Origin of the sequence: Arthrobacter sp. zg-Y844 (assembly GCF_024385465.1) — a bacterium.
Classification (GTDB): Bacteria; Actinomycetota; Actinomycetes; order Actinomycetales; family Micrococcaceae; genus Arthrobacter_B.
Genome location: NZ_JANFLS010000003.1, coordinates 169,374 through 227,044, shown reverse-complemented (window position 1 = coordinate 227,044; position 57,671 = coordinate 169,374). Strand labels below are relative to the sequence as shown.

General features: G+C 61.7%; 43 protein-coding genes and 1 pseudogene (2 of these 44 cut by a window edge). 21 read left to right on the top strand and 23 right to left on the bottom strand.

What is annotated here, in order from left to right; translation table 11 throughout:
* A protein-coding gene (locus NNX35_RS12280) for a LacI family DNA-binding transcriptional regulator (protein ID WP_255867916.1) crosses the window boundary here: on the bottom strand, nucleotides 1–569 show its 5' portion. 457 nt of this gene lie to the left of the window's left edge; the window shows 569 of its 1,026 coding nt (coding positions 1–569); its start codon is at nucleotides 567–569; the stop codon falls past the left edge of the window.
* 85 nt (nucleotides 570–654) lie between these two features.
* Between NNX35_RS12280 and NNX35_RS12275 the strand changes: the two genes are divergently transcribed.
* Nucleotides 655–1,095, top strand: a complete 441-nt coding sequence (locus NNX35_RS12275; protein ID WP_255867915.1) for a hypothetical protein — start codon at nucleotides 655–657, stop codon at nucleotides 1,093–1,095.
* Here NNX35_RS12275 and NNX35_RS12270 read toward each other — a convergent pair.
* The 5 genes and pseudogenes from NNX35_RS12270 to NNX35_RS12250 form a co-directional block, all read right to left on the bottom strand.
* A pseudogene (locus NNX35_RS12270) lies at nucleotides 1,092–1,265 on the bottom strand (arginine deiminase family protein); the annotation flags it as partial. The gene NNX35_RS12275 and the pseudogene NNX35_RS12270 overlap by 4 nt on opposite strands.
* A gap of 259 nt (nucleotides 1,266–1,524) precedes the next feature.
* The gene (locus NNX35_RS12265; protein WP_255867914.1) at nucleotides 1,525–2,973 is read right to left on the bottom strand and encodes a basic amino acid/polyamine antiporter; all 1,449 of its coding nucleotides are present in this window, start codon (nucleotides 2,971–2,973) and stop codon (nucleotides 1,525–1,527) included.
* A 287-nt stretch (nucleotides 2,974–3,260) separates the two neighbouring features.
* Complete coding sequence (locus NNX35_RS12260; RefSeq protein WP_255867913.1) at nucleotides 3,261–4,523, bottom strand: arginine deiminase; 1,263 nt, start codon at nucleotides 4,521–4,523, stop codon at nucleotides 3,261–3,263.
* Nucleotides 4,524–5,099: 576 nt separating this feature from the next.
* Nucleotides 5,100–6,170: a restriction endonuclease, SacI family gene (locus NNX35_RS12255; RefSeq protein WP_255867912.1), complete on the bottom strand. Its 1,071-nt coding sequence runs from the start codon at nucleotides 6,168–6,170 to the stop codon at nucleotides 5,100–5,102.
* Nucleotides 6,171–6,204: 34 nt separating this feature from the next.
* The gene (locus NNX35_RS12250) at nucleotides 6,205–7,422 is read right to left on the bottom strand and encodes a DNA cytosine methyltransferase (protein WP_255867911.1); all 1,218 of its coding nucleotides are present in this window, start codon (nucleotides 7,420–7,422) and stop codon (nucleotides 6,205–6,207) included.
* Between the two features lie 365 nt (nucleotides 7,423–7,787).
* Here NNX35_RS12250 and NNX35_RS12245 point away from each other — a divergent pair, with 365 nt between their 5' ends.
* Entirely contained in the window at nucleotides 7,788–7,949 is a 162-nt protein-coding gene (locus tag NNX35_RS12245; RefSeq protein ID WP_255867910.1) for a hypothetical protein, read from the top strand.
* Nucleotides 7,950–8,153: 204 nt separating this feature from the next.
* Here the strand turns inward: NNX35_RS12245 and NNX35_RS16065 are convergent, their stop codons facing one another.
* The 6 genes from NNX35_RS16065 to dcm form a co-directional block, all read right to left on the bottom strand.
* Entirely contained in the window at nucleotides 8,154–8,549 is a 396-nt protein-coding gene (locus tag NNX35_RS16065) for an HNH endonuclease (protein ID WP_304661216.1), read from the bottom strand.
* Between the two features lie 495 nt (nucleotides 8,550–9,044).
* The gene (locus tag NNX35_RS12240) at nucleotides 9,045–10,697 is read right to left on the bottom strand and encodes an ATP-binding protein (protein WP_255867909.1); all 1,653 of its coding nucleotides are present in this window, start codon (nucleotides 10,695–10,697) and stop codon (nucleotides 9,045–9,047) included.
* A gap of 3 nt (nucleotides 10,698–10,700) precedes the next feature.
* Entirely contained in the window at nucleotides 10,701–11,141 is a 441-nt protein-coding gene (locus tag NNX35_RS12235) for an EcoRII N-terminal effector-binding domain-containing protein (RefSeq protein WP_255867908.1), read from the bottom strand.
* Entirely contained in the window at nucleotides 11,138–12,925 is a 1,788-nt protein-coding gene (locus NNX35_RS12230) for a DEAD/DEAH box helicase (RefSeq protein WP_255867907.1), read from the bottom strand. Before NNX35_RS12230 ends, NNX35_RS12235 begins: the two co-directional genes overlap by 4 nt.
* Complete coding sequence (locus NNX35_RS12225; RefSeq protein ID WP_255867943.1) at nucleotides 12,918–14,177, bottom strand: type II restriction endonuclease; 1,260 nt, start codon at nucleotides 14,175–14,177, stop codon at nucleotides 12,918–12,920. Before NNX35_RS12225 ends, NNX35_RS12230 begins: the two co-directional genes overlap by 8 nt.
* Before the next feature lie 12 nt (nucleotides 14,178–14,189).
* Nucleotides 14,190–15,500 carry a DNA (cytosine-5-)-methyltransferase gene (gene dcm / locus NNX35_RS12220; protein WP_304661206.1) on the bottom strand — a complete coding sequence of 437 codons (1,311 nt, stop codon included), beginning with the start codon at nucleotides 15,498–15,500 and terminating at the stop codon, nucleotides 14,190–14,192.
* A 443-nt stretch (nucleotides 15,501–15,943) separates the two neighbouring features.
* On the opposite strand from dcm, the gene NNX35_RS12215 reads away from it, so the two are divergent.
* The 13 genes from NNX35_RS12215 to NNX35_RS12155 all read left to right on the top strand — a co-directional run bounded on the left by NNX35_RS12215 (nucleotide 15,944) and on the right by NNX35_RS12155 (nucleotide 38,619).
* Entirely contained in the window at nucleotides 15,944–17,422 is a 1,479-nt protein-coding gene (locus NNX35_RS12215) for a DNA cytosine methyltransferase (protein ID WP_255867906.1), read from the top strand.
* Between the two features lie 105 nt (nucleotides 17,423–17,527).
* The gene (locus tag NNX35_RS12210) at nucleotides 17,528–18,991 is read left to right on the top strand and encodes an ATP-binding protein (RefSeq protein ID WP_255867905.1); all 1,464 of its coding nucleotides are present in this window, start codon (nucleotides 17,528–17,530) and stop codon (nucleotides 18,989–18,991) included.
* Nucleotides 18,992–18,993: 2 nt separating this feature from the next.
* Entirely contained in the window at nucleotides 18,994–21,864 is a 2,871-nt protein-coding gene (locus tag NNX35_RS12205; protein WP_255867904.1) for a Z1 domain-containing protein, read from the top strand.
* Between the two features lie 52 nt (nucleotides 21,865–21,916).
* The gene (locus tag NNX35_RS12200; RefSeq protein ID WP_255867903.1) at nucleotides 21,917–23,992 is read left to right on the top strand and encodes an AIPR family protein; all 2,076 of its coding nucleotides are present in this window, start codon (nucleotides 21,917–21,919) and stop codon (nucleotides 23,990–23,992) included.
* A gap of 50 nt (nucleotides 23,993–24,042) precedes the next feature.
* The gene (locus tag NNX35_RS12195; protein WP_255867902.1) at nucleotides 24,043–26,649 is read left to right on the top strand and encodes a Z1 domain-containing protein; all 2,607 of its coding nucleotides are present in this window, start codon (nucleotides 24,043–24,045) and stop codon (nucleotides 26,647–26,649) included.
* Nucleotides 26,646–27,653 (top strand): PD-(D/E)XK motif protein, encoded by a 1,008-nt coding sequence (locus NNX35_RS12190; RefSeq protein ID WP_255867901.1) that lies wholly within the window; start codon nucleotides 26,646–26,648, stop codon nucleotides 27,651–27,653. Before NNX35_RS12195 ends, NNX35_RS12190 begins: the two co-directional genes overlap by 4 nt.
* Nucleotides 27,643–29,496: a hypothetical protein gene (locus NNX35_RS12185; RefSeq protein WP_255867900.1), complete on the top strand. Its 1,854-nt coding sequence runs from the start codon at nucleotides 27,643–27,645 to the stop codon at nucleotides 29,494–29,496. The genes NNX35_RS12190 and NNX35_RS12185 overlap by 11 nt, the downstream gene beginning before the upstream one ends.
* Nucleotides 29,493–30,386 carry a hypothetical protein gene (locus NNX35_RS12180; RefSeq protein WP_255867899.1) on the top strand — a complete coding sequence of 298 codons (894 nt, stop codon included), beginning with the start codon at nucleotides 29,493–29,495 and terminating at the stop codon, nucleotides 30,384–30,386. Before NNX35_RS12185 ends, NNX35_RS12180 begins: the two co-directional genes overlap by 4 nt.
* A complete protein-coding gene (locus NNX35_RS12175; RefSeq protein WP_255867898.1) occupies nucleotides 30,383–31,135 on the top strand; it encodes a hypothetical protein in 753 nt (250 codons plus the stop codon). The genes NNX35_RS12180 and NNX35_RS12175 overlap by 4 nt, the downstream gene beginning before the upstream one ends.
* A gap of 86 nt (nucleotides 31,136–31,221) precedes the next feature.
* Nucleotides 31,222–34,089: a PD-(D/E)XK nuclease family protein gene (locus NNX35_RS12170; protein WP_255867896.1), complete on the top strand. Its 2,868-nt coding sequence runs from the start codon at nucleotides 31,222–31,224 to the stop codon at nucleotides 34,087–34,089.
* Nucleotides 34,086–37,409 (top strand): exodeoxyribonuclease V subunit beta, encoded by a 3,324-nt coding sequence (locus tag NNX35_RS12165; RefSeq protein ID WP_255867895.1) that lies wholly within the window; start codon nucleotides 34,086–34,088, stop codon nucleotides 37,407–37,409. The genes NNX35_RS12170 and NNX35_RS12165 overlap by 4 nt, the downstream gene beginning before the upstream one ends.
* Complete coding sequence (locus tag NNX35_RS12160; RefSeq protein WP_255867894.1) at nucleotides 37,402–37,611, top strand: hypothetical protein; 210 nt, start codon at nucleotides 37,402–37,404, stop codon at nucleotides 37,609–37,611. The genes NNX35_RS12165 and NNX35_RS12160 overlap by 8 nt, the downstream gene beginning before the upstream one ends.
* A 366-nt stretch (nucleotides 37,612–37,977) precedes the next feature.
* Complete coding sequence (locus tag NNX35_RS12155) at nucleotides 37,978–38,619, top strand: DUF4352 domain-containing protein (protein WP_255867893.1); 642 nt, start codon at nucleotides 37,978–37,980, stop codon at nucleotides 38,617–38,619.
* Between the two features lie 137 nt (nucleotides 38,620–38,756).
* Here NNX35_RS12155 and NNX35_RS12150 read toward each other — a convergent pair whose 3' ends face one another.
* On the bottom strand, nucleotides 38,757–39,422 hold the full coding sequence (locus NNX35_RS12150) for an NUDIX domain-containing protein (RefSeq protein ID WP_255867892.1): 666 nt from the start codon (nucleotides 39,420–39,422) through the stop codon (nucleotides 38,757–38,759).
* Nucleotides 39,423–39,514: 92 nt separating this feature from the next.
* Between NNX35_RS12150 and NNX35_RS12145 the strand changes: the two genes are divergently transcribed.
* From NNX35_RS12145 to NNX35_RS12135, 3 genes are all read left to right on the top strand, one after another.
* A complete protein-coding gene (locus NNX35_RS12145) occupies nucleotides 39,515–40,456 on the top strand; it encodes an ARPP-1 family domain-containing protein (protein WP_255867891.1) in 942 nt (313 codons plus the stop codon).
* Nucleotides 40,453–41,937 carry an ADP-ribosylglycohydrolase family protein gene (locus NNX35_RS12140; protein ID WP_255867890.1) on the top strand — a complete coding sequence of 495 codons (1,485 nt, stop codon included), beginning with the start codon at nucleotides 40,453–40,455 and terminating at the stop codon, nucleotides 41,935–41,937. The genes NNX35_RS12145 and NNX35_RS12140 overlap by 4 nt, the downstream gene beginning before the upstream one ends.
* A 68-nt stretch (nucleotides 41,938–42,005) precedes the next feature.
* Nucleotides 42,006–43,577 (top strand): SIR2 family protein, encoded by a 1,572-nt coding sequence (locus NNX35_RS12135; RefSeq protein WP_255867889.1) that lies wholly within the window; start codon nucleotides 42,006–42,008, stop codon nucleotides 43,575–43,577.
* 395 nt (nucleotides 43,578–43,972) lie between these two features.
* Here the strand turns inward: NNX35_RS12135 and NNX35_RS12130 are convergent, their stop codons facing one another.
* The 7 genes from NNX35_RS12130 to NNX35_RS12100 form a co-directional block, all read right to left on the bottom strand.
* On the bottom strand, nucleotides 43,973–45,124 hold the full coding sequence (locus tag NNX35_RS12130; RefSeq protein ID WP_255867888.1) for an ATP/GTP-binding protein: 1,152 nt from the start codon (nucleotides 45,122–45,124) through the stop codon (nucleotides 43,973–43,975).
* A gap of 223 nt (nucleotides 45,125–45,347) precedes the next feature.
* On the bottom strand, nucleotides 45,348–46,496 hold the full coding sequence (locus tag NNX35_RS12125; RefSeq protein WP_255867887.1) for a GDSL-type esterase/lipase family protein: 1,149 nt from the start codon (nucleotides 46,494–46,496) through the stop codon (nucleotides 45,348–45,350).
* 122 nt (nucleotides 46,497–46,618) lie between these two features.
* A complete protein-coding gene (locus tag NNX35_RS12120; RefSeq protein ID WP_255867886.1) occupies nucleotides 46,619–47,635 on the bottom strand; it encodes an ABC transporter substrate-binding protein in 1,017 nt (338 codons plus the stop codon).
* Nucleotides 47,632–48,498, bottom strand: coding sequence for an ABC transporter permease (locus NNX35_RS12115; RefSeq protein WP_227923193.1), 867 nt, complete (start codon nucleotides 48,496–48,498; stop codon nucleotides 47,632–47,634). The genes NNX35_RS12120 and NNX35_RS12115 overlap by 4 nt, the downstream gene beginning before the upstream one ends.
* Entirely contained in the window at nucleotides 48,498–49,292 is a 795-nt protein-coding gene (locus tag NNX35_RS12110) for an ABC transporter ATP-binding protein (RefSeq protein ID WP_227923191.1), read from the bottom strand. The genes NNX35_RS12115 and NNX35_RS12110 overlap by 1 nt, the downstream gene beginning before the upstream one ends.
* Before the next feature lie 14 nt (nucleotides 49,293–49,306).
* Complete coding sequence (locus NNX35_RS12105; RefSeq protein WP_255867885.1) at nucleotides 49,307–50,155, bottom strand: NAD(P)-dependent oxidoreductase; 849 nt, start codon at nucleotides 50,153–50,155, stop codon at nucleotides 49,307–49,309.
* Nucleotides 50,152–51,411 carry an FAD-dependent oxidoreductase gene (locus NNX35_RS12100; protein WP_255867884.1) on the bottom strand — a complete coding sequence of 420 codons (1,260 nt, stop codon included), beginning with the start codon at nucleotides 51,409–51,411 and terminating at the stop codon, nucleotides 50,152–50,154. Before NNX35_RS12100 ends, NNX35_RS12105 begins: the two co-directional genes overlap by 4 nt.
* Nucleotides 51,412–51,560: 149 nt before the next feature.
* Here NNX35_RS12100 and NNX35_RS12095 point away from each other — a divergent pair, with 149 nt between their 5' ends.
* Entirely contained in the window at nucleotides 51,561–52,472 is a 912-nt protein-coding gene (locus tag NNX35_RS12095; RefSeq protein WP_255863819.1) for a LysR family transcriptional regulator, read from the top strand.
* On the opposite strand, the gene NNX35_RS12090 is transcribed toward NNX35_RS12095, so the two are convergent.
* The 3 genes from NNX35_RS12090 to NNX35_RS12080 all read right to left on the bottom strand — a co-directional run bounded on the left by NNX35_RS12090 (nucleotide 52,469) and on the right by NNX35_RS12080 (nucleotide 56,260).
* The gene (locus NNX35_RS12090; protein WP_255867942.1) at nucleotides 52,469–53,653 is read right to left on the bottom strand and encodes an ROK family transcriptional regulator; all 1,185 of its coding nucleotides are present in this window, start codon (nucleotides 53,651–53,653) and stop codon (nucleotides 52,469–52,471) included. The two genes, NNX35_RS12095 and NNX35_RS12090, sit on opposite strands and share 4 nt — an antisense overlap.
* A 79-nt stretch (nucleotides 53,654–53,732) precedes the next feature.
* Entirely contained in the window at nucleotides 53,733–54,788 is a 1,056-nt protein-coding gene (locus NNX35_RS12085; protein ID WP_370647043.1) for an ABC transporter permease, read from the bottom strand.
* Nucleotides 54,785–56,260, bottom strand: coding sequence for a sugar ABC transporter ATP-binding protein (locus tag NNX35_RS12080; protein WP_255867940.1), 1,476 nt, complete (start codon nucleotides 56,258–56,260; stop codon nucleotides 54,785–54,787). Before NNX35_RS12080 ends, NNX35_RS12085 begins: the two co-directional genes overlap by 4 nt.
* Nucleotides 56,261–56,490: 230 nt before the next feature.
* Between NNX35_RS12080 and NNX35_RS12075 the strand changes: the two genes are divergently transcribed.
* Entirely contained in the window at nucleotides 56,491–57,531 is a 1,041-nt protein-coding gene (locus NNX35_RS12075; RefSeq protein WP_255867883.1) for a substrate-binding domain-containing protein, read from the top strand.
* Between the two features lie 73 nt (nucleotides 57,532–57,604).
* Nucleotides 57,605–57,671: the start of a Gfo/Idh/MocA family protein gene (locus NNX35_RS12070; RefSeq protein ID WP_255867882.1), read on the top strand. It continues 1,133 nt past the right edge of the window; only the first 67 of its 1,200 coding nucleotides appear in the window; it begins with the start codon at nucleotides 57,605–57,607; its stop codon lies beyond the right edge, outside the window.

The window sequence follows — 57,671 nt, the reverse complement described above, 5'->3', positions numbered from 1 at the left end:
TGCCTGGGACATACCTGCGCCAGATGTTCGGCGGCGAGCCGTCCGCCTTGATAGTCGTCGCTCGTCACAGAGGCGTGGCCGTCCAGCGGGCGGTTGAACAGGAAAAACGGCAGACCCAGGTGTTCAACTTTTTCCATGAAATCCGAGTCGCTGCGGGCATCGCCGATCAGGATGCCGTCCACGCCGCGCTGGAACGCCATCTCCAGCTTGCTCACCTGCTCCGCCGGGTCATCCCCGGTGGGCACCACGATACTCTGGTAGCCAGCCGCCCCCAGAACCTCGTCGATGCCCTCATGCATCAGGGCCAGGACTTCGTCCCGCAGGCGCGGTACGAACACCGTGACCAGCCGGGACGAGTTGGTCCTTAGCGACGCTGCGGTGAGGTTGGGCCGGTAGCCGAGGTCCGTTGCCACCCTCCAGATGGCACGCCCTTTCTCCGTACGCACCTGATCAACCGGCTTCCGGAGGGTGCGGGACACCGTGGAGATGTCTGAATTGCTCGCCTTCGCGATGTCGGCCATCGTGACTCTTGGCGCGCCTGGATGCGGGGTCGAGGGACTGTTCGGCACAGGCGCCAGTCTACTGGCGTCGGGTGCTCGCGGCGGTTCCTGCGGCAGGGTCATAGTGATCCACCGCTCCACGGAGTCCAGCTGCGTGGCAGCCTATTTCATGAAGGGAGGGAAGTCGGGCTCGTTTTCCCGCGAGTGGGCGCAACAATGGGGCATGGACGAACGTGGCGCGCTGCTTAGAGCGGTGAAGGTATTTCACACGTTTGCATGGTTCACCATCGAAAGCTGCATGGTCTATGTCCTGTACTCCGGCGTCCGGAAGCGATCCGACCGGAGGGCCGGGATCGCGGCCGCGGTGGTGGCCGTGGAGTCCTTGGTCTTCGCCGGCAACGGATTCCACTGCCCGCTTACCGCGGTGGCACGCGATCTCGGCGACAGTTCGGGCTCGGTCACCGACATCTATTTGCCGCAATGGTTGGCCAGAAACCTCCCGGCCATCCACGTCCCGCTAATCGTTATTGCGGTGGTTCTTCACTGGCGGAACATTTCGACCCTGGGCGCGCGCCGTCGCCGTCGTCGTCGTTAGTCGAGCGGATCCCGGATGATCGAGCAGGTCATGCAGTGCCGGCCGCCGCGGCCGCGGCCGAGTTCGGCGCCGACAATCGGGATGACCTCGACGCCGGCGTTCCGCAGCGCCGCATTGGTCTGGGTGTTGCGGTCATAGGTGAACACCACGCCCGGTTCCAGGGCGGCGGCAGCAGGTGCCCGGGTCGGGCCCAGCAGGTCGTGGAGTTCGACGACGTCGACGCCGCGGCTGGTCATCTTGGCGACGAAGTCCGCGTGGTCGCGCTGGGCGATCCATCCACATGGCGTCGTCGAACAGCAGGTCTTCACGGTTGGTCGGCGGGAGCCGTTCGTCGGACAGACCCGGGGCACAGACCCGGGGCACAGACCAGAACCTTGCGCAGCTTGCCCACCTCCGGATGCATACCGCAGGACGCGGCACGCCCTCTGCTCAGAGCACTATCCAGCCCCGGGTCAGGGCGAGCACGCCTGCAACGGCTCCTGCCAAAGTAATGAGGAAAAGAACCAGCTCCCCTCCCCGGAAAACGCGCTGCCCTTGTTCACGGCGGGCAATCACGAACAGGACGGTGGCCGGGGCGTAGAAGATCATCGAAAGCAGCACCAGGGGCAGTCCAGCGGCATAGACCAGGAACACTGAATAAATGGTGGCAATGACGGCAATGGCCAGGTCGCCGCGCCGGGTGCGGCTCGGGGCTCCTTCATACGTTTCCCCGCTCCAACCGAGCTTGAGGGCGTAGAGGGCCGCGAAAAGGAGGGAAAACAACGTCAGGACCGCGGTCATGTCCAGTGCGAAGTCGAAGGCGTCCCCGGAGAAGTAGGTGATGACCATTACCAGCTGGCTGAGCAGGGTGCTCAGCAGCAGGGCGTTGACCGGGACATCGTCATCGCTGACCCGGGACAGGAACCGCGGCATGTCCTTCTCCGTGGCCGCTACGAACAGGACCTCCGCTGCCATCAGGCTCCAGGCCAGGTAGGCCCCCATCACCGAAATCACCAGGCCTGCGCTGACGAACACCACCCCCCAGGTCCCCACTCCCGCTTCCAGGACACCCGCCATGGATGGTTGGCGCAGCTCGGCGAGCTGTTCCATCGGCAGGACGCCGTAGGAAACGATCGTGACCGAGGCAAAGATGGCAAAGACGCTCAGGAAGCCGAGGATGGTCGCCCTGCCAACGTCCTCCCGCCGTCGGGCATGGCGCGAATACACGCTGGCACCTTCGACACCGAGGAAAACGAAGACCGTCACCAGCATCGTGTTGCTGACCTGCTCGAAGAGCGGCCCCGTATAGTCCGCACCGGTAAGGTTTCCCGCGAAGACGGCGGGGTCGAACAGGAAGACAGCAAACAGCACGAAGACCAGGATGGGAACAACCTTGGCGATCGTGACTATCCGGTTAATGGCTGTGGCTTCTTTGATGCCGCGCCTGATCAGGAAGAAGAATCCCCACAGCCCGGCCGAGGACAGCACGACGGCGAGGAGGGTGTCCCCTGCGCCCAGCTGCGGAAACAGGGCTCCCAACGTGGACATGGTGAGCACCCAGTAGGTGACGTTTCCCACGCAGGCACTGGCCCAGTAACCCGCTGCGGAGAAGAACCCCACGTAATTTCCGAAGCCGGCCTTGGCGTAGGCGAAGACCCCCGCATCAAGCGCTGGTTTGCGCATGGACAGCCGCTGGAACACGAAAGCCAGCATCAGCATGCCGGAACCCGCAATCAGCCAGGCGACCAGCGCACCCCACACCCCGGTTTCCTCGGCGAAGCGCTGGGGCAGGGAAAACACCCCGGCCCCGACCATGGACCCGATCACCACAGTGGTGAGGGTCAGCAGGGAGAGTTTGGCCGCTGGGGCCTTCTCTCCCTGAGCAGGCGGATTAGACATGGTTCTTTCCAATCGGGCGTGGCGGCTGAGGTCACACCGGTTAGACAACAGTGGATGGGCCGCCCGCTCCCTGCAGGGGTTCCTTTTTCGTCAGCAGCCTTACCATTATTCTCTCAGAAGGAGACGACGGGTCCGAATCGGTGGCCAGCGCCCGGAGGCGGTTTCCGAAGGGGTCCTTGCAGCGGAAAGGCGTGTACCCGTCAAAGGCGGTGCGTTCGCTGGAGTCCACGTCGAAACCGTGGCCGGGGCCGCGGTCACATGCCAGCCGCGGCACGCCGCCGTCGTCGTTAGTCGATCCCGTCCCGGATGATCGGGCAGGTCATGCAGTGCCCGCCGCCTCGGCCGCGGCCCAGCTCGGCGCCGACAATCGGGATCACCTCGACGCCGGCGTTCCGCAGCGCCGCATTGGTCTGGGTGTTGCGGTCATAGGTGAACACCACGCCCGGTTCCAGCGCGACGGCGTTGTTCGCGCTGTCCCACTGCTGGCGTTCAGAGGCGGAGTAGTCGCCGGCGGTCTCCACCAGGCGCAGCTTCTTGTAGCCCATGGATTCGGCCACCACGTCCACGAAGCGGCGGTCGCGGTGGTCCCGCACCTCCAGGCCGGGGCTGCGGTCCGAGGGGTGGATGGTGAAGGCGTGGATGCCGTCCACGATGGCCGGGTGGATGGTGGCCAGGTCCCGGTCTGCGAAGGTGAACACGGTGTCCAGGTGCATCGCGGCGCGCAGTTTGGGCATGCCGGCCACCACGATCCGTTCGGCGGCTTCGGCGGCGAACAGCGACTGCGCGAGCTGGGTGATGGCCTGGCGGGAGGTGCGCTCCCCCATGCCGATCAGCACGGTGCCGTTGCCCACCGGCATCACGTCCCCGCCTTCCAGGTAGGCCTGGCCCCAGTCCTGTTCCCCGTCGCCCCACCAGACGGTGGACCCCGCGTACTCGGGATGGAACTTATAGATGGCCTGCATCAGCAGGGTCTCGTCGTGGCGTGCCGGCCAGTACAGGGGGTTCAGCGTCAGCCCGCCGCCGATCCAGCAGGTGGTGTCCCGGGTGTAGAGGGTGTTGGGCAGCGGCGGCAGCAGGTACTCGGGCCGGCCCGAGGATTCCCGGGCGAGGGCGATGTAACCGCTGCGGTAGTCGGCGGGAAGGTCCGACGTCGCGAGCCCGCCGATGAGGTAGCGCGCCAGGTCCGCTCCGGTCAGCGAATCCAGGAACGCCCGGGTGCCGGACACCAGTCCCAGTCCGACCCGGTTCGCGACGATTTTCCGGTCCAGCAGCCAGGTCCGCGCTTCGGGCAGGTCCATGGTCTGACCAAGGAGGTCGTGGAGCTCGACGACGTCGACGCCGGAGTTTTCCATCTTGGTGACGAAGTCGGCGTGGTCGCGTTGGGCGTTTTCCACCCACATCACGTCATCGAAGAGCAGGTCTTCCCGGTTGGTGGGGGTGAGCCGTTCGTGGGCGAGGCCCGGTGCGCAGACCAGGACCTTGCGCAGTTTGCCGACCTCCGAGTGCACCCCGTAAGTGGCAGCGTTCGGGGTAGAGGTGGGGGAAGGCATGGGAACTCCTTTATCAGCAGGCTTACAAGCATCCTTGCAGACAGAGGGTCGGGGGCCGAATCGGGTCGGTGCTGTCCTCGTGGCTTGTCTCGTCAGGGCTCGAGCGCGGGACTATTCCAAACGGATCCGTTCCCCGCAGGAGCGTCAGAGAGGGCAGCCCTCGGCGCACGGATTTCTCTTCCAACGATGCCAATGCGCTGACCCCCACGATGGGCAGCAAAAACCAGATCCACCAACAGTCCATTGCCAGGCCAAGAATGCACATAGACCGATGGCGCCTGCCTGTGACACTGCCTTCTCGATCATGCGTACCACTAGGAAAGGTGAGGGGCATAGACGGCAGGAACGGCATTGACGTCGTCACCCCGGGGGACCACGTGCTTAAAGCCGGTCGCTGGCGGTCGATCGGGGCTGGCACACAACAGCAAGCACAGCCCCATCTCCACTAGGTCCGCATCCTCACTCCCGGTCTGCCTCCTGAAGAATCCATGCCGGACCTGAAGCGCCTATTGGAGCTGCCAGCGAACAAGCGGTCGGATGCTTCGAGCACACTGTTTGTTTACCAGGTGTGACTCATTAGCGGCCCTGCGCAACGGCGACCGCCCTACTCCACTCTTGGAGGGTCGGTAGAGTCACCTCTATCTCCCGAAGCCGTACAAGGAACGCTTTTGAGAAGGAATCGATTGCATTTTCAAGGGGAGAGTTGGCCCATAGAAGTGCGTCTCCGAGTAGGCGCGCCGCGGAAGTAAACGCAGCAACCTGAGTTATTCGGGAGTGGTTATTGATGCCAACATGAATCTCCAACCTGATCTGCTGGGGCGCATCTACGAACATGACTCCTCGGTTCAATCCTGCGGCTTCGCAGGCTTGGGCGAACGTCGAAAGGTCTGAGGCTGTAACGGCTTTGCCTCTAACCTCCATCGCTACTGCAACGGTCCCTCCAAGCAGCGCGTGGACATCACCGGGGAGGTCTCGCGACGGGTCGTTGATCCTGCGAGTTTTGACGTCCTCATAGAGCAGGTCAAGGCATGCGGCGGCAAAAGCTTGAAGTCTATGAGGCCGGTCTCTTGCATCGATTCTTAGGAAATCCTCTACAGCAATGCGCACTCCGTGCGCCGTAAGCCCATTGGTTTTGACGACAACCTTTTGAGCCGCCGCAGTAACAGAGAAAGCCTCCCTCACGAATGCTGCCAAGGCCTGAAGCGCTAAGCGCCCCGTCAGCTTATTGGCCTGTTCCACGACAGCGACAAAGTACTCTTTGTCAGCAGGTCGACGCACCCGGTCGATTTTGTCGATGCGGTCATATCGAAAGAATGGCTGGTTATTCAGCGGTTCTCGCCCAGTGTTGCGAATGGAGAAGTTGTGCTCAACCGCGGCAGGAACGAGGACCTTGTGGCAGAGGCCGCGGGCACTGTAGGCCTCGGCGTTGCCCTCCTCGGCCTTGAGACTCATGGTATCGATGCGGTCGTCGGTCGCCTTAGCAAGCAAGAGAGTCGCGAAGGCTGGAGTCCAGGTCTTCGCTTCAAGCTCGAACACGGCCCGCGCGTGGCTTTTCCATTCCACAGGTAAACGAGTGTCGCTCTTTGCAATGGTGACCGCTTCGAGGAGAACCTCTTGAGCGGCTTCGTAGTCGATGCTGATTGGCAAGCTGGAGCCTTCCTCGGCCCCGTACCCGCGAGAGTCAGCTGATCAAAACTGCACTACTCGTCGACTGGACGAGCCGATCGTCGCTGTCTGTCTCAGCATCAATATAGCCGAGCTGCAAAGCGAGCGCTCGAAGGACGGCCTGCCCCAATGCTAGAGGTACCGCGTTGCCGAGCTGGCGCTGAATGTCAGCTCGGCTACCGACAATCTGGAAGTTGTCTGGGAAGGTCATGAGTCGCAGCAGTTCCGGAACTCGTAGCCGGCGCGCCCTCAAATCGCCAACCTCGTTGGGGAGGTTCTCCCAGTGGAAGGGGCCAACATAGGGCCCAGGCTGGGCTTGAAGGGTGGAACTCGGCTTATCTGGAGCAAGGCGGAGGAGGAAAGTCCAGTATCGAGAACGCCACTTGAACTCGTCGCGCCCGCCGTAGCGTGAAGTGTGCCAAAGGTAGTTCTGCCCTCCGGGAATTTCCGCGGTCAGCTCACCGTACTTACCTTCGACCAGCTCCCCGGATTCTGGACTCGTCACAAGTCCCGTGAACGCCTGCTCAGCTGTGACGTGCGAGAGTTTAGTCCGATCCCAAGTCCGCGTGGTCTCGCTGGGTCCCCCATGTGTTGGCTCTGGAAACTGGAATGCTTTGCCATCACGTCGCCCCACGATGAAAACTCGCTTTCGAAGCTGAGGCACACCGTAGTCAGCCGCAAGGAGCGTCTTCCACTGAGGGTTGTACCCAAGCTCTGAAAGGGCCGCTAGGAGCTGCTGAAAGTGGCCTTGGTGGGTCTTGTAGGTCAAAGCCTGGACGTTCTCAAGCACAAACGCTTCTGGACGGGCTTGAGCAATGATCCGCACATATTCCTCAAGCAAGGACGCATTTGGGTCTCGTGATTCCCGCTTTTCAGCCAGCCAGAAGCCCGACTTTGAAAACGGTGTGCATGGGGGGCCGCCCACCACGATAGCTGCATCCCCTACAGCGAGAGATCCTGCCCGAAGAAGCTCGGGTGTAGAAATGTCTCGAATGTCACCAGCCACAGTGACGGTCTCAGGAAAGTTGAGTGCCAGTGTTTGAAGTGCTTGGGGGGCGTAGTCAGTAGCAACGGCTACACGGAACGGCCCTACGGAAGGGACACTCGGCGAGGACAACGGTGCGTCCGCAACTCGGTCGACGGCGAGGTCCAGTCCTCCTGCCCCAGAAAAAAGGCTAATAACTGGCAGTTTCGAGCCCGGCGAAGTGTACGGGGATAATGACTCAGGGGGCATGGTTACTATCGTATCGCTCGGGTACGACATCGCAGGTTTACCCACAGCGTCTCACCCGCCGTGCACGCCGCACCAAGCACAATGCGGAACATAAATATCTCTGTCCGCAGTGTTCGCGTACCCATAGGTTGAGCTGGAATAGGCTAGCTAACGCTTTCCAGCCGTGGACAGGACGATGCGCGGCCGTGTGTGCATATTGGTCCGCGAACGAGACGGGAGGACACATCTTCCGTAGCACTTACCCCGAATAAATAGAGCGTATCTTCCCCCACCTCTCCGGTGGCCTGCCCGCTGCCGACCGGCCGGGTCTGGATGCCGCCGAACTGGAGGACCATCAGGAACGGCTCACCACCCGGCAGAAGGTCTTGCTGGATTCCACCCTCTCGATCATCCGCGCCCGCTTGGTCGGCGGTGCCGGCAGCGGCAACACCTGGCTCGCCGTCGAGAAGGCCAAGCGCCTCACCAAGGACGGCCAGCGCGTCGGGCTGTTCTTCAGCGCGCGCCTGCGCCGCGAGGTCGCCGCCTAGAAGCAGGCCTCGCCCGTATTCGAGGCGAGTTCCACGATTACGTACACTCCCTGGGATCCACCTTCCAACTAGGTAGATATGAGCATTACGGACCAAGAAGTCCTGTCCCGCACGAGGTTGCCCCCTGAGGCGGCCGTGAAACGAGCCAGGCGTAGACCTTCGAACGCCCTAGATCCTGGCGCAGTCATATGCCAAGTCTGGATGTTATCTTCGCTCCAGGCTGGCCTCGAAACTCCCATTTTCGACCACAGGCAATGACGGGAGTTTCGGAGCCAACCCGAGGAGTTCGCGTATTTCTGCCGGTTGGTAAGGAGGGTTCCGCCGGTGCGCTGCCGAGTGGCAATTGCTGCAGAGCGGGACGAGATCGCGGATGGGGTCTACGAGGTATCCGGTGCCCATCGCCGAGACGGGGATGCGGTGGTGAACCTCGATGTACCCTGCGGCGGATGGCCCGTACCGCTCTCCGAAATCGAGTTCACAGACCCAGCATTCGGCGCCGTAATGGCTGATGCACCTAAGTCGATTGATCGGACTCCGTTCGTAGCGGTTAACCTGGACAGTGGTGGCAGCGCCTTCAGGCAGAGCTTCGAAGGAGGGCATGCCTGTCGCTTCGTCGTGGTCAACGAGCCCGTTCAAGGCGAGGGCTAGCGCCGGGGATGCCACGGCCACGAGGCTGCGGGTAGTTTCCGCTGATGTCCGCGCGGGGATACGAGCCCAGCACTCGATGCCGAAGGCAGCCCAGCGGCCGTCGGGTGGTTTCCGCGGGTCATCCAGTATTTGGTGATTGACGGTTATGGTTAGCGTCGCTCCTTGGGCGCTTATTTCCTCGACTGCGCCGCGCCATGCGTCAGGATTGTCCTGAACCCATTGGCCTAGTTGACGCACCAGCGCTCCAGCGGAGTTTTCTGGCATGACCGTTGCCGTTGCGCTGGTCATCGTCCTAGAGAAGGCAATGACCAGTCCGCGCCCGGTCTCAATTCCGGCGAGGCGCGCACCCATCCCTGCGATACCGGCTTGAGATATGGCGCATGATTCCAGCTGGAGCATCGTAAGGGCGCTTAGCCGCGCCAGAACGTCCTCGTGAGGGTCCTTCATTTACGCGTCGTCGGAGGTCTTGGGAGACGGCAGATCCTTAACCAGTTTGCGCAGGTTACGACTGATGTCTACGCGAACTTCTTCGAACATCTCTTGGGAATCAGCGTTTGTAGCATCAAGCTCGGCCTGTGCCATGGCGTAAAACAAAAACTCGATCGCCTGTGCCATCGTACTGTTGGACGCGACAGGAAGGTAGGCCTTTTGGTACCAATCGTGCCCGGTGTTCAATTCCACTTGGAGGATGTTGTTGGTTGACAGGGACATGTCCCAGAGGACGCCGTCTTTTAGGAACTCCCTCCGGACAACGTTCATAGACGCGAATTCATCCTCCACCGTGATGTTGATGATTCCGGACGGTTGGCCATCGGCTCCGATGACTGGGACATTACCTGTCTTGTTCACCATGACCACGGCACCATCGGAACCAGTCGTGACCGTCGGGATGGTGAGGTTGCTCTTTAAACGCCCCAAAGTAACTTCGGTCGGCCGATTGCCGCTCAGACCTCCCGCCGCGGTCTTGGCGTTTCCTGCCCGAGAACGCTTGTTAGCTTCACGCCGGATCGGCAAGAGAATGTCGGTCAGCTGTTCAATGAGAGTTTCATCAATGTGGACACCGGATTTCTTGATCCCGACACCAAACACTGGGTCTAGCTGGGCTTCAAAAGATAACTCAACCCTCAGGTTATTGATGTGTGTTTCAGCCATTCCGGTACCTAGCCAACTTGGTCCGTCAATAAGCCGACCCTCCCTGTACAGGTATATTCCCTGGCGGCCCAAGGACACCGCTGCTTCCTGCCATATTTGAAGGTCTTGAACCTCGTCTTTACGAGGCAGGATGAAGGCACGAAGCAAGGCGGTATGGGGCTCCCCTTCGGAGAGCTCGAACGTGAATTTCTTCTGCTTCACCATATCCCCGCCCACACCTTCGGCAAAGGGGTCCCAAGCACGGAGCTTTTCCCCGTTAAGGTAGATGTTGACGTTACGGGCTCGCTCGTCGGTGTGATCGAGGAATCGCTGGAACACCATGCGCAGGTGCTCACGAAGGCCTGCTTCGGTGCGCTTCATGGCGCTGGAACGATTCTTAGCCTCCTTACCGCTTCTGGTCCGAAGGAGCCGATCGATCTTGTCCCATATCACTAGCGTGCCGGAGCCCAAGTCGGCCCCTTCGAAGGCCAACAACTCGTCCAAAGCGTCTTCAAACGCCGACGTTTCGAGGTCATCGGCAACGTCGTGTTCGAGCACCCAGTCCCCGGTCTCTACAACCGTGTCAAGATCCCACGCAGCGGCGTATGGAACTTCCACGCCGACGGGACGAGAGACGACCACTAAGCGACGGCAGAATTGGGTAGATGCCGTCTTCAGACCCAAGCCGAATTTGCTCAGGCTGTTTGGATTTTGCTGCCTGTCGGCACCATATCTCATGGCGTTTTCTAGCCCGTCGAGGTCCATGCCGACGCCGTCGTCAGCAATTTCTACGACTGGTTCGTTTTCGGTATCAAGCCCCAGAGTGATGGACACGTTCCGTGCATTACCTGGACCGATAGAGTTGTCCACAATATCAGCGATTGCGGCCTCGAATGTATATCCGGTATCGCGAAAACCTTCGATGACACGAGTAGTGTCTGGAGCAACAATTTTGGTATTTTTTGTCATAGTTCAGTCCTCGGTATCGGTGATGATCATGCGCCACCCATTGCGCAGTTTTGTTTCGATTGGTGTTGCCGTAAGGGAATCTTCGATCTCGTGAAGCACTGCTTCTACCTCACCAAAGCTATTGCGTCGGAATGCCACAACGTCGCCCGCCGATGCCCCCAGAGCACGCAGCATTGGAGTGGTGTGGGTCAGTCTGTACTCGTTTCGAGTTCCTTGTCCGTGGGTTTTGTTGTTGTAGTAGATGAAGCGCAGTTGCCATTGCTCACCTGTTTCCGGGGTCGCAACAGTCATCCAGAAGTCAGGATTATAGTCCGCGGCATCCAGCGGTGGAAAGAATGCGCGGATATCTGGATTTTTCGGTATTGCGATCCCGGCTTGGTGGCTCCCTGTCAAACCGACATCGTTTGCGGTGAGAAGTTTTCTGACCTCGTCGACATGTCTCATGAATCTAGTCCTTCATCTGTGTTGACCGCGCCATCATCGACCCTCTTTGCCAACGCACGCTTCCATTCGGCCCGCAGGAGCGCATCCTCTTCCACGGTGTCCTCGTAGAAGAGATGGTGAACGGTAACAGGAAGAGTCTGCTTTCTGCGAAAAGCCCTTGCAGTGGCTTGGCTGGTCAATGCAGGGTTCCACTCAGGGTTGAAATGAATGACATGGTTCGCGGCTGTGATATTGAGTCCGACGCCGGCCGCTTGAGGGTTCATGAATAAGGCCCCGGCCCCTGGGAACTCTGTGAAGAGGTCGATGATAGTTTGGCGGTCCGAGACCGCAGACCGTCCGTCCAGGACCCCTAAGAAGGAGTTTGGATGGCCGGCTTTTACTGTATCGAGGAGCCGGTCGAGGGTTTTTTGGAAAGACCCGAACACTAGGACCTTCTCCCCGCTGAGGAAAGCCTCTCCAATGATTCGCATGGTGTGATCAATTTTGGGCGCGGCGCTGTTGCCCTGGTCCCAGCCGTGCCCGTCCGCGTGGGCACAAAGGACACGTAGTGCTGTGATGGCTGCAAGGGGACCGGAGCTATCGCTGGTTGTCTGAGAGTAGCGACGCACCAAATCGTGTGGCATTTCGAAGGCTGTTTCGATATGAACCAGTTCAGGGAGGTCACGCGCCACATCGGCTACGAGGCGCCGGAGGGTAACTGGCGCGACAATTCGTCCCAACGTTTCGGCCCGTTCGAGCTCATCGGGGAACGCGTCCTCGAAGGTGGACCTAGTGCCGAGCAGCACCGGCACAATGAACTCCGCGATAGACCAGAGGTCAAGGAGTCGATTTTCCACTGGTGTCCCTGTGAGAGCCAGCGAAACTCGCCGTGTCAGGGATTTAACGCTTTGGGCCCGACCCGTCTCCGGGTTACGGATCATCTGCGCTTCGTCCAAGACAACGGTGTTCCACGAAATGTCGGTGAACACGGAGAGATCCGCAACTAGGGTTTCGTAGGAGGTTATGACTATGTCGTAGCCAGTCAGGCCACCAACTACTCCGGTCCGCAGCGGCCCTGAATGGGTTAAAACCGTTAGAGCCGGAGCCACTTGTCCGATTTCTCGAGACCAGTTGCGCATCAGTGACGCGGGGCAAATTACCAGAGAAGGACCATGATGGCGCTGGTCCAGTAGAAGGGCGATGGCTTGCGCGGTTTTTCCTAAGCCCATCTGATCCGCCAGCAGGACTCCTACACCGCGTCCCGCCATGGCGACCAAGAAGTCCACCCCAACCCTTTGATAGGGGAACAAATCGATCCCAAGTCCAAGGTTTGCGAAATCGCTAGTCACATGGGCCAGCGAGACCTCGTTATCCAGATCAGTATCGTCAGACACCAGTCCTACCCCGGTGACATCGGCCTTCAACGATAAGTAAACACCCAACGAGATCGCGGAATTCTGGACCAGGGAGTGCTTATCTAGGAATGCGAAGCATGCTTCGACCGAGGCAGGGTCCAGTGGATGCCATCGGGAGTCAGCAATGACGCCGCTAGCATCAACGCCGAGTAGTGGAATAAACGCCGTGCCCCTCCGGATACCTACACACACGCGAACTGCATCGGGCAGCGCTCCACGAAGAACCACCACCGGCATCAGTGCGACCCGACTGAAGCGAAGTCCTGTAGCCCGCCGAATATCTTGGCTGGGATCGGCAATCGCCTTAGCAATTTCTTGGGCAGTGGCTGGTCGCCAAGTGGCTGCTTCTGCCACGAAGACTTGGTCGGCATCGACTTTCCACTCAGGCAAGGACGGCCTGCTCTAGATGGGTGCCTGCAATCTCGCGGGCGCGAACCTCGAGAATGAAATCATCCAACCCCAGCAGCCAGCCTTGTTGGGCTGGAGTGAAGCCTGCACCGTGCAGCGCTCGCGGAATCACAAGTCGGAGGTTTTCAGCCTGCATCTCGGCTGTTTGGTCCTCGGAAATTGCCGGCTGGAGCGTAAGTAAGTGTTTTTGCGGGATCCGGTTGGCTTCGTTGAGCACTTGTCTCCATCTGTCTTTGAGGCTCGTTTTGGAACCCAACATGGTCAGAAATTGTGACGGGAAGCCTAGGTCGCCATAGGCCGCTTTTGAAGGAAAGAGAAAATCCGGTTCTTTCTTTCCTTCTGTCTTGGTTTTTTTGACGAACGAAATATCATTGGTCTTGAGAATGGTACTGATGTGTTCCTCTAATGAGAGTCCTGCCCTAGCTTTGCGACGGTTGTGCACGGACAGGGAGAGCTTAAGGAAGCCTTCGACATCCACAACACCCTCCGCATCAAGGAATCCATCGGCGATGCTTTCGCTTATGCGGTATTTCTCCAGTGTGCGGAACATCCGGTGCTCCATACCAACCCATTGCATGAGCGTTCCATCTGGATCCCGAACCGGGTCAGCATGCTTGACCACGGACCGGGCGTACGCAGAGAACTCTGGCGTGGAGGGCCACAGCTTCTCACCGAAGCGTCGCAAAATGGAATCCAGCAAACCGTCATCCGTAAGGTCAACGTCAATGCCGAGGAGGGCGAGGAGCTCCTCACTGGCGATCTCCTCGCGGGGGGCCTGCATGCCCATATCGGTGGCGACGAACAGAACATCGTCGGTGTGCTGAACGTCGAAAACCCATTGAAGTTGCCGCAGAATCGTTGATCCCTTCTTGGCGATCACAAGAATCAGGTTCCCGTTTTCTTCCTCGGCGAGAAAAAGAGTGTCACCGGCCGCGGCACGATTGATGATGTGGTCCGCCTCCGCCCGATACAGCAGCCGGAACTCCGGCCCCCTCGCCGCATTACTCTCCCGCGCGTCGTACCAGGTCAAGAAGGTTTCGAACAGTTCAGGCAGCTCCTCCAGATCATCATCGAGGTACGCCATTCTGGTCGGTAGGTACTTCTTCCCGTGCGGAGTGCCCAAGAGTTCCCGGAAAGCTCTGCTGCCATTGAACTCGTGCTGATTGGACGAGAGCTTGTTGACGTCGACATCAGCCAATACCTTTACGGCAAAGCCTTTGAAGTAATCCCCCATATTGATCACGGCTCAGGCTGCTACTTCCGTAGCATCTGTCGCACTTGGCCCTTCGTGTGCACTGGCAGCTTCAACCTCTGCCTGCTCTACCGCGAGGGTTGCTTTGACCTGCATCAAGTGCGGCTTCATGATCCGGGCAACCTCTTGGAAAACGGGCATGACGACACTGTTACCAAACTGCCTGTAAGCCTGAGTGTCCGACACCGGAATCACGAAAGAATCATCAAAGCCCATCAGACGAGCACATTCGCGGGGAGTAAGCCGGCGCGGACGCTGTCCCAACTGCTCGACCAAGATTTCCGAGCCGTCCTTGTGGTAGCGAGCAGACAGCGTGCGGGTACGGCCTTCCGAGTTGACTAGCCCGAACCCAAACCCGTTTCCGGCGGCCTTGTGCTTCTTGGCGTAATTCTGGAGGTACGCCCACAAGTTTTCCGTTAGCGTGAACTTATCGTTGACCTTATTTTCTACGTGGTTAAAGTACTTGTCGCCGTCGTGTGGCAATACGGGTTCTGTACCGTCGGTACGGTGCAGGATATCTCCGAGCTTGTGGCTGGTCTTCGAGGGTAGGACCAGGTCATCCCACGTGAACGCAGTCTTCCTAGCAAAGCCAACGATGATGATCCGCTCCCGGTGCTGCGGGGTGAAATGCCCACCGTCAATCACTTTCTCGTAGACGTCGTAGCCTAATTCGTCCCGTAGTACCGCCATGATAATTTTGAAGGTGTTGCCCTGGTCGTGGGATTTGAGGTTTTTGACGTTCTCCAGAACGAATGCCGCTGGGCGAGTGGCCTTAATAATTTCTTTGATTTCGAAGAACAATGTTCCTTGTGTTGGGTCTTGGAAACCGTGGGGCCGCCCCATAGAGTTTTTCTTACTTACACCCGCGATGGAGAATGGCTGGCAGGGGAAGCCACCCAGAAGAACGTCGTGGTTGGGAACAATGTCTTGCTGACCAACGATATCGCCGATGAATGTGTGCTCGTCACCGAAGTTTACGGTATACGTTTTTTTAGAAAATATGTTCCACTCCGACGTGAAAACACACTGGCCACCGTGTTTCTCAAAGCCTTGACGAATGCCGCCGATTCCGGCGAACGTGTCGATGAAAGTGAAGTCCGGGTTTTCGTGGAGTTGAACAGAAGAGGGAGTCAGCAATGACTCCAATGCCGCACCCGCGAAAGGTTTAGGAACAGTCTCGCCGGCAGCCCAGCGGGCGATGGTCCGGGTGTCAACGCCAAACGCTGCGGCCAGTTCCGTCTTCTTGAAGCGTTCAAGTGCATGCGCGAGAAGGATCTGGACCTGCTCTGGAGAATGTGACGTCATCGAGACATCTTGTCACCATTCCGACACATAACGTGGAAGGGCGCGCGGGTCGTATATCCTCTCCGGGCACCCGCCGCTCGACCCTGTCTCATGTGAGACTGAGTCCATAGCTCAGCCTTGAGGCTGCTTACCCCCGACACAGCTAGAACACGTCCGTTGCGCGGATCACCTATATCGGCCTTATCCCGGACTCGACCCTGATTCCCGACCGTCTTTCTAGCAGACCCTCCGAACTGGGTGGACTGGGTTTGAAGATCGTGGTGAAACGGACCATATGTGGGTGCCGCGGTGGCGCGAGTCTCCTGCAAGACCATGCAAGTGACGGAACTGTCACGGTTAGGGGCACTCACTGATCATGCGCGAACTAGTCGAGCGGGTAAGATTACTTCGCTCCTCGTTCCTGCTTGGTAACCTGGAGAGCCGTACTGATTTTGGAGGAAACCGTGATTCCCGTCGTTGACATTTTTGCTGGCCCTGGTGGTCTTAACGAAGGCTTCTCCAGCATCCGTGACGAGCACGGCAACCGTGTATTCAAGACGGTTCTATCGATCGAGATGGAGACCTCTGCAGTAAAAACTCTGACCCTGCGTGCGGCTCACCGGTTCCTTTCCGATTTATCTGACGGTCAACCTGAGATCTACAAGAAGTTCCTGGCCAAAGACGTCACCTACGACGAGATGCGGACTGCCCCAGAGATGGCAGCCGCTTTTGAGCATGCGGAAGCAGAAGTCCGGCAGTTCACTCTGAGCGAGGACAGCCGTCCAGAGTCGGACGAATTGATCCGCGAAGCGCTTCAGGATGCCGCCGAATGGGTCCTGATCGGCGGACCTCCGTGCCAGGCGTACTCGATGGCCGGACGCTCCCGGCGCAAGCACGATGCCACGTTCAAGGACGATCACAAGCACTTCCTGTACAAGGAATACCTTCATATCATCACCGAGTTCCGCCCTGCGGTCTTCGTGATGGAAAACGTGAAAGGCATGCTGTCCTCCAAGAGCGGCGACGGCAAGATCTTTGAACTGATCGAGCAGGACCTGCGCGCGCCCGGCTATGACCTTCACTCGATGGTGGTCAGCAGCGACACCGGAGAACTCAAGCCCACAGACTTCATCATCAAGTCTGAGCAGTTCGGAATCCCCCAGAAGCGCCACCGGGTCATCATTGTGGGCCTCCGTCGGGACGCCCAGCTTCCGGCCCCAAAGGTCCTCGAACCCCGCGAACCTGTAACCGTGCAGGACGCCATCTGGTCTCTGCCCCACCTGCGCTCGGGTATTTCCCGCCGACCGCAGTCCACGTGGGAGGACTGGGCGACGATACGCGAGCAAGCGCACAAGTTTTTACAGGCTCTTCCGGGCAAAGAGCGGGCGTCTGCTCCCAGCCCTTACGAACTCGATACCAAGTCGACATCCGTCCGACCCCCGGAGCCCTTCGACAGTGCCTCCGTAGCAGGCGAACTTCAAGCATGGCTCCGCAAAGATGCCGCACCCGTTACGTGGAACCACGAAGCCCGTGGCCACATGGTCGAAGACCTAGTTCGCTATTATCTGCTGGCTGCCTTGGTGACGGCCGACGGTTCGAGCCCAAAGGTGCGCAGCCTGCCGGCTGCCCACTGGCCCAAGCACAACAACATCAACAACGTTGTGGTGCCGTTCGAGGATCGATTCCGTGTCCAAGCCTGGGGAAAACCTTCATCCACTGTCGTGTCTCACATCGCCAAGGACGGGCATTACTACATTCACCCTGACCAGGAACAGATGCGCAGTCTGACGGTGCGTGAAGCGGCACGGCTGCAGACCTTCCCCGACAACTACGTCTTCCTAGGGAACCGGACTCAGCAGTACACGCAGGTGGGGAACGCGGTCCCGCCGCTGTTGGCAAGGAAAATTGCACAGCGTGTGGCTGAAGTCTTGGGGCTCAGCTAAGCAGTATCCCCGAAGCCTCCGCCGGGGTCTTAGGACAGAAATGTCAGTACAAGAGGATAGTCTGATCCTCATAAGTACTAATCGCATTTTAGCTCTGGGGGACGCTTGACGGACGCGATCACACTGCTGCCTGGGCCGCAGCTGATGGAATCCATGAGGGCCGTCGGATACAACTTGGAAACCGCGTTGGCTGACCTCGTCGACAACTCGATTACAGCCGGCGCAGCAACGGTGGACATTCGGTTTTCCGCAGTAGGTGAGCCCTACGTCGCCATCATCGACGACGGCCTGGGTATGACGGGCTTGGAAGCACAAGATGCCATGCGTTTGGCAGGGAATGACTCGCGTAACCTGCGTGCGAGCCACGATCTCGGACGGTTCGGACTCGGACTCAAAACCGCATCCATTTCCCAGTGCCGCAAGCTCACCCTTGTGACAAAACAACGCAGCGAGATACACGCTTTCCGCTGGGACTTGGATTATCTCAGCAGCTCCTCCAGCTGGAGTCTCTTGCGGCTTGCACCGGAAGAGTACCAGGCGCTCCCGGAGTATGCGGCGCTGGAGACATTGGATCACGGGACCATGATCCTCTGGCAGGATCTTGATCAGCTCGAAAACAGTAGTGGAAACTCAATCGCGTCCATGGATGAAGCCATGCTGCGTGCTGCATCCCATTTGGGACTCGTTTTTCATCGATTCCTAGCGGGCGAGCATGGACGGCAGCTCGATATCCGTCTGAACTTCACTTCTGTCCCTGCGACTGACCCCCTGCTCAAGGACCACAAAGCTACCCAAATTGGTCCGCTGGAACGCATATCTTTGGACCAAGGCACTATCGAACTGCGTCCCTATACTCTGCCGCACCTAAACATGATGTCGCCCTCGGACCGTAGGAGGGCCCATGTAAACGGCTCATTGCGCGACAGCCAAGGTTTCTACATCTACCGGGCAATGCGCCTTGTTATCTGGGGAACTTGGTTCCGTGTGGCTCCGAAACAGGAATTGGGCAAGCTGGCTCGGGTGCAAGTAGATGTTCCGAATTCCTTGGATCATCTGTGGTCCCTGGACATCAAGAAGGCCCAAGCGGTACCTCCGCCCGTCATTAGGGACCGGCTTCGTGCCGTTGCAGCCACCATTGTGGGCCCGAGCCAGCGCGCGCACACCTATCGCGGGCGAACAGAGCGCAGTCCCATCACACACATCTGGAATGCCGTTTCTGACGCTGAATCGTTCCGTTACGAGGTAAACAGAAATCACCCCGCACTGATCGCGCTCAGCAGCACGTTTGATCGTCATGAGTCGGCTGCCCTGGAAATCGTTCTGAGTCTCATGGAGCGAACGTTTCCCATTGAGGATGTTTACAACAAGATGGGGCAGGACCTGTCCCACTCCGGCGCGGAGGTGCAGGACCAAGACCTTAGGGATTTGGCAAGGGCGCTCTGGGGACAGCTTCAGACCACGCTCGCCCCGGAAGCCTTTGTCAAAGCCATGCTCACCTCGGAACCGTTCGACAAGCACCCGCGCGCCGAAGCGGCCCTCCGTGAAACTGCCTACGGGACGGAGTTCTAGAAATGACGGACGCATTCCTATTTCCAGTCTCTGCGGTCGAGGCGACCGCACTGTCCCTCCTTAAAGATTCCGTCACCGATGAATACCGTCCGGACCTCACCGAAGATGAGATTCGATTGTCTTTCGATCGTGCACGTACGCGGCTTCCGACGGCGTCAACCGAATCGCAAATGGACGAGCTCGTGGAGCACTGGGTACAAAAGCTGACCGCTACCGGGTCCTCGAGCGAAGGCGGCCCGCTCGTCAAGGACGATCACATACCGTGGCTGCAGAAGAGTAAGGCCGACATCGTATGGCGCCGGTGGTTCGCCTATCGGCATATGCTTTCCGACTCCGGGCGTTCGGGCGCAGTTCTCGACAGACTGGATCACTTTAGCGACGAGATTCTTGACCTTGCCGGGGACCCGAGAAGGACCGGTTTCTGGAATCGCCGAGGCCTTGTTATTGGTGACGTTCAGTCGGGGAAAACCCAGAACTATCTTGCTCTGATGAACAAGGCGGCCGACGCAGGTTATCGCGTTATCATCGTCCTCTCCGGGAACACCGAATACCTGCGTCAGCAAACGCATTCCCGGATCGACGAGGGGTTCATCGGCAGGGACACGGCGCTCAGCGGGATGCTTAACGGAGCACGCGTTCCCCGAGACGTGCATATCGGTATTGGCAATGTGGATCGGGAGATCGCAGATGCTACATCGCTCACCACGACCCTCATGGATTACCTTCAAGTGAGTCGAACCGCTGGGGATGTCGCCCTACCAACGCCTAGCTCCCCGCCGTTGGTGTTTGTGGTCAAGAAGAACACACACGTCCTCAAGGCAGTGCAAGGATGGGCCCAGGCTAAAGCCGGCAGCCACAAAAGGATCGATTTACCCTTGTTGCTGATTGATGATGAGTCTGACTACGCGTCGATCAATACCAACGACGAAAGCGATGATCCCACTGCTATAAACTCTGCTATCAGGCGGCTTCTGAACCTCTTTACCCGGTCCTCTTACCTGGCTATTACTGCGACACCCTTTGCCAATATCTTCATCGATGACGAGGCAACGGCTTGCCTCACCGAGGATGGCAAGGAACTGCCCGACCTGTTTCCCGAAGATTTCATTTACCCCCTAGATGCTCCCAGCAACTACGTCGGCGTCCGGGCGGTATTCGGGCGGACTCCGGACGAACCCGGAACCCGGGTACAGAAACTCAAAGACGCTGTTCGCTGGCTTCCCTTGAAACACAAGAAACTTCAACGCCCCGAGGGCCTGCCTTCGAGCCTTGAGGAGGCGCTCCGTACTTTCCTACTGGCCAACGCAATCTTGGACCATCGCCTAAAAGCACCCGCAAAACGTTCCATGCTGGTAAACGTTTCGCGCTTCACTGATGTCCAAAACCACGTGGCGGACGCACTTCGTGAAGCGCTCTTTCAATACAAAACAGCCATTCAACTGCACGCTGCCGCTTATGCTGCGGGACGGACACATCCGTTACTAGATGAGCTGCGGGGAACCTTTGCGCGCCAGTACACCGCGAGTGGTGCCTCCTGGGAAAGTGTTCTGTCCCGGCTGTCAGCTTCAATCGCGGAAGTGCGAGTTAAGGTCTATAACTCGGCGCCGGGGATCGATCCCTCTGAGTTCGATGGCGAGGTGCCGGAGAGGCAGATTGCCATCGGCGGTGATTTACTCAGCCGCGGTTTGACCCTGGACGGACTGGTGGTCAGCTATTTCCACCGGAACGTTGCCGCGGCCGACACTATGATGCAGATGGCACGCTGGTTCGGGTACCGGGATGGGTACCAGGACATTTGCAGGCTGTGGATCAGCGAAGGTACAGCTGCGGACTACAGATTCATTGCCACAGCGGTGGAAGAGCTCCGGGTGGATCTCGCCTATATGCGTCGAAGCAAAATGATCCCCCGGGACTTCGGTCTCGCCGTGCAGCAACACCCCGAGTCACTTCTGATCACCGCCCGGAACAAGTCAAGGCACGCCATGTCTGCTCCCAAGGAAATCAATCTGCTGGGACGCAACCTGGAAACCACGAAACTCTCCACCAGCGTTGATGTGCAGAGGGAAAACCACACTTCCATAGTCAAGCTGCTGAGCGAAGCGGTGGGAAACGGCTGCGCCGTCGACAGGACCCGGCGGGGATATACGCGCGTACGCTCGGTCCCCAAGGACCTGATCGCTGACGCGCTCCGCCTCTTTTCGGCAGCACCCGATGACGTACTGTTCAACGGCGCAAGCCTGGAACGCATGGTGCGCAGCGGCGAAGGTGATCTTTTCAAGGAGTGGGACATCGTCGTTGTCAACGGTTCCGTGAAAAGAAACGCGCCCCTCACCCTCGGACCGCTCAGCGGGTGTTACCCCGTTGAACGGCAGATGCTTTTTCGTCCGTTGTTCTCCAAGGACGGAACGTCGAGAGGGGCGTCGCTGTGGGTCAGCGGCAAGCGCGGCCGCTTGGCAGGGCCTGAGGATTTGCAGAAACTCCTCGACCAAGAGATCGAGCAGCAAGCTTCCGAGAGATACATGGATGCACTCCGGGAGCTCGGTCAGGACGCAAAGAGTTCGATTCCCGAAACCGCTTTTTACGGTCACCTCAGCAAGCCTCAGCTGTTGATCTATCCGCTGTATGTTAGCGCAGGCGGAGCAGACCAGAGTCGAACCATTGAGGTGGAGGATTTGGCCGAGCTTCCGCGGAACGCTGTTGAGTTAATGCGCTCACTTGAAGAGACGCAGAAACAACATCTCCCGTTTATGGCTCTCAAGGTTGCCCTGCCCAAAACCGGCTACGACCCGCGTGGGCGCAACGGCCGCGCCAAATACTTATTAAACCGCGTTGCCCAACGTTACTGGGTCTCGGATTATGAACAATTAGCTTAGCTGCAGCACAACCGATCCTCTCAGGGATCACCATCAAGACAATGGGGGACAAATGGATATTGAGAGCTACTTCCAGCAGCAGGCCGCTGCTGTCGGTGCCTTGGCTAACGCCGAGGGAGAATTCATCGCTACCGCCTTTACTAGGCACTGCGGAGAAATACTGACCGAAGCGGGCGAGTTCGATGACATCGAAGTCTTGGACTTCGAGGGCGCGGGTACGAATCAGCGGAAACTCAAGGTCAATGGCTACGACCTCGAGAACGCAGATAACAGTATTGCCGTCGTCGCAAGCGTCCATTACGGGAATGAGACTATTCAAACGCTCTCGGCTACCGACGCAAAAGCTGCTCTCAGGGCTCTTCACTACTTCCTGCTGGATGCACTCGATGGGAGCTTCATGCAGGGGCGAGAACAAAGCTCGCCTGCATACCAGCTCGCGTGGGATCTGCGGAGCAGGGGCAGGAACGTTTCGCGCTACCGCCTCTATCTCATGACAGATGCCCGGTTGAGTGATCGTTTGCGTTCCCTGCCTTCTGAGGACATCCACGGAATTCCCGTGGACTTTCATCTTTGGGATATCGAGCGTTTCCACCAGCTCCACCAGTCCCAGAGCGGCCACGAGCCGCTTCAGATTGACCTGACGGAGTGGACAAACCAGGGGCTTCCCGCGCTTCGGGTCGAATCCACGCCAGAGTTTGCGACCTACCTGACCTCCGTGCCTGGCCGGGTCCTGTCCTCCCTGTATGCCAAGCATGGGAGCCGGCTGCTCGAAAGTAACGTGAGGTCCTACCTCAGCAATAGAGGCAAGATCAACAAGGGAATCCGTGCCACGATCCATTCCGCTCCGCAGAACTTCATGGCGTTCAACAACGGAGTAACTGCCACAGCAACATGTGTCACAACCTCTGAGGACGGAAGCTCCATTCTGTCGATCGAAGATCTGCAAATAGTGAATGGGGGCCAGACCACCGCGTCGTTGTTTTTTGTGCAAAGGGAAGCAAAATCTGAGGCGGTTTTGGACGGCGTCTACGTCCAAATGAAACTGGTAGTCGTCGCTCCCGCTCTCGCCGCCGAGCTCATACCGAACATTTCGCGGTTTGCGAACAGCCAGAATGCAGTCAGCTCGGCGGACTTCTTTTCCAACAGTCCATACCACGTCCGCTTGGCCGAGCTCTCGCGCAAGGTTCTTGTCCCGTCCCGTTCCGGTGCCGTCCACAGCACCCACTGGTACTACGAACGTACTCGCGGGCAATATGAAAACGAACGTAGCAAGCTTTCACGCTCAGAGGCCGTCCGTTTCGAAAATCTGAATCCGAAGTCGCAAAAGTTCGATAAACCGGCATTGGCCAAATACCTTATGTCGTGGGACCAGCGGCCCCACACTGTGAGCGCGGGGGCACAAAAGAACTTCGTTGCTTTTGCCGATATCGTGGCCAAGAGCTGGGATAAGGATCCAGACCAGTTCAACGAACAGTACTTTAAAGAGACGGTAGCCAAGGGCATCCTCTTCGCCGAGGTCAGGAACGTTATCAAGAATGCTGACTGGTATCGCAAGGCGTACTTGGCGAACATTGCCGCCTACACCGTTGCCAAGATTGCCAGCTTGGTAGAACGACAGGGACAAGGCAAGGTCTTCGATTTTGATGCCGTGTGGTCCGCACAAGCCGTGCCGGACTCCGTCCTGGTAGTCGCGAACCAGGTGGGACGCCTCGTCCAGGAGGTTCTCACCAGCGAACATCGGAGTACTACGAACGTCACGGAGTGGGCCAAAAAGGCCCAGTGCTGGGACACCATCAAAGCCATGCCCTACACGTTGCCCGCAGACTTCCTCTCGGCTTTAGTTGACGCCGCCACCGTCGCTGCCCGCGGCAAAGCTGCCAAGGCGAACCAAAAGGTGGACAATGGAATCGGCCTGCAAACCCGGCTCTATGAGATCCCAACAGAGCATTGGAAGGCGCTGGAAGGGTTTGCCGGCATGAACAGGGTCGCTTCCCCTACCGACATGAGCATCCTGGGACTTATGACAGGACGAAAATCCGGAGTCCCTTCAGAAAGGCAGGCTGCCAGACTCATCCAGCTCGTTGCCAATGCCAACGAACGGGGATTTACCCTCTTTAGTCCTTGGTGACACGTCACCACACGGTTGCTTTACTCTCGTATCAAGTTCAAGGATGAAAAATGGCCCTAAACGCCCAAGGACTCGCGGCGTTGGATACCCTCGAAGTTCTTATAAAAACCAGCGTTTCCAAAGACGCTGCCATAAATACCTTGCGTATTATGCTCAACAATGACGGGTTGGTTGAGGACGTTCTTACCGAACGCGACCTGATCATCAAGCAAAGACTCGCCGACGCTCACGACGTCACCGTATTCGATGAGGAATCGGAAACGGAGCCATGGTATGCCGGCCCCCAACCCCATGATGTCTTCTGGCCGAGCCTCAAGGCAAAGCTGCAAGCCGACCCGGGTTGGGCGAATGCCGTTCCGTCTCTCGACAAGACCTCCACAGATGTAGTATCCCTACTGGCCGATCCGCACAGCGAAACCATCCGGACACGCGGAATGGTGCTCGGTTATGTCCAGTCGGGTAAAACTGCCAATTTTACTGCCACCATCGCGAAGGCCGCTGATGCAGGCTACAGACTGTTCATAGTCCTTTCCGGCGTGCACAACTCCCTGCGACGCCAGACCCAACTGCGCCTGGACAGTCAGCTTTGCGATTTGAGACCGGCAGACTGGGTCCAGCTAACAGATGAATTCGGCGATTTCGGCAATCCCGTCAAAGCGCTTCCACTGGTTGCCGGGTCACAGTTGCGGCTGTTGGCAGTGGTAAAAAAGAACGTTTCGCGGCTCACAAATCTTCGCGACTGGCTCTTGGACGCCCATGAAAAGGGCGGTCTTAACAAGTGTCCCGTGCTCATCATTGACGACGAGGCAGACCAGGCCAGTCCGAACTCCGCAAGAGATGCAGAGCTCGATCAAACAGCCATTAACGGCTTGCTCGTTGATCTCTTGGGGTTGCCCCGTGTGGCGTACGTGGGATATACCGCCACACCGTTTGCCAACGTTTTGGCCAATCCCGCAGACCCACGGAACATTTATCCGCGGGACTTCATCTATTCCCTCCCCAAGCCGGCCGGATACTTCGGCTCCGAAGAACTCTTTGGAGCCCCCGTGGCTGAGCCGGAAGAGAGCTCCGATGACCAGGGCCACAACATGATCCGGTTCGTACCTGAGTCCGAAGCGGAGGCGTACAAATCCAGCCCTAAGAGCCCCTACTCCCCCAAAGTGACCCCCAGCCTCTCCGACGCCATCCGCTGGTTTCTGCTGGCTACGGCTGCACGGCGGTTTAGAAACGGAGAGGCCAAGCACTCCAGCATGCTGATCCACACAACCATGAGGGTCGAGCCTCAGAACACTTTGGTGCCGGTTATCCGGAAACATGTGAAAGACCTGCAGAAAGAACTCCGAAGCGGCGACACGACGAAGTGGCAGAACCAGTGGGAATCCGAAGTGCAACGGGAACCAGCTGCCCGCCACAATTTGGTAGCGCCGTCATTCGAAGAGTTGCTGGGCCTGCTACCCGACGTACTCACTGACACGAAGGTGGTCGCTGACAACAGCGCCTCGCCCGAGCGCCTCATTTACGCCGCGGACCCAGCGACGGTCATTGCTGTGGGCGGCAACACGCTTTCCCGGGGCCTAACTCTGGAAGGCCTTGTGTCCTCATTTTTCCTGAGGACAGCGGGTGCCTATGATTCCGCACTTCAGATGGGACGCTGGTTCGGGTATCGGCGTGGTTACGAGGATCTTCCTCGGGTCTGGACTACCCGCAAGCTTAAGGATGACTTCCAGTTCCTCGCAGAGATTGAAAGCGACCTTCGATCAGAAATCAAACGCTACGAGGGCGGAGCTGCGTCGCCACGTGATGTGGCAGTACGCATTCAGACCCATCCGCGAATGCAGGTGACGTCTCCCCTGAAGATGCAGTTCGCGATAAAGGCATCTGCCTCCTTCAGTGAAACCCACCCCCAAACGACATATTTCGACCGGACCGATCCCGAGATTCTGGCAGGCAACATTGAAGCAACGAAGGAGCTTCTATCAGCCGCAAAAAACGATGCCCTTGATGAGGGGATATACGGTGAGAGGATCGTTTTCAAGGGAGTTCCCGCCGAATCAATATTGAGCTTCCTGGATCGCTATCATTTTAATGACAAGTCCGAGATGTCCGAGGGCATGCTCTACGACTACGTAAAAACGCAACTGGAGTTCGGGGCGCTCCGTGAATGGAACATTGCAGTGGTCTCGAAATCCGGTCAAAGCGACAGGTCTGCGGAAACACTCGACCTTGGCCTCGAGCAACGCGTGAACCTGATCACTCGTTCACAGCTCGCAAGCAGTGATCCAGATGTAGCCAACATTGGCACGCTGATGTCACGGGTTGATCGTGTACTCGATCTGGGGTGGACAGCCAGCCAGGCTAAGACTGCGAGCGATGCTCAGCTACAGGAAGTTCGCAATACTGAGGGACGTCCGCTGCTAGTGATCTACCCCATTGATAAGGACTCCGCGCCCCAACCCCATTTGGACCGCCGCAAAAAGTTGAATGCCGCGGAGCATGTGGTGGGTGTGGCGTTCTCCTTCCCCGCCGCTGCCGCAGGATCGGAGCCGAAGAACGCTATTCAGGTGGATGTGTCCATGCTCAATACTGACGAAGCCGACGACAGCCTGAACGCCTACGTGGATGCTGAGGGCTCCCACGACAAGGTGGCTCTGGGATGACCGAATATCCAGACCTTCTTTCGGTGTGGATGGTCAACTCCGCAGAAGGAACGGGCACACAAGGGATTACACAGGCGAACCCGATCGGCGTCAGCGTTGAGGCGGGCGACGTCCTGGCAGCGCTCGACTCGAAGTCGGATCGTCATCTGCTCATCCCCTTGCTTCCGGGTGAAGCTGTGACCCAACAGGCTGACGGGGCGGCGGTTCGCTTGAGCAGGGTGAAATTTCAGTCACGGGATTACTTAAGTGCGTTCTGCACGGTGCGCAGACTGGATACAGTTTTTACGCAATTCGCACGCGAACTCTTGGAGGTGCTTCGCGAATCGGACTCTCCTGCACATGACGTGACACACGCATTCCAAGAGTGGAAAGCCCTCTTCGCTGCAGCCTCGGGACCGGAGCTAAACGTTTCTGAGCAGATAGGTCTGCTTGCTGAACTCCAAATGCTGGAAAGGCTGGTTCGAGCAGGAGACCATCAAGCTCTGTCTCACTGGCACGGACCCGATAAGTCACAGCATGATTTTTGTGCCGGTGATACTGCCATAGAGGTGAAAGCGTCCCTTGCTCGGGAAGGACGCCGGATCGGCATCAGCAGCCTCCACCAACTCGAAGCACCGAACAACGACGCGGGCAAGTTGTTCTTGGCCTATACCCGGTATGAGCGTTCCTCGGCAGGGGATTCGCTGCCAAGTATGGTCGATACGATCCTCAACCTCGGGGTGGAATCGTCTCTCTTCGAACGAAAACTTCGCAGGGCCGGTTATTTCGACTCGCATAGAGCGGCATATCTGAACTCAAGGTTCGCTCTGAAAGAGCAGCGAGTATACGACGTCAAACAAGAACATTTTCCAAGGGTGATTCCGCGTTCATTCGTGCAATCTGAGCTTCCACCGGGAGTGGTTTCGATAACCTACGTCATTGATGTAACCAACGAGCCACCCACACCCTTGGAACAAGTTGAAACGCTCGATCTAATTGAGGGATTTGCAGACAGTGATTCTTGATTGGATTCCCGAGCGGTTTTCCCCTAGTGGAGGGTTAGCGGCTGACGGGTTCGCAAAACTACTCGGCCGCCCCAATCTCGACCCTCTGGCCGTCCTGGTGAGGGAAACAGCACAAAACAGTTGGGACGCGCGTGATGGAAGTGGAGCACCGGTGGTTTTCAACATCGCTGCCGAGACCTTGGCGGCGAGCGTTGTCACTTGCCTTCGTGAATCTGTTTTTCACAACGCCTCCAAACTTCCCGATCCAACCCTCGCGCACTCCCTTCAACGTACGGACCTAGTGGGCCTATATGTGTCCGACCGCAATACGAAAGGACTTGGAGGACCAGTCCAGGGGCATCTGGAGTCGACGGATGGAAACTATGACTGGGTCGACTTCATCCTCAATGTGGGCAAGGCCAACACCGACGGCATGACCGGAGGTACCTACGGCTTCGGCAAGACCATTGCCTACATCGCTTCGCGACCCCACACCATAGTTGTTCATAGCCGGGCTATGCATAACGGTGCTCCCGTGAGCCGGTTGATCGCCTGCAGTATAGGTAGTCAGTTCGCGCTCGACGGGATCCTCCATACAGGGCGCCATTGGTGGGGCAGAGATGATTCGAGCGAACCCGTCCCGCTGGAGGGCATTGAGGCAGACACGCTGGCCGCCCGGCTTGGTATGCCGGATATCGCTGAAGGCTCGCTGGGAACGAACATCCTGATCCTCGATCCTGACTTCGGACACAGAACCTTCCACCAGGGCATGGCCTTTATTGCCGAGTCGGTTTTGTGGCATCTCTGGCCCAAGCTAGTTGGCAACGATAGGGCCATGGATATCCGAACAACCCTCGACGGTTCAGAAATCTCCATTCCGAAACCGAATTCAAGACCGCCCCTAAACCACTTCGTTGCGGCTTACTCGGCTCTCAGGGGAGACGGTGGTGAACCAACAGCAGTTGTGCGGCTCCACGAGATTAAGCGCAACAAAGAGCGGCTTGGAAGGCTGGCAACAGTTCCGTTTCCGACTCCCCCTTTCAGCACACCCGTGGCTATTGATGACGGGCACAAGCCGGATGATCCTGACAGCCCGCCTCCGGCCTCACCGTTCACGAACCGGGCCTGCAACCACACGGTGCTGCTACGTTCCCCGGAACTCGTGGTTGAGTATCGGGAAGGTCCGCCGGCCAAGGAAGGTATCGAATGGGCCGGTGTTTTTCGCGCTGATGATGCCCTGGACGACGCATTTGCTCATGCAGAACCGCCAACGCATGATTCATGGCAACCGAACCTCGTCACTCTCCGCGACCAGCGGTTGCGTGTGCTCAAAGCCCTTCGTGAAATCGACCAGGCAGTCCTGACGCAGTGGGGCAAGCCAAAGCCGGCAGCAGCTGCTGAATCGACCAGTACAGCCGCGGTGGCTAACGCACTCTCCCACTTGATCGGAACCGCCGGGCAGGGCAAGGGACGGCCCGGGGCGTCCGGCGGTGGCGGCGCAGGCAAGAGGGGCCCGAAGCGGGCGTCCATCGAGCTACTTGACGCCGGCCCCCGAATGCTCGGCAACCAAACCGCCTCTTATCTGCGCTGCCTCGTGACACCGCCCAAAGGTGCCGACGTTACGTTTGTCACTGTTTCTGTGGGGGTTGCGCTGGATGGTGCTACGAGTGATGCCACGCTCGACCCGCAGCTGGAATTGGTCTCCGCGGAGTACGACGGGAACCGAGAACCCTTGAAGGGGCACCGTTCGGGGTTCAAAGTCTTCGGTGACGAGCCCGTACACGCAGTCATCTGCGCGAAACGTTCATCAGCATCCAGTGTTCTCTGGGATGTTTCAGCGGGTGTAGAAAGCAGTACTGCATGAAAATCTCCGTGTCACCTTTCTACACTCCGGACCCAAATTCCGTAGCTCATTCAGGGTGGTTCTTCTCCAGAAACGGTTCCGGCGAAGCGCTTCCGGAAGAGATGGACTCGTGGGATTACCAGACTGTGCTAAGCCTTCAAGCTGAGGTCACGATAGACCGTCCGCTTATCCTCGCTCAGTGCCGGATGGGGGAAGGAAGCCAGTTCCGAGTGGTCGTCAAAGCCAAATCCGATTCCACCAAAGCCGACATCCTGCTCTTGGATGCAGCAGCCCCTGCAGATGCGAATGTTCGCGTTCCACTCCAGCTTGATGTTCCCGGCACCGAGTTAGGCGGACGCCTAACCCTTACCACGTTCATCCTCGTAGATGCCTCCGTCCCTCTGGATCCGTTGGCCCCACACCAGCGGGGAAGCATCCTCTGGAAACACTCGGCACATGTCTATCTTCAGGGGATCGGGGCCCAGTTCCCAACGGATGCGGAAGATTTCCGGCGAACACGCCCAGACACTCCCGATGCCCTTTGGCAGCTGGATGCCGACCTCTCCGACCCGGAAGCCTCCTTTGCGAGTGCCGTGCGCCTGTCTATGAACACGTCACAGCCGGCGGTTAAGCGTCTCCTGCAGGGACTGCACACCCCGGAAAACAGGCAGCTGCAGCATTTGCTGGACATTGATGTGACCCGCCAGATGGCCGTCCTGGCAGTGCAGACAGATGCAGTTCTCGACCGGGAGCCCGATCATGAGGACCCCTCAGTGGCAGCCGTTCTCCGATGCCTCCTGCAGCAGCTGTGGCCACAAATCTCGGATCCGCACATTCTCCGGAAACTCTGGGACAGTGAACCGTCCAAGTTTGAGGCCCATGTGCAAAGCACCATAGGAAAACTGTCATGAGCATCTACATCTATCCTCGATTGCCCCGCGACGTCGCGCACAGGATTATCGCCGAACTCGCCGACAAAGGCCTCACTGAATTGGTGGGCTATGGTGCCCTCAGCCACCCCTCTGCGGCCCCTGCGGCTGTAGGCGGAATCCCTGTTCCACCACAAGAGCTGCAACGGATCCAGGACGGACTCCGAGAGATCACATCCAAGTACGGCTTTCCCTCCAAGCTCGATCAACGATCTCAACAAAATCTCGACCGCACCTTGGGCACCTACCTATATAGGGAGCTCGGAATTGTCCCCGGAGACGCCGCCGTCGAAGGTGTCTGGAGTTTCCTCACGCTGGTATTGGTTCCCGAGCTTGCACCCTGGCGTTTCCCCCAGAGAGCTGAGAATCGACTTATTGGCGTACCCCGAAACGCACTCCGTCGCCTCTGGTGGCGGGCGTGGGCTCTTGGGCCGGACCTGAACGCGGCCCCCGGTGGTTGCTCTCCATTGGGTGAGGACGAGTTTGTGCAGATTATGGAACGGTCCGGCCTTTCGGGGAACCGAAAAGTAGCAAGGGCAGCCCGGGATGCAGTATGGCGGGCTGAAGCGAACGGGCTTCTGTCCATACTTCGAACTGAACTCATGAGGGGGTTGATCCCCCGGGTATTGGCTGCCCGCTCGCATGTTGTTTTGGACATACTCTCGGACGACGAACTCGCCGCACTTCTGGATGGGTATGTGAGGCAGGTTCTCGAGCGACCACGGCTCTGATTTGTACTGAATGCTTGCGTAAACGTTCCCCGCGGTTTTAACCACCTGCTGCTAGGTTGGGTCCACTTAGTAACAGGGGGAGTTCATTGAGTACAGATCCATCCAGTGCTGATTCAGTACTTAGCGCAGGGGCCCGGACGCAGGCTTACACCAGCACACTCGAAGCACTGCAGGCCCTGGCCGACGCCGTGGCAGCAGCCCAACAGGGCCGGCCGCTGCAGCCGGTCACGGTGATCGCACCCAGCCGCACCTCCGCACTTGACCTGGCGCACTACCTGGGCCGGGTGCTCAACGACGGCCGCGGCAGCGCAGCCATCCGGACAACTACACTGGACGACTTGGCCGAAGAGCTGGCGGCCGCCGACGGCCAGTTATCCGGCCGCGCCGCGCTCCCGGCCATGGTCCGCGAAGGCGCCGTCACCGCCGTGCTGGCCGAAGCGCCCGGGCTGTTTGCCGAAGTCGCCGACCAGCCGGCCACCGCACGTGCGATCGCTACAACCTCCGCATCCCTGGACGCAGCCTGTCCCGAGGACGTAACCGGCCTGTCGCCGCTGGTACACGAGGTCGCCCGCGTCCACCGAGCCGCCGCTCAGATCCTGGGGAGCAGCTGGTACACCAAACACGACCTCTACTCCGCTGCTACCGCAGCCCTGCAGACGCCGCGGATCCGTAAGCTCCTCGGACCGGTGATCGGCTTCCAGCTCGCCGACGAGCAGGACCCGTCCGCCGCAGCGTTCCGTGCCGCTCTCGAACAGCACGCCCGCGCCACCTACCTCACCGCGGCGTCCTCCCCCGCCCTGGGCGAGCAGGTCCTCAGCGCGTCCGACGCCGACGACGAAGCACGCGCCGTCGTCCGCCTGGTCATCAACAAATTGGCAACAGGCACTCCCGGCCATCGCATCGGCATCTTCTATTCCACCGCAGACCCCTATCGTTCCCTGCTGGCCCAACGCCTCGACCAAGCCGGCATCACCTTCGTCGGCCCGTCAGCGCATGGCCTGGCCGACACAGCGCTGGCCCGCGGGCTGGTGAATCTCCTCAGCCTCGACCCGGCGCACCCCGATGTCCGGGTGATCCTGGACGTAATGGCACAGGGTGTCCTGTACTGGAGCCAGGAAAACCTGCCGAGCAGCGCCGTCTGCGAGCGACTGCATGCCTCTCCCCCGGCTGAACAGGAGGACGCGGCCGAAGACCAGGAACCAACTGAAGCAGAACAAAAGCGGCAGCAGGACTACGCCCAGTTCACCGGGTTTATCGCGGTCCTGGGCGAACGGCTGGCCGAGGTCTTCGCCGCCCGGACCTGGGCCGAGGCCGCGGGCACTCTGGCCGGCTTCATCACGGAGTTCCTTGGCCCGCGGGCCGCGACGGAACGCCCGGAACTCGCCGATGCCCGCAAATCAGTCCAGGACGTGATCCACGACCTCGAACTGCTGCACGGAATCGCCCCGGCGCCCACGGCGGCGGCGGTCCGCGCCACCGTCGCCCGCGGTATCGAGGCCCGCCGGTTCTGGACCGGCAGCAGCGGCACCGGGGTAATCCTGGGCTCCTACGACGACGGCGTGGGCCGCGATCTCGACGTCGTCTTCATCACCGGCGCGGCGGACGGACTCGCCCCCGCCCGTATCCGGGAAAATCCGCTGCTCCCCGACAGCGCCGGCCATCTGCTCGCGGTAAAGCTGCCGACCGTCCACGAACGTGCCGCCGCCCGGAAGGAACAGTTCCAGCGGCTGCTCGCCACCGGCGTCGAACGCACCATCCTGTTTCCCCGCGGCAACCTGCGCGCCGGCGGAACCCTGCGGCCTTCGCGCTGGCTGGCAGGTACAAAGGTGACGGCGCTGCCCTCCTTCGCCCATGATCTGACGCACGGTTCCCCCACAGGCGTGGCAGCCACGGGGCAGGAGTGGCGCGTCCGCCGCCTTCTGGCCTCCGGACATCTGGCCGACGATCCGGTGCTGGACACGGTGCTGGAAGTACGGGCCGACCGCCGGAACGGAACCTTCTCCCGCTTCAACGGCAACCTCACCGGGGTCTCCGGACCGATCATCGATCCCCGGAAGCCCATCTCCCCCACCAATCTGGAGGACTGGGTCGTCAGCCCTCTGGCTTACTTCCTGCGCCGCGTCCTGAAGGCCGAGCTGTTTGAGGACGTGACCCTTGAGGTCCAGATCAGCAGACTGCAGCGCGGGAACCTGATGCACCGGATACTCGAGGACTACGTCCGCGGCCTGACGGACGGCAGCCAGACGGCTTCCTCCGAGCGGTTGCTGGAAATTGCCGAGAAGGCATTTGAAGCCACCACCAATCCGGCTTGGCTGCGGCACACCTGGGACCGGGATAAGTCCCGGATCCGCACCGACCTGCAGAAGGTCCACGACATGGACCAGCAGGCGCGCGACGCCGGCTGGCAGCACGTAGCGGTGGAAGCCGAATTCGGCGCCGAAGCCGGTGAACCTCCCGTGGAACTGGACCTGCCGAACGGAAACACCGTCAGGTTCCGCGGCAAGGTCGATCGTGTAGACCGGCACTCCAGCGGACAGGTGCTGGTGATCGACTACAAGACCGGCAAGGCGGACAAGTATAAGAAGCTGACCCGCGAGGATCCCACCGCCGGTGGAACCCGGTTCCAGCTGCCGGTCTATGGAGTGTTCGCCCGGCGTTTAGCCACGGACCCTGGAGTGGAGGTCCGTGCCGAATATCGGTTCATCACTTCCGCCGGGAAGTATGAACGGGTGGGCTACGAGGTGGGTCCCGACGTCGAGGCCCGGCTCCGCGAGGACGCCGGACTGGTCGTGGCGGCCCTGCAGTCCGGGATCTTTCCGCCCCGGCCCGAATCGGACCACTACGTCAACCACACCACCCTGATGGGCGCCGCCGGTATGCGGCACACCTGGGAGCGGCTCAAAGACAGCCCCGCCCTGGGCGACTATTCCCGCTTCTTCGAGGAGGACAAATGAGCCAGCCGAAGACCTCCCCGTTCCCGGCCCAGCCGGACCTGAAGGACGCCGACGACCGGCACGTCATCGGCGATGCCCTGGACACCACCGTGTTCGTCGAGGCGGGCGCCGGAAGCGGCAAGACCCATGCCCTGGTCGGGCGCATCGCCGCCCTGGTGGACGGCGGCGTCGACGTCGGCGCGATTGCCGCCATCACCTTCACGGAGAAAGCCGCCGGCGAGCTCCGGGACCGGCTGCGCGGCGAACTCGCCAAAACCTACGGGCTGGATGAGCTCCGGACCGAGCGGCGGAACACCGCGCTGGACCGCCTCGATGCCGCACCCATCGGGACCATCCACTCTTTCGCCGCCCGGCTGATCGGCGAATACCCCATCGAGGCCGGAGTGCCGCCGCTGATCACCGTGGTGGACGAGCTTCGCGCCGAGATCGCCTTCGAACACCGGTGGGAAGAGGCACGCCAAGCACTGTTTACCGATCCGGCGGCCGACGCCGCGCTTCGGGTGCTGCTCGCCGTCGGCGTGACCCTGGACCAGCTGCGGAGTGTTGCCGCTGCCCTCGACGGCAACTGGGACAGGCTGCGGACCCACCCGCCGCTGCGGCAGACCGTTCCGGCGCTCGATGTGGGGCCGCTGCTGCGCGCGGCCGAATTGGTCCTCGAGCGGAAGGCTGTCTGCACCGACCCGGCGGACAAGCTCTTGGCATGCTTCCCCCTGGTGCAGGAGTGGCGGGACCAGCTCGAGGACGTGCGCGGATCCGGGGATTTCGGGAGGATCATCGACGTCCTGAACACCCTGCCCTCCACCGGCTACGCCAGGAAGGGCTCCAAAAAGAACTGGGTCGGCGACGTCAAAAGCATCCAGCAGCAGTTCCAGCTGTTGGTCGAAGAACGGGACGGGCTGATTGCCCGCCAGGTGTCCCCGGCCGTCAACACGGTCAGCGCGGTCCTGGCCGAAGTCCTGCTGGCTGCTGCGAAGGTGCGCCAGCGCAGCGGTGAGCTGGAGTACCACGACCTGCTCGTCCACGCCCGCGACCTGCTGGTGGGAGACACCGAAGCACACGCCCCTGCACGCCTGCCCTTGCACCGGTGCTACACGCATCTGATGCTGGACGAATTCCAGGACACCGATCCGGTCCAGGCCGAGATCGCTGTCCGTCTGGCGGCGGACACCAGCTGCGGCCCCGACGGCTGGGAGGACCTTCCGGTGGCACCGGGACGCCTGTTTATGGTCGGTGATCCGAAGCAGTCCATCTACCGCTTCCGCCGGGCTGACATCGCCACCTTCCTCGCAGCCCGTGCCCGCGCGGTCGCGGATCCCGGTTCCGAGGTGGCTACCCTGCAGACCAACTTCCGCTCCGGAACGGCGCTGCTGGACTGGGTCAACGCGGTCTTCAATCACCTGATCGTAGGCAACGGGACCATCCAGCCTCCGTACGATCCCCTGGTTCCGGACCCGGCCCGGCCGGCCTGGAACGACGACGACGGTCCCGCCGTCGTCGTGCTCGGACGCAACGGTGCCACTCCCGATGAGAACGGGAAGGTGACCGCGGCGTCCCGGAGCCGGCAGGAAGCTGCCGATATCGCCGCCGCGATCCGCCTGGCTACCGGTTCCGGTGGAGCGCTGGCGTGGCAGCACCAGGCCGGAAACAAGGAAGGGTTCGCACGGCGGCCGCTCCAGCTGCAGGACGTCTGCATCCTGCTGCCCACCCGCACCGCGCTGCCCTATGTGGAGGACGCCCTGGACGCTGCGGGCATCGAATACCGGGCCGAAGCCTCCTCACTGGTCTACGCCACGCAGGAAGTGACCGATCTGCTGTTGGCGCTGCGGACACTGGCCAACACCGCCGACCAGGCGGCTTTGGTACTGGCCTTGCGGTCGGCGCTCTTTGCCTGCGGCGACGACGACCTTTTCCGCTGGAAGCAGGCCGGCGGAGCCTGGAACCTGTACGCACCGGCGCCCGAGGGGCAGGAGAACTCCCCGGTGCGCGCCGGGCTGGCGTATCTGTCCGGTTTGCATCGGGAACTGCCGCTGCTCTCCCCCGCGGAGCTGATCGAGCGGATCGCCGCCGACCGGCGGGTGTTGGAGGCGGCAACCGATACCCCGCGTTACCGCGACGTGTGGCGGCGGATCCGGTTTGTCACCGATCAGGCCCGGGCTTGGACGGAAGCGACCCACGGCGGGCTGCGGGACTATCTGGTGTGGGCTGCCGTGCAGCAGGAGGAGAACGCCCGCGTCAAGGAGGCCATGGTGCCCGAGACCGATATGCAGGCGGTGCGGATCATGACCATCCATGCCTCCAAAGGCCTGGAATTCCCGATGGTTGTGGTGGCCGGTGCCGGCTCCGCTCCCAAGCACTCGCCCGAGCCCGCCCTTTGGGACGAGGCAGGCAACGTGTTCATCCGCTTCCGCAAGGGGGTCTCGACCAGCGGCTATGCAGAAGCTGCCGACGTGGAGAAGACGTTCACGGAGGCGGAACGGCGACGGCTGCTTTACGTCGCCTGTACCCGGGCAGAGAGCCATCTGGTCGTCTCGCACTATAGTGGTTCGCCCAGCAGCCTCAGCGCCCTCCTGGCGTCGGTCGACGACGTCGAGCTGGCCCCGGATCTGGCGTTGCCGGAGGATCTTCTGCCGCTGCACAAAGACCAAAGCACGGCCGTTCCGGTGCCTGACTGGGACGATTGGCTGGCTTCAAGCACCGGCTGGGCTGCGGAATCAGCGCGCGTGTCCCGGACCTCGGTCACCGCTCTGGCGAAGGGCGGCGGTGCAGGAGTCACGACGAACTACGGGGTTGCTGCCGCGTTCTATGCCCCGGCGGGGGGTGAGGAAGTGCTTCCTGGGTTCGCCGGCAAGCCGGAGGAACACGGGCCGGCATTCGGTACCGCGCTGCACCGTCTGTTGGAACTCACTGATCTGGAATTGTCGCCGTCGCTTCCCGTTCTGGCGGCCGACGTCGCTGCAAGCGCGGGTCTACGCAACGCTGCCGATCTGGAGGCGTCCGCCCGGGCGGCGCTGGAAAGTGCTCCTGTCCGGCGGGCTGCCGAACGCGAGCACTGGCTCGAGCTGCCGATCATGGTGCCGGAGACCGGACACACCGTGGAGGGCATCATCGACCTGATGTACCGGGAGGATGACGGCAGTCTGGTGGTCGCCGACTTCAAGACCGATATCAGCGTCAGCGAGGACCAGCTGGCCGCGTATTGGCGGCAGCTGGGCACCTACGCCAAGATGATCGGCCGTATCACTGGCGAAGAAGTTACTGAACTGGTGTTGATTCTCTGCCGCGCCAGCGGTGTCGAGGTTCTGAGGAGGACGCGTGGTTAATGTGAGTGCATTCAATGAATCGGATCTAAGAAGTCGGGGCTTCACCGGCTTCAAGGCGTTCGGCGACCTCGATCTGTCGACCGTTCCCCGCGAGCCCGGTGTGTACGCGGTGGTTCGAGGGACCAGTGGCGAGCACACTGTGGTCGATTCCAGCGTGGGCGGATGGTTCAAGGGCAAGGATCCGATGATCCTGCCAAGATGAAGGGACGGTTGTGGAATGCCCCGACGATTTATATCGGCAAAGCCGATGCTGGTGCGAACGTCACGCGCGGTCTGAGGAAACGGATCGGCGAGTTCGCTAAGTTTGGCCAGGGCCTACCGGTCGGCCACTGGGGTGGACGGTACATATGGCAGCTCTCCAACTCTCGGGACCTCCGTATCGCTTGGCTTCCGGTTACTAATCGGTCCGCCAAGGTCGTCGAGGACGAGCTACTGGAGGAGTTCTTCGTGGCCTACGGCCAGCTACCCTTTGCGAATCTTCGGCGGTAATCGGTAGCTGTAAAATTCTTCAGGTTGGCTGGCACTCACCGCCGGCACCATTAATCGAGATATTTGTTGGGGATCAAAATTGAAGAAGTTGTTTTTACCGCTCGTCGCGCTGTCACTGATTGCGGCGGGCTGTGGCACGACCGATGTGCAGCACGCCCAGGAGCCAGTGCCCTCGGATACTCAGGAGCAAACAGCGAAGAGCCTAAAATCTACTTTGCCTCCCACAGCTACTCCTACCCCGACCCCGTCGCCCACTGAGAAGGGCTATGCAGAAGTAGGGGAACCTGCAGAACAGGGCGGCGTGCAAATGACCGTCCACAGTGCCGCGAATTCGCCAACCGTCTCGCTCAACCAAACCAACTACCGCTCGGGGAGCGGTTATGAAACGTATACAGAGGTGCCCGCGCAAACGGGCGGCCACTACGTCATCGTCACGACCACCGTAAAAAACAACGGCAAGGAATCCATGGATTTGACCTGTGGATGGCCGATTGAGGTCGGCCTGTTCGATGCTGAAGATCGTCTCTTCGACCCCATCGATTCCCTGTATGAGATGAAGGACAACCCTCAGTGCAACGCAAGCCTTCAACCTGGATTCGAATCCCAGATGTCATACGGATTCCTGGTTCCCGACGGAGCGAAAGTGCTCGCGCTTGCCTTCCGTGACACGGAGACTGAACCGTCGGCCGAACCCGCAATCGTTCGTCTAGACCTGCCGTAACCCAACCCTGTACCGACCCACGCGCTTGTCCGCGGTCACTTGGTTTGCCAGAGTGACCACGGACTGGTCGCACTTCTTCGGCGTCGCGATCCCGTTTCTGCCGACTGTGCGCCATATTCACTCTCCCCGGCGTGTTGCTATACCGCCCCACGCCGCCACAACCGCGACGGCCGTCCGCGGGTACCGTCCGACATCTGCCCGGTACCGACCAGTTGCGGTTCCATCTGTCGGCGGAAAGTGTCACGCATCAGCGTCCGGCCCGCCACCGCCTCGTGCAGGTCCCTGAGTTCCTTCAGCGTGAAGGGCTCGGGCAGCAGGCCCGCCGGATCGGGGGTCTGCGCATAGTCCTGCCGCATCCGCTCAACCGCCAAGAGCACCATATCTGCGTGGCCGTAGGGCAGAGCGGCGATCAGGCCTGTCTCCGCCGCGATCGAAGCCAGACGGACATCGTCGGACTGCAGCGGGGTTTCCAGCTCCCGGAACGGGACTGCGTCCACATGGGCTACGGACAGTGTCCAGCCCCGGTCATCCCGGTCCGGATCATCGAAGACATGGAGCTGCTGCGGGACCCTCCCCTCGATTCCAGCCTTGACCCGGAGGGATCGCAGGACGGCATCCGCCAGAGATTCACGTTCCCGCAGGAACGTGCCAGGCAGCGCCCACTCCCCCGCGTGGTGTTCCTCCCGCCTGCGTACGAGTAGGACCATCAGTTCGTCCCCAGCCACGGTCAGCGCTGCGGTGTCCACGGCTACAGAAGGACGTGGATAATCCAGGAGGGACAAGGGCATACGGGACTCACTCATACCCCCATTTATCTCAATCTTGCGCAAAAGATGCAACCGGTGCATACTGGAACTACTTATCTCACATTTGCGCTAAAGCGAGGAGGTTCGACATGCAGATTCCACAACTCCACGTCGGCGCCGGCACTGCCGCCGGCCCACTTACGATCTTTCCCGTCCGGACAGCCGGACGCGGGAGGCTCGGCATCAGCACCGGACTCCACGCAGACCTTGCCGTCTCCGAACTGGCGGCGGGCGCCAAGGTGGGCCAGCTAACGGTCCGGAACAACGGGAAACGCGCGGCCCTGCTGCTCGAAGGTGAGCTGCTGGAAGGGGGACAGCAACACCGCACCTGCGCCCGCGACGTCCTCATCGACGTGGGCGAAACCTTGGACATCGACACGTTCTGCGTCGAGGCAGGACGGTGGGAAGCCGGCCAAAACACACACCACCGCCAGGCACGGAGGGCACCACTCAACGTCCGCGCCGAGCTAGCTGGCGCCGGGTCCACCCAATTCGGAGGTCGACGGCAGGAGCAGATCTGGGAACGGGTCCGGCGTTTCGACGCCGCCACCGGACCCACAGCCACCAGTTCCCTTCCCGAGCATTTGGACAGGTTTGGCAGCCGTGACAGGCACCGCTTCGCGAGCTCCGTACCGGAGCCGCTGGAGGGCCAACGCGGCGTGGTGATCGGCGTCGGCGGACAACCCCTGCTGCTGGAAGTTTTCGGCACGGCTACTTTGTTCCGACGCCATTACCAGCAGCTCATGGACGCTGCGTTGCTCGATGCGGCACTGTTGCCCGCGCCCCAGAGCACCGTACCGATGCCCGGCCAGCTCGCCCGTGACTTTGCTGCCATCGCCGGAACCATCGATTTCGGCGAGTTCTACAGCGAGGGCGTCCGGCGCCACGACTCAATGCGCAGCCGTAACGTCCTGGGCGTCCGCGGCCCTGTCATGGCAGAAGGCATGGCCGTCCGGCTCCCCAACAGGGAACCCGATATTGCCCATCTATCTTGCTGGAACACCAAACACCCACTTATGGAGGCCCTATGAACCTGAACTCACAGCAGAACCACCGCGCCGCCGGTGTCCTCGTCGCCCTCGCCGCCGGAGATGCCCTTGGCGCCGGCTACGAATTCGGCGCACCGCTGCCCGACGGCACCGAGGTCACCATGAAGGGCGGCGGCCCCTTCGGGTTCGACCCGGCCGAATGGACCGACGACACCTCCATGGCGATCCCGATCGCCGAAGCATTCCTCGACGCCGGCACCACCCCGGAAGCGCTCACATCCGTGGTCCGCGCCTGGACCGCCTGGGCACGCGACGCAAAGGACGTCGGCGCGCAGACCAGCAGTGTCATCGCCCGCGCCCGCCGCATCGCCAGCGACGACGGCCGGACCGACCCGACCGCCGACGATTTCACCCGTACTGCCCAGGAGTTCCACACCCGCGCCGGCCGCAGCGCCGGCAACGGCTCCCTGATGCGCACTGCTCCCCTGGCCCTGGCCTACCTGGACCGGGATCCGGCCGAACTCATGGCGGCGGCCGGTGTACTCAGCGCACTGACCCACGTGGAAGACGACGCCCAGGAAGCCTGCGGACTCTGGTGCGTCGCCATCCGCGACGCCGTCCTGACCGGTCGGCTGGAAATCCGGACCGGGCTGCCGCTGCTGCCGCCTGACCGTGCCGCCCTGTGGCTGGAGCGGATCGAAACCGCCGAACGCTCCCGGCCGCGGGACTTCACGAAGAACGGCTGGGTGGTGGAAGCACTCCAGGGCGCGTGGAGCGCCATCGCCACCACACGAACCGCTTCCGGCCCCGACCATCTCCGGGCCGGGCTCGAAGAGGCGGTCCGCGGCGGCCGGGACACCGACACGGTGGCCGCCATCGCCGGCTCCCTGCTGGGCGCTGCCTACGGCTACTCTGCCGTTCCGTTTGAATGGCGCCGCAACCTGCACGGCTGGCCGGGCCTGCGGGCGCACGATCTGATGACGCTCGGCGTCGAACTCGCCTCCGGTGCGGGGCGTCGTACGCAGGAGTGGCCGCGGGCCGAGCACCACGATTACAGCTCGTGGAGCAGGACCGATGTCCTGGTCCAGCACCCGGACGACGACGGCGTCTGGCTCGGCGGCGTGGGAGCAGTAGCCAGAACTGCCGAACTGGGCATTGATGCAGTGGTTTCCTTGTGCCGGCTGGGAACGGCCGATGTGCCCGGCATCGCACAGGAGAACCACGCGACGTTCTGGCTCGTGGATTCGGCTGCCGCGGATTCCAATGCCTACGCCGGGTATGTACTGCAGGAGGCTGCCGCCGCCGTCGAACGTTTCCGCGCCGAGGGCAAGAAGGTGCTGCTGCATTGCGTTCGCGCCGAGTCCCGGACGCCGACGGTTGCCGCTCTCTACGGCGCCCGGACCACCGGTCTGACTCCCCTCGAAGCGCTGGAACGGGTACGCTGTGTCCTCCCCAACGCCCACCCGAATCCGGCATTCCGGGAACTGTTGGCCGCGGAGGCGGCGGGCCGACCCTCCGCCTGATTCGAGCCGAACCGGCCCCTGGACCCACCAATACGTGGACCAGGGGCCGAGCATGGTAGGAATTCCTTATGGGGGAATCACACGTCTTCGTGACCAGAGGCAGCCTGACCAACTTCGCTTGCGATGCATGGCTGCTTCCGACCGACCGCACCTACAGCATTGCTGGGCACTGGCGGGAGGCACTCCCAGGGCTGGAATCAGTGGTAGCCAGCAGCAGGGACGTCGACTTCGCCAGCGGGGCTAAGCGAGCGCAGCCTCTCGACTCCTGGCCTGCCGATGAACCCATGCCGGTCCTCACTGCCGTGCCGTATTACGGCATTTCCTCGGTCGAGGATCTGGTTCCACCGTTGAGTGAATTCATTCGGGTCGCAGCGGAGCAGGTCGAACGACGACGGCGGGCTGCGAACGACGATCCGTCCCGCCCCGTTCCCTTGCTGGCCATGCCGCTTTTCGGCACCGGCGGCGGCGGAGCAGGACTGGTGCGAGGCGACGTGATCCAGCGGCTTCTCCAGGAGGCACGCCGTGCCGCGGCCGAGTCCGACGTCGACGTCGCGCTGATTCTCACAAACGAAAAGGACTTCGCCTTCGCCCAGGAGCTGCGGAAGCGCCAGCCGGACTGGTGGAAACCCCTCGATCGGGAGCTGAAGGATCACGCTGCACGACTAGGCGCGCATGCCCGAGACGGCAAGCTCGTTCCTTTTATGGGCGCAGGTGTCAGCATGAGCGCCGGTGCCCCGAGCTGGGACAATCTCCTGGCGGCTCTGGCCAAGGCCGCACAGCTCTCGCCCCCTGAAAGTAAGTCACTCAAGAAGCGCGGGCATCTGGACCAGGCCGGCATTCTGCGCTCTCTTTATGAGGAACGCTCCGACGCGGGCGGTCGGAGTTTCAATCAGTCCATCGCCGATCTGGTGGAGCTGAAACGCTACGGTTTGGCACCGGCTCTCCTCGCCAGTCTGGGCAGCAGGGAGGCGATCACCCTGAACTACGACGAACTCTTTGAATTCGCTTCGGCCGACGCCGGCGTCCCCCGGTCGGTCATTCCTGACGGCGGCGGGGAGAACGACGACTGGCTGCTGAAACTTCATGGTTCGGTGACGAACCCTGACTCGATCGTCCTCACCCGCGACGATTATCTTGGTTTCAACGCATCACGCAACGCGCTCTCGGCCCTGGTGAAAGCCACCCTCATGACGCAGCACATCCTGTTCGTCGGCTTCGGCCTTGCCGACGACCACTTCCACGAGATCCTGCACGACGTGAAGCGTGCCCTTCCTCCGGAGCCCCGGGGCAAGGATGGCGCCGCGACGGCGCTGATGCTGTCCGCGGATCCCCTAGACCGGCGGATGGTTTCCCAGCTGAACTTGGTGCCGATGAATGAGGAATCTTCGGAAAAATCCAATGCCGCGGCAGGACGGACCCTCGAAATCTTCCTGGATCTTCTCGTAGCTCTGTCGACGGACAGCCATTCGTATCTTTTGGCCGAGGGCTACGAAGGAGCACTGACCGAATCCGAGCAGTCCTTGCGGGAAACCCTGCTGGATCTCACTAAGCGGCTCACCGACGACGAAGCTCAAAGCAGCGGCGGCGTCCGCCTGCGGGAGATGCTGGCAGAGCTGGGAGCTCCGACTCCCAGCTCCTAGTTTCCTTACGCTCGTGCGTGCCTAGCTATGGAGCTGCTTGCCACTCGCAACTCATTGGTTTCAGGTTCTTGATGAAGGCGTCTTGGACCAGTTGCGTGCGTATTCATCGGCAACTTGTGGCCAGATAACCCTCCGCCCGTCAGCGATCGACTGCAGTTCCTCAACCAACGCCCCGGAGACGACGAAATCGTGTGGGATAACCCTCCCCGCTCGGTCCTTTCGTCCTTCCGGATCTGGAAACCGGAGGGCGATTTTCGCGCCGACCCGGCGACACACCTCAGGTTCATCCTCCAAGCCGGAAAAGGCCTCTTGGTAGGCCGGGAGCGGGTCCTCCAAACCGCCATCCCGGAGGAACTTGAAACCCCAAGCCTGTCCCCGGGTCGCCCAGATTAGGCTCATCTGCGACTCCTCAGGAGAACGCCGTCCTCTTCCGCCTGGTCCAAGTCCATTCTGAATCGGGTTAGCGTAGCGGAAAGGTATTCCTGTTTTGCCATCGCGTCAGCGTTCATTTCTCTGACCTTGTCCCCGGCTAGATTCACCGCGCCGCTCAGTACATCCGGGCCAATCAGGTTAACCAGAAGACCCATCCGTCCAGGGATGTCCAACTTGCGGCCAGTCAAGGCAGCAGCCAGCACTCCAACCCCACCCAGGAGGTTTTCGGCCACCTTTCTAGGGAGCTGCTTGGCCTGGGCCCACTTGGCGTGACGCTCAAACGGGAGCATCGCCGCCAACGGCTGGATCAGGTCGATGCCGATGCGCTTGTTGACCTCAATTCCGCCTCCGTTGAACCTCGCGGATGAGAAAAGAACGAAATCCTCACCCACCGATAGGGCCTCGCTCCCGTCTACGAGCTCAGCCAGCACCTTGCGCAGCGCGTCTATGTCGTCACAAGCCTTCTCGATGAGAAGATCCCGGAATTTGAAAACATCCATGTCTGGCAGCAGGTCGGCCTTGGATAGTGCCATTACCCATATGCGAGGAAAATCTACGATCGGCTTGCCATCTTCGAGCAAGTCATCTTTCAGCGACAAGAGCCCATTATGGAAGTTAGCCATCAAGGATTTCAGGTACCGCTCTTCCTCACCAGCATTGTCCAATAGGCGTTGGGCATCTACCAGCAAAAAGGCCACATCGGAACCGAGCAAGGACCTGAAAGCGTCGACCCTATGCTGGGCTTCGGTAGGCCCGCTTACGCCCTGCTCAAACCATTCTCCGGGATAATCGTGCCAGACGAGCCGCAGCGCATCAAAGGGTTTAGCCTTGAATGCCTTCGCCTTGGCGCCTTCCTTCAACTTCACTGAAAAGCTATAGGAGTCTGCGGCGAATTTGGTGGGCACGGGCACTCGGGATGAATCCCTCATTCCCAAGTAATTGCGGTGCAGCCGCGAGCCTTGGCCGATATCGTCAGCCACCACATGGAACACGTTCTTTTGCCGGTACTGGGGTTCCTGTGTAGCGCCATAGAAAGAGGAGAGCAACACAGTCTTTCCACTGCCAGCCTCCCCAAACACTGCAATCTGTTGCTCTAACGCTCTGTTCAATTTCATGTAGTGAACAATACGTGACCCCTACGGCGTACTTAGTTCTGACCTCACCGTGATACCGAAGCTCTGAACGTTATCGCCCCAGATGCCAGCTGTAACTGGCCTCGTCCCAGTTGACCGTGGCCGAGAATACGTAGCCGCTTTCGGATCCGTCGTCCCCAAATCGTTAGCAGCATTTGGTGCGCATAATGCCTATCCGGTTCGTGCGGGACAACCACACGGTTTTTCAGCGCAGCCCGAACGGTCCCTCCGCCGCAAACGCATACTCCGCGAACCGCTCCCCGATCAGCCGGTGCGTATCCGTATCTGGATGCAGCGCGTCGGGCAACGGATGCGCTTCAGCGTCCGCTGCCCCGTAAAGACTCAGGCCGTCCAGGAAGTACAGGTTCGGATCATCTGCCCGGCGTGCCACCAGCGACTCCAACGCCTCGCGGATCACCCGCAGCGTCAGCTGCCCGGCAGCGACACCCTCCGGCGAACCGGTCGCAATAAACCGAACCTGATCCGTCCCGAACGACGCTGGGTCAAAGGCACCGGGCCCCGGAGTGTCCTCGTGGATACCGCAGAAGATGGGCGAGATGAGCACCAGAGGCGTCTCGGGATGCCCCTCGCGGATGGTGTCGAGGAAACCGTGCACCGCAGGCACAAAGGCGCGCAGCCGCATGGAATCCATGTTCACCACATTGATACCCAGCTTCACGCTGATGACATCGGCAGGGGTATCGCGCATCACCTGCGCCGTGAACGGATCCACGAGGGCGCTCCCGCCAAGGCCGAGGTTCTGCAGTTCAACCCCGCCCAACTGGGCCGCAACCGCAGGCCAGATCTGAGCCGGCGTGGCGGCATTCGAACCGTGGCTGATGGAGCTGCCGTGGTGCAACCACACGGGCCGCCCCGAGGAATACGGTGCGACCGGAGCGTCCGAGCGCATCTCGACCAGCTCAACCACCTCATTGTGCGGCAGCCAAACCTCCACCACCTTGTCGCCCGCCGGCAGCCGGAAGACGCTGGTATGCGACGGCCCCTCAAAAGGAGTCGCGGCTCCGGTCGACATATCCACCTCGACGTAGTCGCCGCCGGTGAGCTCGTCGCTCTCGAGCAGCTTCCCGTCAACCACCAGGTCAACAAAGCCCCGCGGCCGGTCCGCACCCCGGTAGACCACCCGGGACGGGTGCGTCACAACCGCCAGGACCTCCGCCGTCGTCGACATTGCCAGCCGGACACCGGACGGCTGGCTTTCCGCCATCATCAGCTGCGGATCGGGGAACCGGTTACGCACCGAAGCCGGCAGCCGATGTGGCCGAAGACCACGGGGAGTCGTTTCCAGTTCCGCCGCACCAATAACGAGCGAAGGCGTAATGGGGGTGGTGATCATGAAGCGCGCTTCTCTCGGTTGTCCGGCTCAAAGGTTAGGCACCCTCAGTTTACGCGGCAGCCACGCACGACAGCGGCACCCCGGTTTCCCGGGATGCCGCTGCGAATGCCAAACGGATGTAGTTACGACGTCTTCTCGGAGAAGGATGAATCGATATAGGTGTCCTGCTTGATGGCTTCCTCGTACTCAATGGCACCGGATTCCATCCAGACAGCTTCCATGCCCTCCAGCTGCTCAGGCAGCGGTTCCAGATTCGGCATCCAGGTGTAGAGCGGTACGGATTTCAGTTCCTCGACCGTCTGTCCCGTCGCGTCGGCAATGATCTTCAGGTTCTCGTCCGAGTAGCGGTCCTCGCCCTGCAGGTCCTTTGCAGCCCGGGCTACGGCATCGAAGAACTTCTGTGCGTTCTCGGTGTCGGCGAACTGGCCGCCGTACAGCATGCCGGTACCGGAAGTCCCGGCCGGCGGGACAGCCATGGAAACGCCAGTGCCGTCTTCGATGGCCAGCGTGGAGAAGGGAGCCGAGATCAAGCCGGCGTCCAGGCTGCCGTTGGCCAGCGCCGTCGGCATGTCCGGGTTGCCGAGGTTCACAATCTCGACGTCATTGATGGTCAGGCCTTCTTCTTCGAGAGCCAGGCTGAGCAGGAAGGCACCCGTGCCGCCCGCACCGCCGGCAGCACCGATCTTCTTGCCCTTCAGGTCAGCGATGCTGGTGATATCACCGGAATCAACTTTGGCCTTGGAGACCACCAGGTCAGTCGGGCTCTTCTCGGTGTCGCCGTCGCTGACGCCCATGGACGCCACAACCTTGATGTCCAGGCCGGTTGCAATGGCACTGAACATGCCGGCGGAGAAGCCGGCGGCAACGACGTCGAGCTTTCCGCTGGACGCCAGCGGCACCGCGTCCTGGCCGGACTTCACGGTTTCGAGCTGGACGTCCAGGCCCGCTTCGTCGAAGTAGCCCTTCGCTTCAGCAACGTAAATCGGGGCGAAAATCGGCAGCTGGACAATTCCGACCTTCACCGTTGCGGTTTCCGTGGTCCCCTCTTCGGAGGAAGAGGAGCCCGAGTCCGCGCCGCAGGCGGAGAGGGCAAGTCCGGCCAGCACCGTTGCTGCCAGGACCTTGAGGTGTTTTTTCATTTTTGATCTTTCTTCTTTGATCCGGATGAGTATTTCCAGGGCAGGGCAGCCCGTTCAAGAAGGATGATGAGCGCCGTCACCGCTGCGCCCACCAGGGACACCACAATGAGGCCGACGTACATTTTGCTGGGCTGGAACAGCTGCCAGGAGTTCCAGATGAGATAGCCCAGTCCGTTATTGGAGGCGACAAACTCGACGGCGGTGATCACGATAACGGACATTCCCGCGGCCACGCGCAGGCCCGTCATGATCGCCGGAGTTGCGCCGGGAAGCAGTACGTAGCGGAAAAGCTTCAGTCCGCTGGCCTTGTAGGCCCGGGCCGCTTCCAGCACCCGGCTGTCGATCTGGACAATGCCGGCCAGGGTGTTGATCTGCATTACGAAGAACACGGAAATGGCAACGGAAAGCACCTTGGGTGTCTCCGTCAGCCCGAAGATCAGCAGCAGCAGCGGAACAATGGCGATTTTCGGCAGGGCATAAAGGGCAGTGAAGGTCGGCCCCAAGGCGGCGCGCACCGGCCGCCAGACTCCCATCAGCAGGCCGGCCAGGATGCCGGTGACGGCGCCCAGTACGAAGCCCAGCAGCAGTCGGCCCATGGTGGCCGAGGTGTGCTGCCACAGCTCGCCGCTCAGGGTCATCTTCCATGCCTGCTCGGCGATGAGGCTCGGCGGGGTGAAGAGCCGGGCGTCCAGGGCACCGTTCCGGGCGGCCACCTCCCACAGAGCCAGGAGCAGCACCGGGGTCAGGGTGGACAGCAGGATGTCGCGGTAGCGCAGCCGGACAACCTGCCGATACTCACGGCGGATGGCGCCGTCGAGCTCGGAGGAGTCCGTGGTCTTGGGGGCAGTTGCGGTGTTAGTCATTAGGAGAACCTCAAAGATGCTTGTACCTCGTCGCGGAGGGAATCCCAGATGTCCTGCTTCATGGAGCCGAATTCGCTGGTGCCCTCGATTTCCATGCTGCGGGGACGTCCGAAGGGCACGTCGATGATCTCCTTGACGCGGCCCGGGCGGGCGGACATCATCACGATCTGGTCGCCGAGCAGGAGGGCCTCGTCGATGGAGTGCGTCACCAGGACAACGGTTTTGCGTTCCAGTTCCCACAGCCGGACCAGTTGTTCCTGCATCAGCATGCGGGTCTGCGCGTCCAGGGCTCCGAGCGGCTCATCCATGAGCAATGCCGGGGACCCGGTGGCAAAGGCCCGGGCAATGGCGATGCGCTGCCGCATCCCGCCCGAGAGCTGGTGCGGATAGCTTTCCTCGAAACCGGTGAGGCCGGCTTCCGCAATCCAGTGCCGGGCGTGTTCGAGGCGTTCCCGCTTGCCGACGCCGGCCATGTGCTCGCCGAAGGCCACGTTCTGCAGGACGTTGAACCACGGGAATACCCCGTGTTCCTGGAAGACAAAGGCCGACGCCGGCACCTTCTCCGCGGAAACGTTCCGGGTGACCGTCCCGGTGGTAGCCGTTTCCAGTTCCCCCAGGATCCGGAGCAGGGTGGACTTCCCGCAGCCGGACGGGCCGACGATGCAGGTAAAGGAGCCCTCTTTCAGCTTGAGGTTGATGTCATCAAGGGCGTGCACGTTCTGCGATCCGGTGAAGACCTTGTGGACCGAGTCGACCTCGAACGCGTAGCGAACCTCGGGTGGAGCTTGTGTCATTTCGAAATTCCTCATCAGGTGGAGGGATGCATGCTGGGCTGGCGGGGAGGACGCGGTGAGCAGAAGACGCCGCCGATGAACTGACGGTCCCAGTCGGACTCTGCGGCCGAAGCCGGTGCCGCCGGACCGGTCAGGTCTCCGGCGTAACGTTCTGCATCATCCTTGGGAACGTAGCCGAGGGCGGCCCCGGCGTCCGGCGAGAGATAGCTTCGCGTGTTGGCTGAAACCCCCCAGACAATCCGGAATCCTTTCACTGAATCCGCCAGGGCTGCCGTAAAGAGGCGGGCGGCGTCGTCGGGCGAGAGCCAGGTGCTCAACATCCGAACGTCCCGCGGCCGGTCGAACCGCGACGCGATGCGCAGGCAGACTACGTCCATCCCGAAACGGTCGGAATAGTAGCTGCCCAGCGCTTCCACCGCCGCCTTCGAGACGCCGTACAGAGTGTTCGGCCGCACCGGGGTGTTGTCCGGAACGGAGTCCCCGGCCGGAGGCACCGGGGTGAACCCGGCGGCATGGATGGAGCTGGCAAGGATCACCCGCGGCACCCCGGCCATGTGGGCGGCTTCCAGGACGGAATGGGTGCCGTCGATATTCGCGGACAGGATCCGGTCCCAGTCATCTTCCAGCGGAATCCCCGCCAGGTGGATGACGGCACCGCATCCGCGGAACGCCTCCACGAGCGTCCCGGTGTCGGCCACCTCGGTGAGCACCCAGTCCTGTCCGAAGGATTCGGCCGGCGGTGTCCGGTCCACGCAGACCATGGAGTAGCCGGCATCGGCCAGCCGGGGAATGATGTCCCGGGCCAGGCTGCCGGCGGCACCGGTGACGGCGATCCGTTTGGGGTCCGGATGGTTGATACTCACAGCAGGGCCCCCTGGTCTTGAAGCAGTCCGCGCAGCTTGGAAACGTCCACACTGCCGGTGGAACTATGGAGTGATGCGGCCAGGCCGGCCGCATGCCCGGTGGCGAACGAGGTGCCCATCACCCGCAGCGACGCAAACGAGCGGCTGTCACTGCTGGTGAGCCGGCCTGCGCCCCAGAGATTGGTGATATTGGCACTGGTCACGGCCCCGTAAGGGATGTCGTACCACTTGCGGTCCTTGATGCCGCTGTAGGTGGTGGCACCGGGGGTCGCATGGTCCTCCATCGGCCAGCCGCACCGGGCAATCCCGTCCGCCGGACGACGCCGGGCGGTCAGGACGTCGTCGGCGGTTACGCTTTCGCGGCCCTGCATCCGGCGGGCTTCCCGGATGCCGATCTGCGGGCCGGTGGAGGCCAGATACGCGCCGGACCAGCCGCGCATGCCCGCCTTCAGCGCCTCGAGGTAATGCCGGGCCTTGACGCGGCCGTCCTGTTCGGCGCGGGAAATCTCGTGCACGTCCAGGACGTCCACGTATTCGTCCGCGAGCAGGAGCATCAGCTCGCGTGAACGGGGCATCCGTACGCAGGTGCCGTTGCTCCGGGTGAGGATTTCCCCGGTGGTTTTGCCGTAGGCGGCGAAGGCGTCATCCATGGCCGCGGTGGACAGGTCCGCGTCTTCGCCGACGCCGCCGACCCGCATCACCAGGGTGCTGGCCTGGCGGCGTTCGGTCGGTGAAAGCTGGAACTCGGCGCCGGCGGCCTGCAGCAGCGCGCCGTCCCCGCTGCAGTCCACGAACGCGGTGCCGGAAAGACGCAGGTTGCCGCCGCGGTGCACCACCTGCACGGCGCTGATTCCGCCGGCGTCGGTATCCGCGGCTACGAGGGTGCTGTGGAACAGGACGTCGACGCCGGCCGAGCGGACCAGCTGGTCCAGCACCGACTTAGTGGTTTCCAAATCGAGGACCACGATGGTGTTTCCCGTGGCGGGCGAGGTCTCGAAGTGCAGGAGTTCCTGGCGTTCCAGCTCGTCCAGGAAGTCCTGCCCAATGCCGCGCACCACCTGTTCCCTGGTCTGGTCAAAGAAGCCGCAGTAGGCCAGGACCGAGCTGTTGGTTGCCGCTCCCCCGAGGAATCCGTAGTGCTCAATAAGGCAGACGCTGGCTCCGGCACGGGCAGCGCTGACAGCTGCTGCCACCCCGGCAGCGCCGCCACCCACAACGACGACGTCGTAGGTTGCGGTGGTGGAAAGGGAAATCATCAAAATCCTTAGATTGCAGGTGAATCACGGAGTGAGCTGAGTCACACCAAGCACATAAGAACCATGGTCCACTTGTATGCATAAATCAAATGCCTAAAAGTGCCTGTCGGTATGCCTTTTAGGTATCTCAGGTCGCAGGGGGCAGGAACATGGAAATCCGGCAGTTGAAGTACTTTGTCCGCACGGCGGAGACCGGCAGCATCAGCGGCGCCGCCGTTGAACTGCATATGACACAGCCGGCGCTGAGCCGGCAACTCGCCGAGCTCGAGAAGGAACTCGGGGGTGCCCTGCTGCAGCGGAACCCGCGCGGCGTGACGCTGACTACCCTGGGACATGTCATCAAAACCCACGCGGACACCATCCTGGCTCAGGTGGACCGCACCCCGGAGCTGGTCCGGTTGGCCGCGGGCAGCCGCTCACTGATCCGCCTCGGTGCCCCTCCGGGATTGCCGCATGACTGGTTCCGCGCTGCCGTCCAGACGGTGGAGTCCGCAGGGTTGGCGGTACGCTTTTCGCTCTATGAGGCCAGCAGCGATGAGCAAAGCCGTTTGCTGCGGGCCGGCCAGATCGACCTGGCCCTCCTGCACACGGAACCCGCGGAAGGGATCAACGGGCAGCACCTGCTCACCCAGCCGCTGGGGGCAGCCGTCCGGCCGACGTCACCGCTCAGCACCCGGGATGTCCTGGGCCTCTTTGATCTGGACGGCCTCACCGTGATGGCACACGCTGCCGGGGAAATCCGCATCCAGGAGGTCAAGCTGCGCAGCGCCGCCGAGGCCGCAGGCGTGCGTACGCACTGGGTCTTCCGGCGGTTCAGCCACCACAGCCTGCTGATTGCCGACCTGGCCGACGCCGATGCGGCGCTCACCACCGAGGCGTCCGCAGGGCTCAACTTTCCCGGGTGGAAGTGGGTGCCGCTGACGGCACGGGATGCGGCCGGGCATTTACTGCAGGTCGAGACGTGGGCGGCATGGAACGCTGCGGCGTCGCCGGAGGTCCGGAAGGTCGCCGACCTGTTCCGGTCGACGCCGGTGCAGGTCCTGGACGGGCCGGAAAGCTAAACCCCCACCCGCCCCGCAAGCATCCGCTCCACACTCTCCGCAGACAGCGCATGCTGGATGGCAAGCTGGGACGCACCGAGCATCCCGGCGTCGAGCCCGGACGCGGACTGCACAATCCGCAGGTGCTGGGTGGCCAGCGGCATGGTGCGCGAATAGACCACTTCGCGCACCCCGGCGATGAAGTGCTCGCCGGTCAGCGCCATCGAGCCGCCGAACACAATCACCTCGGGGTTCAACATGCTCAGGCAGGCGGAGAGCACCTCGCCCACCTCGCGGCCGGCCTGCCGAACCGCATGCACCGCCTCGTGGTTGCCGGAATGGACCAGGGCGACGACGTCGCGCCCGTCCTCAGCAGCCAACCCCAGGGACTGCAACCGGGCAGCCACCGCCGGGCCGGAAGCCAGCGCCTCCAGGCAACCGCGGTTCCCGCACCGGCAGAGCAGGTCCTCCCCGCTCGGCACCCGGATGTGCCCGATGTCCCCGGCCACCCCGTCGGCGCCGCGCAGCAGGCTGCCGTTGCAGATGATGCCGGCGCCGATGCCGGTGGCGACCTTCACGAAGACGAGGTTCTCGACGTCAGGCCACGCAGCCTCGCGCTCCCCCATCGACATCACGTTCACGTCGTTATCCACCAGCACCGGCACGTGGAAGGATTCCTGCAGGTAGCCGGGCACGTCGAAGCCGTGCCAGCCGGGCATGATGGGCGGGTTGATCGGCCGCCCGGAGCGGTGCTCTACGGGTCCGGGCAGCCCGACGCCGACGGCGAGCAGTTCGGCGGCAGACCGGCCGGTCTCGGCCAGCAGCGCATTCCCAAGCTCCACCACGGTGTCCAGCACGGCAAACGGCCCGTCGCTGACTAACAGGTCGCGGGTGGCATCGGCCAGGGCGGTGCCGGCCAGGTCGGTGAGTCCCACGCGCAGGTGGCTTGCGCCGACGTCGACCCCCAGGACCACGCGCGCTCCGGTCTGCAGCGCGAACCGGGAGGACGGCCGCCCGCCGGTGGACACCGCGTCTTCAATGGGCGCCACGAGCCCGAGGTCCATGAGCAGCTCCAGCCGCAGCGCAATGGTGGAGCGGGCCACCCCCACCAGATCGGCCAGCTCGCTGCGGGTGCGGGGCTGTCCGTCCCGCAGGAGCTGGAAAAGTTCGCTGGCCCCGGGAGCGGTGGGGTTATTCCTTATATCGACCACTGGGCAATTGAAGCATAGGGATCGACGCTACGGCGTCGGCCCGGCGACGCGAACGGTCCAACAGACACCCTCATAACGCCCCCTTCCTTCGGCCGGTCCCCCGCACGGCGAACCGCTGCTGCAGCAGCACGGCCACCACAATGATCGCGCCGCGGGCCACGGCCTGCACCGAGGTGTCCAGGTTGTTTTGCGTAAAGACGTTGATGAGGGTGCTGAACAGCAGCACGCCCAGCACGGTGCCGACAATGGTGCCGCGCCCGCCAATCAGCAGGGTTCCACCGACGACGACGGCGGCAATCACTTCCAGCTCGTACAGCAGCCCATGGGTGGAGGTGCCCGCGGTGGTGCGGCCCATCATCATGATCCCGGCGATGCCGGCAGTGAGGCCGGAGAGGACGTACAACAGGACAATGTGCCGCTTCACCTTGATGCCCGCCAGCCGTGCGGCCTCCAGGTTCCCGCCGATCGCCACGGTCCGGCGCCCGAAGGTCGTGCGGTTGAGCAGGAACCAGCCGGCGACGGCCACCAGCAGGAAGATCCAGATCAGCAGCGGGACGCCCAGGAAGTTCGAGCGCATCACGGAGAGGAAATCCCGGTTGGTGACAATCTGCGTGCTGCGGCCGGAGATCAGTTCCGCCACACCGCGCGCGGCCACCAGCATCGCGAGGGTGGCAATAAACGCCACCACGTTCCCGTACGCGATGATCACCCCGTTGATCAGCCCAGTCCCCACGCCAACCGCCAGCGCCACCACCACCATCAGCAGCCAGCTGCTGTTCGTGGCGGCCAGCTGCACCGAGGTGAGGGTGGCCAGCACCGTGGTCAGGCCCATCACCGAACCGACCGAGAGGTCGATGCCGCCGGCGGTAATCACAAAGGTTGCCCCGATGGCGATCACCCCGAAGATCGACGCGTACCGCAGGATGGTCAGCATGTTGTCCAGGTTCAGGAAGCGCTCGCCGCTGGTGACCGCCCCGACAATGAACAGCAGTGCCAGGGCAATGACCAGGCCGATGTTGCGGCCCGCGGAGCCGCCCAGGAACTTTCCCAGCGGATTGCTTCGGGGCACCGCAGCCGTGCCGCCGCTGGGAGGCGGCTGCAGCGCCGCCGTCGTTGATTCGCTCACTGCGCACTTCCTTTCAGCACCAGGTCAAGCACGGCGTGCTCGTCCATTTCGTCTGCGTTGCCGGTGGCGAGGACGCGTCCGGCGTCGAGCACCAGGATCCGGTCCGCCAGGCCGATCACTTCCTCGATCTCGCTGGACACCACCACAATCGCCACGCCTTGGGCCGCGAGGCTGCGGATCAGGGCGTAAATCTCGGTCTTGGCGCCGACGTCGACGCCGCGGGTCGGCTCGTCCAGCAGCAGCACCCGGGTGCCGTGGATCAGCCACCGGGCCAGCAGCACCTTCTGCTGGTTGCCGCCGGAGAGGGTGCGGGCGGCCCGGTCCGGGTCGGGCGGACTCAACTGCAGCGCGTCGGCCTGCTCGCGTGCCGCCTTCTTTTCGGCGCGTTCGTTCAGCCAGCCGTGCCGGGCGAACCGGGCAAAAGTGGACAGGGTGACGTTGCGGTAGATGGGTTCCTCGAGCAGCAGCCCCTGGCTTTTGCGTTCCTCCGGGGACAGGCCTAGCCCGGCGTTGACCGCGGCACGCACCGACCCGGGCCGCAGCGTCCTGCCCTCCACAGTGACGGTGCCCGACGTCGCGCGCCGGGCACCGTAAACGGTCTCCAGAATCTCCGAACGGCCGGATCCCACCAGCCCGGCCAGGCCGAAGATTTCCCCGGCCCGGACCCTGAAGCTCACGTCCGCAAAGGAGCCGGCCAGCCCGAGTCCCTCCACCTGCAGCGCCACCGGGGCGTCCGACGACGGCGGCCTCCGTGGCGGGAACACGTTGGCGACGTCCCGGCCGGTCATCAGCCGGACCAGCTCCGCGCGGGACGTATCCGCGACCGGCAGGGAGGATGCGGTGCTGTAGCCGTCCTTGATCACCGAGATCCGGTTGCCGATCTGACGGATTTCCTCCAGCCGGTGCGAGATGTAGACAACCGCGATGCCCTGGCCGGTGAGTTCCCGGATCACCCGGAACAGGTTGGCCACCTCGCCGGAGTCCAGGATGGCGCTGGGCTCGTCCATGATGATCAGCCGGGCGTTGCGGGACAGGGCCCGGGCCAGGCTGACAATCTGCTTCCCGGCGGCGGACAGGCTGCCAACTTCCGCGGACGGTGACAGGTCCTCGTGTCCCAGCCTCGCCAGCAGCTCCCGGGTCCGACGGCGCGCGTCCCGCACGCGGAGCACTCCCCCGCGGGCGTCTTCGTGGCCCAGGAAGATGTTCTCGGTGACGCTCAGTCCGTCCACCACATCCAGTTCCTGGTACATGGTGGCAATGCCCCGTGCCAGGGCGTCGGCCGGCCGGGCCAGTTCCACCGGTTCCCCGTTCCAGCGGATCTCCCCGCCGTCCGGTACGTACACCCCGGACAGGGCCTTGATCAGGGTGGATTTCCCGGCGCCGTTCTGGCCCAGGACGCAGTGCACCTCGCCGGGCAGGACGTCCAGATCGACGCCGCGCAGCGCCCGGACGCCGGCGAAACTCTTGCTCAGGCTGCGCACCTCAAGCAGCGGCTGCTGTACCGGCTGAGGAGGGGCGGCAGATGCTCCCGATGCTGTCATGGCACGGAGCTTACACACTTATGTCGATCATCAGTAGTATGTTGGCGCTTTATCGTCAGACTTCTGTTACTGTGACGCATGTCACGACGATGTGCAGTGCGCTGGCTGGTTCCGATGGGGTGCGGACTCGCCTCAGCGCCCCACTTACAGAGGAGAGAACCATGCACGCACCACGCATGCGCGGGAAGATCATCACCGCTGCGGCCTACTTCGCCGCCGGCGGGCTTGCCCTCACCGGCTGCACTGCAGGCGAGGACACTAATGCCGAACCGACCAACAACTCCGTGGAAGGCAACCAGTCCGAGGGCGAGACCGTGGTCATCGGGTTCTCCGGACCGGCCGCGGACCACGGCTGGCTGGGCGCCATCAACTCCGCCGCCACCGCCGAAGCCGAGAAATACCCGGACATCGACCTGCGGGTGGCCGAAGGAACCAATGACGCGAACCTGCAGATCAGCCAGGTGGAGCAGTTCATCAATGACCAGGTGGACGCCATTGTCCTGCTGCCCACCGACGGCGCTGCCCTCACCGACGTCGCCATCCGCGCCATGGAGGCGGGCATCCCCGTGATCAACGTGGACCGTGAGTTCTCCAGTCCCTTCGCCGCCCGTGCCACCGTCCTCGGCGACAACTACGGCATGGGCGTCAGCGCCGGTACCTTCATCTGCGAGCAGGTGGGCGACCAGCCCGACGCCGTGGTGGCCGAAATTGCCGGCATCGACGCCCTGCCGCTCACCCAGGACCGCAGCGAAGGCTTCAAGGACGCCCTCGCCGGCTGCGGGCTCGAGGTCAACAACCGGGTGTCCGCGGACTTCACCGTCCAGGGCGGCGAGGCCGCAACGTCCCAGCTGCTCTCGGCCGCACCGGAAAACGACGCGCTGTGGAACCACGACGACGATCAGGGCATCGGCGTCCTGGCCGCCATCGACGCCGCCGGGCGGGACGAGTTCATCATGGTGGGCGGCGCCGGCTCCGCGAACGCCATGCGGGAAATCCAGTCCGGGGACAGCGTCCTGCAGGCGACCATCATCTATCCGCATACCCAGGCCGCGGACGGCATCCGGCTCGCCCGGCTGCTGGCGCAGGACAAGGCCATGAGCGACCTGGTCGAGATCGAGGTGCCCAACCGCGTGGTGCTCAACGCCCCGGTGGTCACCAGCGAAAACGTCGAGGAATACCTGCCTACCGCCTTCGAGTCCTGACCGGGCGGTCCGAACGCGGGCCGGGCGGCCGGGCCGGGCACCCGCGCAATCAGCACAGCACTAAGGAGAAAACATGCAGGACAAGAAGCCGCTGAGGGTGGCACTGGTGGGCCACGGCTTTATGGGGGCGGCCCACTCGC

Excerpts from the sequence above, each read along its gene's own strand:
- NNX35_RS12130 (WP_255867888.1), bottom strand. The coding sequence starts at position 45,124 with ATGAAATTGAACAGAGCGTTAGAGCAACAGATTGCAGTGTTTGGGGAG.
- NNX35_RS12260 (WP_255867913.1), bottom strand. The coding sequence starts at position 4,523 with ATGCCTTCCCCCACCTCTACCCCGAACGCTGCCACTTACGGGGTGCAC.
- NNX35_RS12150 (WP_255867892.1), bottom strand. The coding sequence starts at position 39,422 with ATGAGTGAGTCCCGTATGCCCTTGTCCCTCCTGGATTATCCACGTCCT.
- NNX35_RS12200 (WP_255867903.1), top strand. The coding sequence starts at position 21,917 with ATGGATATTGAGAGCTACTTCCAGCAGCAGGCCGCTGCTGTCGGTGCC.
- NNX35_RS12235 (WP_255867908.1), bottom strand. The coding sequence starts at position 11,141 with ATGAGACATGTCGACGAGGTCAGAAAACTTCTCACCGCAAACGATGTC.
- NNX35_RS12250 (WP_255867911.1), bottom strand. The coding sequence starts at position 7,422 with ATGCCCCCTGAGTCATTATCCCCGTACACTTCGCCGGGCTCGAAACTG.
- NNX35_RS12100 (WP_255867884.1), bottom strand. The coding sequence starts at position 51,411 with ATGATTTCCCTTTCCACCACCGCAACCTACGACGTCGTCGTTGTGGGT.
- NNX35_RS12175 (WP_255867898.1), top strand. The coding sequence starts at position 30,383 with ATGAGCATCTACATCTATCCTCGATTGCCCCGCGACGTCGCGCACAGG.
- NNX35_RS12165 (WP_255867895.1), top strand. The coding sequence starts at position 34,086 with ATGAGCCAGCCGAAGACCTCCCCGTTCCCGGCCCAGCCGGACCTGAAG.
- NNX35_RS12225 (WP_255867943.1), bottom strand. The coding sequence starts at position 14,177 with ATGGGGGATTACTTCAAAGGCTTTGCCGTAAAGGTATTGGCTGATGTC.
- NNX35_RS16065 (WP_304661216.1), bottom strand. The coding sequence starts at position 8,549 with ATGCCCTCCTTCGAAGCTCTGCCTGAAGGCGCTGCCACCACTGTCCAG.
- dcm (WP_304661206.1), bottom strand. The coding sequence starts at position 15,500 with ATGACGTCACATTCTCCAGAGCAGGTCCAGATCCTTCTCGCGCATGCA.
- NNX35_RS12190 (WP_255867901.1), top strand. The coding sequence starts at position 26,646 with ATGACCGAATATCCAGACCTTCTTTCGGTGTGGATGGTCAACTCCGCA.
- NNX35_RS12180 (WP_255867899.1), top strand. The coding sequence starts at position 29,493 with ATGAAAATCTCCGTGTCACCTTTCTACACTCCGGACCCAAATTCCGTA.
- NNX35_RS12135 (WP_255867889.1), top strand. The coding sequence starts at position 42,006 with ATGGGGGAATCACACGTCTTCGTGACCAGAGGCAGCCTGACCAACTTC.
- NNX35_RS12115 (WP_227923193.1), bottom strand. The coding sequence starts at position 48,498 with ATGACTAACACCGCAACTGCCCCCAAGACCACGGACTCCTCCGAGCTC.
- NNX35_RS12265 (WP_255867914.1), bottom strand. The coding sequence starts at position 2,973 with ATGTCTAATCCGCCTGCTCAGGGAGAGAAGGCCCCAGCGGCCAAACTC.
- NNX35_RS12240 (WP_255867909.1), bottom strand. The coding sequence starts at position 10,697 with ATGACAAAAAATACCAAAATTGTTGCTCCAGACACTACTCGTGTCATC.
- NNX35_RS12195 (WP_255867902.1), top strand. The coding sequence starts at position 24,043 with ATGGCCCTAAACGCCCAAGGACTCGCGGCGTTGGATACCCTCGAAGTT.
- NNX35_RS12125 (WP_255867887.1), bottom strand. The coding sequence starts at position 46,496 with ATGATCACCACCCCCATTACGCCTTCGCTCGTTATTGGTGCGGCGGAA.
- NNX35_RS12110 (WP_227923191.1), bottom strand. The coding sequence starts at position 49,292 with ATGACACAAGCTCCACCCGAGGTTCGCTACGCGTTCGAGGTCGACTCG.
- NNX35_RS12095 (WP_255863819.1), top strand. The coding sequence starts at position 51,561 with ATGGAAATCCGGCAGTTGAAGTACTTTGTCCGCACGGCGGAGACCGGC.
- NNX35_RS12140 (WP_255867890.1), top strand. The coding sequence starts at position 40,453 with ATGAACCTGAACTCACAGCAGAACCACCGCGCCGCCGGTGTCCTCGTC.
- NNX35_RS12205 (WP_255867904.1), top strand. The coding sequence starts at position 18,994 with ATGACGGACGCATTCCTATTTCCAGTCTCTGCGGTCGAGGCGACCGCA.
- NNX35_RS12145 (WP_255867891.1), top strand. The coding sequence starts at position 39,515 with ATGCAGATTCCACAACTCCACGTCGGCGCCGGCACTGCCGCCGGCCCA.
- NNX35_RS12075 (WP_255867883.1), top strand. The coding sequence starts at position 56,491 with ATGCACGCACCACGCATGCGCGGGAAGATCATCACCGCTGCGGCCTAC.
- NNX35_RS12120 (WP_255867886.1), bottom strand. The coding sequence starts at position 47,635 with ATGAAAAAACACCTCAAGGTCCTGGCAGCAACGGTGCTGGCCGGACTT.